This is a genomic window from Methanolobus zinderi (genome assembly GCF_013388255.1).
Lineage (GTDB): Archaea > Halobacteriota > Methanosarcinia > Methanosarcinales > Methanosarcinaceae > Methanolobus > Methanolobus zinderi.
In genome coordinates this window covers 1,441,339-1,499,009 of the sequence record NZ_CP058215.1, presented here as the reverse complement: position 1 = coordinate 1,499,009, position 57,671 = coordinate 1,441,339, and the positions used below count along the sequence as shown (strand labels likewise).

At 42.9% G+C, this 57,671-nt stretch carries 56 protein-coding genes and 1 pseudogene (1 of these 57 running past the window's edge); 34 read left to right on the top strand and 23 right to left on the bottom strand.

What is annotated here, in order from left to right; translation table 11 throughout:
- The 4 genes and pseudogenes from HWN40_RS07375 to HWN40_RS07365 all read right to left on the bottom strand — a co-directional run.
- Nucleotides 1-219: the beginning of a type I restriction-modification system subunit M gene (locus HWN40_RS07375; RefSeq protein ID WP_176965129.1), read on the bottom strand. The gene continues 1,230 nt to the left of window position 1, outside the view; the window shows 219 of its 1,449 coding nt (coding positions 1-219); the start codon lies at nt 217-219; its stop codon lies off the left edge, out of view.
- A 32-nt stretch (nt 220-251) separates the two neighbouring features.
- Nucleotides 252-2,525, bottom strand: coding sequence for an EcoAI/FtnUII family type I restriction enzme subunit R (gene hsdR, locus HWN40_RS07370; protein ID WP_425487366.1), 2,274 nt, complete (start codon nt 2,523-2,525; stop codon nt 252-254).
- Nucleotides 2,526-2,609: 84 nt separating this feature from the next.
- Nucleotides 2,610-3,059, bottom strand: a pseudogene (locus HWN40_RS13710) (PAS domain-containing protein); the annotation flags it as partial.
- Between the two features lie 477 nt (nt 3,060-3,536).
- On the bottom strand, nt 3,537-4,778 hold the full coding sequence (locus tag HWN40_RS07365; RefSeq protein ID WP_176965127.1) for a M1 aminopeptidase family protein: 1,242 nt from the start codon (nt 4,776-4,778) through the stop codon (nt 3,537-3,539).
- A 313-nt stretch (nt 4,779-5,091) separates the two neighbouring features.
- Between HWN40_RS07365 and HWN40_RS07360 the strand changes: the two genes are divergently transcribed.
- Both HWN40_RS07360 and HWN40_RS07355 read left to right on the top strand, forming a co-directional pair.
- On the top strand, nt 5,092-6,393 hold the full coding sequence (locus HWN40_RS07360) for a phenylacetate--CoA ligase family protein (protein ID WP_176965126.1): 1,302 nt from the start codon (nt 5,092-5,094) through the stop codon (nt 6,391-6,393).
- A 251-nt stretch (nt 6,394-6,644) separates the two neighbouring features.
- Complete coding sequence (locus tag HWN40_RS07355; RefSeq protein ID WP_246275863.1) at nt 6,645-7,181, top strand: DUF421 domain-containing protein; 537 nt, start codon at nt 6,645-6,647, stop codon at nt 7,179-7,181.
- Nucleotides 7,182-7,493: 312 nt separating this feature from the next.
- On the opposite strand, the gene HWN40_RS07350 is transcribed toward HWN40_RS07355, so the two are convergent.
- The 3 genes from HWN40_RS07350 to HWN40_RS07340 form a co-directional block, all read right to left on the bottom strand.
- Nucleotides 7,494-7,898 (bottom strand): PaaI family thioesterase, encoded by a 405-nt coding sequence (locus HWN40_RS07350; protein ID WP_176965125.1) that lies wholly within the window; start codon nt 7,896-7,898, stop codon nt 7,494-7,496.
- Between the two features lie 767 nt (nt 7,899-8,665).
- Nucleotides 8,666-9,106, bottom strand: a complete 441-nt coding sequence (locus HWN40_RS07345; RefSeq protein ID WP_176965124.1) for a pyridoxamine 5'-phosphate oxidase family protein — start codon at nt 9,104-9,106, stop codon at nt 8,666-8,668.
- A 98-nt stretch (nt 9,107-9,204) separates the two neighbouring features.
- Nucleotides 9,205-10,035, bottom strand: coding sequence for a YihY/virulence factor BrkB family protein (locus tag HWN40_RS07340; RefSeq protein ID WP_176965123.1), 831 nt, complete (start codon nt 10,033-10,035; stop codon nt 9,205-9,207).
- 608 nt (nt 10,036-10,643) lie between these two features.
- Between HWN40_RS07340 and HWN40_RS07335 the strand changes: the two genes are divergently transcribed.
- The 9 genes from HWN40_RS07335 to HWN40_RS07295 all read left to right on the top strand — a co-directional run bounded on the left by HWN40_RS07335 (nt 10,644) and on the right by HWN40_RS07295 (nt 20,064).
- Nucleotides 10,644-12,179, top strand: a complete 1,536-nt coding sequence (locus HWN40_RS07335; RefSeq protein ID WP_176965122.1) for a class I SAM-dependent DNA methyltransferase — start codon at nt 10,644-10,646, stop codon at nt 12,177-12,179.
- A complete protein-coding gene (locus HWN40_RS07330; protein ID WP_176965121.1) occupies nt 12,169-13,425 on the top strand; it encodes a restriction endonuclease subunit S in 1,257 nt (418 codons plus the stop codon). Before HWN40_RS07335 ends, HWN40_RS07330 begins: the two co-directional genes overlap by 11 nt.
- Nucleotides 13,426-13,569: 144 nt before the next feature.
- The gene (locus HWN40_RS07325) at nt 13,570-14,796 is read left to right on the top strand and encodes an AAA family ATPase (protein WP_176965120.1); all 1,227 of its coding nucleotides are present in this window, start codon (nt 13,570-13,572) and stop codon (nt 14,794-14,796) included.
- A 12-nt stretch (nt 14,797-14,808) separates the two neighbouring features.
- The gene (locus tag HWN40_RS07320) at nt 14,809-15,411 is read left to right on the top strand and encodes an RloB family protein (protein ID WP_176965119.1); all 603 of its coding nucleotides are present in this window, start codon (nt 14,809-14,811) and stop codon (nt 15,409-15,411) included.
- A gap of 157 nt (nt 15,412-15,568) precedes the next feature.
- Nucleotides 15,569-15,799: a DeoR family transcriptional regulator gene (locus HWN40_RS07315; RefSeq protein ID WP_246275862.1), complete on the top strand. Its 231-nt coding sequence runs from the start codon at nt 15,569-15,571 to the stop codon at nt 15,797-15,799.
- 86 nt (nt 15,800-15,885) lie between these two features.
- Nucleotides 15,886-16,092 carry a type II toxin-antitoxin system HicB family antitoxin gene (locus HWN40_RS07310; RefSeq protein WP_176965118.1) on the top strand — a complete coding sequence of 69 codons (207 nt, stop codon included), beginning with the start codon at nt 15,886-15,888 and terminating at the stop codon, nt 16,090-16,092.
- Nucleotides 16,085-16,303 carry a type II toxin-antitoxin system HicA family toxin gene (locus HWN40_RS07305; protein WP_176965117.1) on the top strand — a complete coding sequence of 73 codons (219 nt, stop codon included), beginning with the start codon at nt 16,085-16,087 and terminating at the stop codon, nt 16,301-16,303. Before HWN40_RS07310 ends, HWN40_RS07305 begins: the two co-directional genes overlap by 8 nt.
- A gap of 262 nt (nt 16,304-16,565) precedes the next feature.
- Nucleotides 16,566-16,772, top strand: a complete 207-nt coding sequence (locus tag HWN40_RS07300; protein ID WP_176965116.1) for a hypothetical protein — start codon at nt 16,566-16,568, stop codon at nt 16,770-16,772.
- 145 nt (nt 16,773-16,917) lie between these two features.
- Nucleotides 16,918-20,064: a type I restriction endonuclease subunit R gene (locus tag HWN40_RS07295; protein ID WP_176965115.1), complete on the top strand. Its 3,147-nt coding sequence runs from the start codon at nt 16,918-16,920 to the stop codon at nt 20,062-20,064.
- A 31-nt stretch (nt 20,065-20,095) separates the two neighbouring features.
- On the opposite strand, the gene HWN40_RS07290 is transcribed toward HWN40_RS07295, so the two are convergent.
- Entirely contained in the window at nt 20,096-20,503 is a 408-nt protein-coding gene (locus HWN40_RS07290) for a Mov34/MPN/PAD-1 family protein (RefSeq protein WP_176965114.1), read from the bottom strand.
- 80 nt (nt 20,504-20,583) lie between these two features.
- On the bottom strand, nt 20,584-22,023 hold the full coding sequence (locus HWN40_RS07285; protein WP_246275861.1) for a TIGR00297 family protein: 1,440 nt from the start codon (nt 22,021-22,023) through the stop codon (nt 20,584-20,586).
- A gap of 349 nt (nt 22,024-22,372) precedes the next feature.
- Between HWN40_RS07285 and HWN40_RS07280 the strand changes: the two genes are divergently transcribed.
- The 8 genes from HWN40_RS07280 to HWN40_RS07245 all read left to right on the top strand — a co-directional run bounded on the left by HWN40_RS07280 (nt 22,373) and on the right by HWN40_RS07245 (nt 31,162).
- Nucleotides 22,373-22,927, top strand: coding sequence for a helix-turn-helix domain-containing protein (locus tag HWN40_RS07280; protein WP_176966328.1), 555 nt, complete (start codon nt 22,373-22,375; stop codon nt 22,925-22,927).
- Between the two features lie 12 nt (nt 22,928-22,939).
- The gene (locus tag HWN40_RS07275; RefSeq protein WP_176965113.1) at nt 22,940-24,697 is read left to right on the top strand and encodes an AMP-binding protein; all 1,758 of its coding nucleotides are present in this window, start codon (nt 22,940-22,942) and stop codon (nt 24,695-24,697) included.
- A 103-nt stretch (nt 24,698-24,800) separates the two neighbouring features.
- On the top strand, nt 24,801-25,043 hold the full coding sequence (locus HWN40_RS07270) for a 4Fe-4S dicluster domain-containing protein (protein ID WP_176965112.1): 243 nt from the start codon (nt 24,801-24,803) through the stop codon (nt 25,041-25,043).
- 18 nt (nt 25,044-25,061) lie between these two features.
- The gene (locus HWN40_RS07265; RefSeq protein ID WP_176965111.1) at nt 25,062-26,123 is read left to right on the top strand and encodes a 3-methyl-2-oxobutanoate dehydrogenase subunit VorB; all 1,062 of its coding nucleotides are present in this window, start codon (nt 25,062-25,064) and stop codon (nt 26,121-26,123) included.
- Nucleotides 26,124-26,125: 2 nt separating this feature from the next.
- On the top strand, nt 26,126-27,547 hold the full coding sequence (locus HWN40_RS07260) for a 2-oxoacid:acceptor oxidoreductase family protein (protein ID WP_176965110.1): 1,422 nt from the start codon (nt 26,126-26,128) through the stop codon (nt 27,545-27,547).
- 93 nt (nt 27,548-27,640) lie between these two features.
- Nucleotides 27,641-28,048, top strand: a complete 408-nt coding sequence (locus tag HWN40_RS07255) for a thioredoxin family protein (protein WP_176965109.1) — start codon at nt 27,641-27,643, stop codon at nt 28,046-28,048.
- Nucleotides 28,049-28,133: 85 nt separating this feature from the next.
- Entirely contained in the window at nt 28,134-28,982 is an 849-nt protein-coding gene (gene nudC / locus HWN40_RS07250; RefSeq protein ID WP_176965108.1) for an NAD(+) diphosphatase, read from the top strand.
- A gap of 200 nt (nt 28,983-29,182) precedes the next feature.
- On the top strand, nt 29,183-31,162 hold the full coding sequence (locus HWN40_RS07245; protein ID WP_176965107.1) for a DUF2341 domain-containing protein: 1,980 nt from the start codon (nt 29,183-29,185) through the stop codon (nt 31,160-31,162).
- A gap of 32 nt (nt 31,163-31,194) precedes the next feature.
- Here the strand turns inward: HWN40_RS07245 and HWN40_RS07240 are convergent, their stop codons facing one another.
- Genes HWN40_RS07240 through HWN40_RS07230 form a run of 3 tightly spaced genes read right to left on the bottom strand, consistent with a single transcriptional unit; the run spans nt 31,195 to nt 33,863 of the window.
- Nucleotides 31,195-32,838 carry an AMP-binding protein gene (locus HWN40_RS07240; protein ID WP_176965106.1) on the bottom strand — a complete coding sequence of 548 codons (1,644 nt, stop codon included), beginning with the start codon at nt 32,836-32,838 and terminating at the stop codon, nt 31,195-31,197.
- Nucleotides 32,839-32,856: 18 nt separating this feature from the next.
- Complete coding sequence (locus HWN40_RS07235; protein WP_176965105.1) at nt 32,857-33,273, bottom strand: acyl-CoA thioesterase; 417 nt, start codon at nt 33,271-33,273, stop codon at nt 32,857-32,859.
- 14 nt (nt 33,274-33,287) lie between these two features.
- Nucleotides 33,288-33,863: a helix-turn-helix domain-containing protein gene (locus tag HWN40_RS07230; protein WP_176965104.1), complete on the bottom strand. Its 576-nt coding sequence runs from the start codon at nt 33,861-33,863 to the stop codon at nt 33,288-33,290.
- A 218-nt stretch (nt 33,864-34,081) separates the two neighbouring features.
- Between HWN40_RS07230 and HWN40_RS07225 the strand changes: the two genes are divergently transcribed.
- From HWN40_RS07225 to HWN40_RS07210, 4 genes are all read left to right on the top strand, one after another.
- The gene (locus tag HWN40_RS07225; protein WP_176965103.1) at nt 34,082-36,016 is read left to right on the top strand and encodes a hydantoinase/oxoprolinase family protein; all 1,935 of its coding nucleotides are present in this window, start codon (nt 34,082-34,084) and stop codon (nt 36,014-36,016) included.
- A 178-nt stretch (nt 36,017-36,194) separates the two neighbouring features.
- The gene (locus HWN40_RS07220; protein ID WP_176965102.1) at nt 36,195-36,704 is read left to right on the top strand and encodes a hypothetical protein; all 510 of its coding nucleotides are present in this window, start codon (nt 36,195-36,197) and stop codon (nt 36,702-36,704) included.
- A 19-nt stretch (nt 36,705-36,723) separates the two neighbouring features.
- A complete protein-coding gene (locus HWN40_RS07215) occupies nt 36,724-37,659 on the top strand; it encodes a hypothetical protein (protein WP_176965101.1) in 936 nt (311 codons plus the stop codon).
- A gap of 217 nt (nt 37,660-37,876) precedes the next feature.
- On the top strand, nt 37,877-38,611 hold the full coding sequence (locus HWN40_RS07210) for an NAD-dependent protein deacylase (protein ID WP_176965100.1): 735 nt from the start codon (nt 37,877-37,879) through the stop codon (nt 38,609-38,611).
- A gap of 231 nt (nt 38,612-38,842) precedes the next feature.
- Here the strand turns inward: HWN40_RS07210 and HWN40_RS07205 are convergent, their stop codons facing one another.
- The gene (locus tag HWN40_RS07205; RefSeq protein WP_176965099.1) at nt 38,843-39,334 is read right to left on the bottom strand and encodes an Hsp20/alpha crystallin family protein; all 492 of its coding nucleotides are present in this window, start codon (nt 39,332-39,334) and stop codon (nt 38,843-38,845) included.
- A 207-nt stretch (nt 39,335-39,541) separates the two neighbouring features.
- Here HWN40_RS07205 and HWN40_RS07200 point away from each other — a divergent pair, with 207 nt between their 5' ends.
- From HWN40_RS07200 to HWN40_RS07190, 3 genes are all read left to right on the top strand, one after another.
- Nucleotides 39,542-40,801: a diaminopimelate decarboxylase family protein gene (locus tag HWN40_RS07200; RefSeq protein WP_176965098.1), complete on the top strand. Its 1,260-nt coding sequence runs from the start codon at nt 39,542-39,544 to the stop codon at nt 40,799-40,801.
- Nucleotides 40,802-40,992: 191 nt separating this feature from the next.
- Nucleotides 40,993-42,582 carry a S8 family serine peptidase gene (locus tag HWN40_RS07195; RefSeq protein WP_176965097.1) on the top strand — a complete coding sequence of 530 codons (1,590 nt, stop codon included), beginning with the start codon at nt 40,993-40,995 and terminating at the stop codon, nt 42,580-42,582.
- A gap of 113 nt (nt 42,583-42,695) precedes the next feature.
- The gene (locus HWN40_RS07190; protein WP_176965096.1) at nt 42,696-43,085 is read left to right on the top strand and encodes a secondary thiamine-phosphate synthase enzyme YjbQ; all 390 of its coding nucleotides are present in this window, start codon (nt 42,696-42,698) and stop codon (nt 43,083-43,085) included.
- 88 nt (nt 43,086-43,173) lie between these two features.
- Here HWN40_RS07190 and HWN40_RS07185 read toward each other — a convergent pair whose 3' ends face one another.
- Nucleotides 43,174-43,587 (bottom strand): HIT family protein, encoded by a 414-nt coding sequence (locus HWN40_RS07185; RefSeq protein WP_176965095.1) that lies wholly within the window; start codon nt 43,585-43,587, stop codon nt 43,174-43,176.
- Nucleotides 43,588-43,784: 197 nt separating this feature from the next.
- On the opposite strand from HWN40_RS07185, the gene HWN40_RS07180 reads away from it, so the two are divergent.
- Nucleotides 43,785-44,249 carry a hypothetical protein gene (locus HWN40_RS07180; protein ID WP_176965094.1) on the top strand — a complete coding sequence of 155 codons (465 nt, stop codon included), beginning with the start codon at nt 43,785-43,787 and terminating at the stop codon, nt 44,247-44,249.
- Nucleotides 44,250-44,277: 28 nt separating this feature from the next.
- On the opposite strand, the gene HWN40_RS07175 is transcribed toward HWN40_RS07180, so the two are convergent.
- Nucleotides 44,278-44,568, bottom strand: a complete 291-nt coding sequence (locus HWN40_RS07175; RefSeq protein ID WP_176965093.1) for a hypothetical protein — start codon at nt 44,566-44,568, stop codon at nt 44,278-44,280.
- 109 nt (nt 44,569-44,677) lie between these two features.
- On the opposite strand from HWN40_RS07175, the gene HWN40_RS07170 reads away from it, so the two are divergent.
- A complete protein-coding gene (locus HWN40_RS07170) occupies nt 44,678-45,295 on the top strand; it encodes a hypothetical protein (RefSeq protein WP_176965092.1) in 618 nt (205 codons plus the stop codon).
- The gene (gene sfsA, locus HWN40_RS07165) at nt 45,276-46,034 is read left to right on the top strand and encodes a DNA/RNA nuclease SfsA (protein WP_176965091.1); all 759 of its coding nucleotides are present in this window, start codon (nt 45,276-45,278) and stop codon (nt 46,032-46,034) included. Before HWN40_RS07170 ends, sfsA begins: the two co-directional genes overlap by 20 nt.
- Before the next feature lie 2 nt (nt 46,035-46,036).
- Here sfsA and HWN40_RS07160 read toward each other — a convergent pair whose 3' ends face one another.
- Both HWN40_RS07160 and HWN40_RS07155 read right to left on the bottom strand, forming a co-directional pair.
- Complete coding sequence (locus tag HWN40_RS07160; protein WP_176965090.1) at nt 46,037-46,246, bottom strand: hypothetical protein; 210 nt, start codon at nt 46,244-46,246, stop codon at nt 46,037-46,039.
- Nucleotides 46,247-46,290: 44 nt separating this feature from the next.
- Complete coding sequence (locus HWN40_RS07155; RefSeq protein ID WP_176965089.1) at nt 46,291-47,049, bottom strand: protease inhibitor I42 family protein; 759 nt, start codon at nt 47,047-47,049, stop codon at nt 46,291-46,293.
- 158 nt (nt 47,050-47,207) lie between these two features.
- On the opposite strand from HWN40_RS07155, the gene HWN40_RS07150 reads away from it, so the two are divergent.
- From HWN40_RS07150 to HWN40_RS07140, 3 genes are all read left to right on the top strand, one after another.
- Nucleotides 47,208-49,256, top strand: coding sequence for a copper-translocating P-type ATPase (locus HWN40_RS07150; RefSeq protein ID WP_246276019.1), 2,049 nt, complete (start codon nt 47,208-47,210; stop codon nt 49,254-49,256).
- 109 nt (nt 49,257-49,365) lie between these two features.
- A complete protein-coding gene (locus HWN40_RS07145) occupies nt 49,366-49,539 on the top strand; it encodes a hypothetical protein (RefSeq protein WP_176965088.1) in 174 nt (57 codons plus the stop codon).
- 66 nt (nt 49,540-49,605) lie between these two features.
- The gene (locus HWN40_RS07140; protein WP_246275860.1) at nt 49,606-50,106 is read left to right on the top strand and encodes a c-type cytochrome; all 501 of its coding nucleotides are present in this window, start codon (nt 49,606-49,608) and stop codon (nt 50,104-50,106) included.
- A 324-nt stretch (nt 50,107-50,430) separates the two neighbouring features.
- Here the strand turns inward: HWN40_RS07140 and HWN40_RS07135 are convergent, their stop codons facing one another.
- From HWN40_RS07135 to HWN40_RS07125, 3 genes are all read right to left on the bottom strand, one after another.
- Entirely contained in the window at nt 50,431-50,754 is a 324-nt protein-coding gene (locus HWN40_RS07135) for a DUF6951 family protein (RefSeq protein ID WP_176965086.1), read from the bottom strand.
- A gap of 11 nt (nt 50,755-50,765) precedes the next feature.
- Nucleotides 50,766-51,086 carry a DUF6951 family protein gene (locus tag HWN40_RS07130; RefSeq protein WP_176965085.1) on the bottom strand — a complete coding sequence of 107 codons (321 nt, stop codon included), beginning with the start codon at nt 51,084-51,086 and terminating at the stop codon, nt 50,766-50,768.
- Nucleotides 51,087-51,252: 166 nt separating this feature from the next.
- Nucleotides 51,253-51,591, bottom strand: coding sequence for a carboxymuconolactone decarboxylase family protein (locus HWN40_RS07125; protein WP_176965084.1), 339 nt, complete (start codon nt 51,589-51,591; stop codon nt 51,253-51,255).
- A gap of 278 nt (nt 51,592-51,869) precedes the next feature.
- On the opposite strand from HWN40_RS07125, the gene HWN40_RS07120 reads away from it, so the two are divergent.
- Nucleotides 51,870-52,655 (top strand): helix-turn-helix transcriptional regulator, encoded by a 786-nt coding sequence (locus HWN40_RS07120; RefSeq protein WP_176965083.1) that lies wholly within the window; start codon nt 51,870-51,872, stop codon nt 52,653-52,655.
- Nucleotides 52,656-52,701: 46 nt separating this feature from the next.
- Here HWN40_RS07120 and HWN40_RS07115 read toward each other — a convergent pair whose 3' ends face one another.
- The 3 genes from HWN40_RS07115 to HWN40_RS07105 form a co-directional block, all read right to left on the bottom strand.
- Nucleotides 52,702-53,982 carry an APC family permease gene (locus HWN40_RS07115; protein ID WP_176965082.1) on the bottom strand — a complete coding sequence of 427 codons (1,281 nt, stop codon included), beginning with the start codon at nt 53,980-53,982 and terminating at the stop codon, nt 52,702-52,704.
- A gap of 70 nt (nt 53,983-54,052) precedes the next feature.
- Nucleotides 54,053-55,099 (bottom strand): hypothetical protein, encoded by a 1,047-nt coding sequence (locus HWN40_RS07110; protein ID WP_176965081.1) that lies wholly within the window; start codon nt 55,097-55,099, stop codon nt 54,053-54,055.
- Nucleotides 55,100-55,226: 127 nt separating this feature from the next.
- Nucleotides 55,227-56,036 carry a hypothetical protein gene (locus HWN40_RS07105; RefSeq protein ID WP_176965080.1) on the bottom strand — a complete coding sequence of 270 codons (810 nt, stop codon included), beginning with the start codon at nt 56,034-56,036 and terminating at the stop codon, nt 55,227-55,229.
- Between the two features lie 133 nt (nt 56,037-56,169).
- Here HWN40_RS07105 and HWN40_RS07100 point away from each other — a divergent pair, with 133 nt between their 5' ends.
- Complete coding sequence (locus HWN40_RS07100) at nt 56,170-57,660, top strand: small ribosomal subunit Rsm22 family protein (RefSeq protein ID WP_176965079.1); 1,491 nt, start codon at nt 56,170-56,172, stop codon at nt 57,658-57,660.
- Nucleotides 57,661-57,671: the final 11 nt, after the last annotated feature.

The window sequence follows — 57,671 nt, the reverse complement described above, 5'->3', positions numbered from 1 at the left end:
AATTCCCTCCGGATCTTTCGCCCAGTTTCTCCACCTCAAACGTTCAGGGATAGGAGATACATAGTCGTCCTCCATAAGCTCATACTCTTCTTCCCTGTCATCGAATATCTTGAGGAACACCATCCATACAAGCTGACTGATGCGCTGTGCGTCTCCGTCCACACCAGCATCTTTTCGCATTATGTCCTGTATGCCCTTAATAGTAGTACTAATTGACATCGTTTTAGCCTCATCCAAGAATCTCTGCTACCTTAAGCTTCAGCCATGTATAACTGTGTTTCTATCTCATTAACAGCATCCATGAACTTCTGTTTTCCACCAAAGAGCTTGATGATCTCCATGGGAGTTCCAATTTCACTCAGAGGTTTAACTCGAAGAATATCAAGGTCTTCAAGGTTTCTTATGCCCTCGTCTGCATACTTTTCAAGCAATGCATCCAAAACAGCACGGGCTTTATCCCCATATTTTTCAAAATAGCCATTCTTTCTGACGTTGTTAGCCCTTTCTCTGCGGCTAAGTGGCGGCTGGTCAAACACCACATGACAGATTAGATCAAATGGATCATACTCACGACCCACTTCCTCAGCAAGAGCATCCAACAACAGTCCCTTATCTTCCAGCTCCTGCACAATAGCCGTCTTTTTGCCGTGTTCACTCCAGTACTGCAGGAACAGGTCAAGGGAGTCAAATTCGTCCAGCAAAGTCTTACGGGTGTAATCCTTGATCGATTCAGTGATTAATTTGCCGTCAGCTCCGTAATACTGCACCCTCTCAGCAACAATTGACACTCCCACATCAGAAACTCTATAGGGCTTGATCTTCTGCCGTGGCAGGTTGGGTTTTAACTTGATAGAGCCCTTGCCTTCATATACATCCACTGGTTCTCCATCAAAGTCAGGATCAGCAAACAATTCGGTAGCCTTCTTAAAATCAATAATTGTGAAAAACAGTTTGTCAAACTCTTCGTTAATACGGGTTCCACGTCCGATTATCTGCTTGAACTCAGTCATCGATTTAATTCTTTTGTCAAGCACAATGAGTTTGCAAGTCTGAACATCGACTCCCGTGCTTAGCAGTTTAGATGTTGTAGCAATTACAGGATATCGGCTATCAGGCATAATGAAATTGTCAAGCTCAGCCTTACCTTCCTGCTCATCACCAGTAATCCTCATCACATATTTACTATCAGCAGCAAGATCGGGATTCTCGTTTGCTATGGCCTGCCTCATTCTCTCAGCATGATCGATATTTTCACAGAAAACAATGGTCTTATCATAGCGATTGGTGGCTTTTAGGAATTCCGTAACCTTCTTGGCAACAATCTCTGTTCTCTTTTCCAGCACAACCTCACGATCAAAATCCTTCTGGTTATAAATACGGTCTTCTATCTCCCTGCCGTATCTGTCAAGCTGTCCCTTCTCAGGCCTCCATCCCTGCAGGTCCTTGTCAAGATCGATACGAATAACCTTGTAAGGTGCAAGAAAACCGTCTTCTATACCCTGCTTCAATGAGTATGTGTAAATTGGATCTCCAAAGTACTCGATATTTGAAACATCCTTAGTCTCCTTCGGAGTGGCTGTCATACCTATTTGAGTTGCAGAATCGAAGTATTCCAGAATATCCCTCCAAGCCGAATTTTCATCAGCACTTCCTCTGTGACACTCATCAACGACAACAAGGTCAAAGAAGTCTCTTGAGAACTGCTTATAGATGTTCTTCTCTTCCTCTGAACCACTTACTGCCTGGTACAGCGATAGATAGATCTCATAAGACTTATCCACCTGACGATTCTGGATCTTTGTCATTGCACCTTCAAACGGTTTGAAGTCATTGGTTTTTGCCTGATCCACAAGGATGTTTCTGTCAGCCAGGAAAAGAATTCTCTTTTTTGCTTTTGATTTCCACAACCGCCATATGATCTGAAAAGCAGTATATGTTTTACCAGTGCCAGTGGCCATCACAAGCAGTATACGGTTCTGTCCTTTGGCTATTGCTTCTATTGTTTTATTTATAGCATTCAACTGGTAATAACGCGGAGCCTTTCCTGTAAAGTCTGTATAATAGTCCTGATCTACCAGACTTGGCTTAGCAGTGTCTATACCTTTCCATTTACAATATGACTCCCATAACTCATCAGGAGTTGGAAAACTGTCCAAGGAAAGTTCCTTCTCTACGTTAGTGGAATTTCCCGAGCGGTCATGAAAAAGAAAAGCATCACCATTGGAGCTAAAAGCAAATGGCAGGTCCATCATGTGTGTATATTCAAGAGCCTGCTGCCTTCTTTCCTGTGCCTGGATCTGGAGACTTTCGGCCACCATCAAAAAGAAAGGCACTAAATCCATACTCTGGAACGGTATCTCTTCAACTTTTTGTAGTTTGCTCAATTTTGTGGCCGAGTCCAACAGTTCTATCAGGCGGTTTGTATTCTCGTATATTTTCCGGATAGCCATATATTTTTCTTCTTCCGAGGGGCCTAATAAAAGCTCCTCTGTAAACCCTTTGATGATTCCGGCAGGTGTCAGCAGGTCGTGGCGGATAATATCGATGAAAAGTTCTTTGAGTTCCCCGGAACTCTTTAAGTCTTCTGCCTGTTTTTTCAGTTCGTCCTCATATTCTCTTGATTTTGAGATGTCCCGGATTATACACAGGACTGCTTGTTCTTTGTTGTAATCCATACAACAGGAATCGATCCATACTGTGGTAGTCTCATCAGGACAATGGCACTCAATCTCAAGGCTGAACCTGCCTGAAAGCAATGTGTTCTCAATAATCTCGTCGATAGTTTGTGGATCAAGAAACCCCGTATCTGCAAGCCTGAATCCAGCTATCTGGTTACATCCGAAATTAAGACAATCCATTGAAGATCTGTTGCAGTCCAGGATATTACCTCTGCTGTCCAGTACAAAAATATGTTCCTGGAGTCTGTCCAGAATATTTCTCATATTTGCTTCGGATTCTGTCAAAAGATTTATGAGAGAATCCTTTTCAAGCAAGCTCCCTATAAATTTTGATATCCTGTCCAGCAATAAGTTACTGTTTCTGGAAGGGAAAGATGGCATATCCCATTTACCGATCTCTGTCTGAACTTTATTGAAATAGACCTCTATTACTCCATCCCGATTTCCGTTGACCACAATCTCACTTGTTAGCCTTCTGCCCTTCTTGTCAAAATCAGGTGAATCAAAGAACCTGTTCTTCCAGATAATTCTTGATGAAACTTTTCCGTGAGCCAGGAAAATTCCGGGTATCTCATCAACAGCTCTTTTAAGTATCATATCAGGTGAGCCGGGTGCCTGATACAACTCCATTATTTCAAAGAATGGATAATCATGATTGTCTTTCTTTATGCAATGAGCTTCCATGGTCCCTTCACTCCCACATATTCGATATCTTCCCTATCCGCGATCATCCCCCTTCGCAGCCAGATCATTTTTCAGAAGATTCAATAAACTGTTACATTATATCTATTGAGCTTAAACATACATTTATAAATATTTAATTAATTTTAGCAGCTTATTTACTATGTTTGATAGCTTTTACATGTATATTAATTTTTGTATTTGTTCCTGATAAGCTCCTGAAGATGAGTCCATCATGGTTATGAACATCTCTTCATCGACCCGCGTATTTGAGTATATGAATTCCTCATTTGAAGCTCTCATAGCTTCGGGGCCGATCTCTTCATAAAGCATATATGTTGTAAAGAAGGCTTTTTTATATCCAAAATCAACCTCTTTCTGGCTCATTGAATCAAGACTTTCAGGAGTGCTCCACTTCTCAAGTGGCACTTCATATTCTGTTTTTAAGCTCTCGTATTTTTCCAGGAACCGGTCTTTCCTTTTTTCAGCTTTTTCAGGCGTAGTCTGATTCAGAACAATATACGTATAAAGGTCAGCATATCCTTCATCCATCCAGAGTTGCTCAAAGTTGCAGGCACGAGTCCAGTAGTGTGCGAGTTCATGAATAAGAATTTCATTACTTGATGTGTGCAGCAGCCAGATACCTTTACTACCTTCATTGTACCCTCCGTATCCTCCGGTCTCTGTAATATTGGCCTGTGTTATCGTTATGTCATAAGAGGCAGGATATGGGACACCCCAGCTATCTTCCATTATCGGAAGATATGTCCTTGTTGTTTCCATCATCTCTCTTGCCCACTCTTCTTCTCCTTCCCAGTATCTTATCCTGATGGCAACATCCTGTTCCCGCAAACTGACAGTATCTTCGAGGATGTCATATCCGGTTGATCTGACCGAATTAACAAGGCATGAACCAGACCACTGCTGTCCTTTTTCGAACCTGTAGATATTGGAATATTTCTTTTCTTCAAGTGCGTAGTCTTCTCTTGCGAGATATGTATGAAAATCAGACGGGACTTCCAGACTTACGGCTGTATTGTCACCATATTCGCTCAGGTGGAAAACAGCGGTATTCCTGTTTATTTCCAGGTCATATTCCAGATAGAAAGTATAGCTCTCTTTATACCACACCTTTCTGTTGAACTCGAATACATAGTAGCCTTCCCCGTCCCTGTAGTAGCTTAAGCTTTCTTCATCGTCATATGAGCTGATATTTCCGGCGGTTTCAGGGAGGTAATAATTATAGTCTGAGTAATAACCTCTCCAGTAACTGGTGCCGGGATTGTTGTTCACAAAAGTTATCTGTTTTGTAACGTGAACGGTCTCTTTTTCAGGTAGGACCTTATAGTGTGAATTTATTTCAGTTATGGTGTTGTCTTCAGCAGTACTACTATTGCTGCCTGCCATTACAAATGGCATGAATGCAAGACTGATGAGTACTAAAATTAAAATGTACTTCCCACTTAGATTCCTGTTCATTTCTTTCACACACTTATGAAAGAACGATTTACTGAACAGTATTTAATATATTATGGCAAAATATAATAAAATGTGTACATGGTTCTGCAGTTTATGTACATACAATACTTAATTATGTATAAAATTATAAATTTGTGTATAAAAATATCCTTGATATGTTCATTTTTTGCTTTATTAATGATGTATCCATTGTTTTTAGGAGTAAATCATTTAAATAGGAAGTTCTATTCTGGATGCAAGTGGAGATACTCTCATGAAATACTGGCAGCCAAAGTATGAAACAATGAAAAAAGACGAACTGGCAGCATTACAATCAAAACGGTTGAAAAAGACGGCTGCATCAGTTTATAATAACGTTCCCTTTTACAGAGAGAAATTCAAGCAGCTTGGAATAAAACCGGAAGATATCAAATCCGCCGCGGACATCAGCAAACTCCCCACAACCCGGAAAACGGATCTTCGCGATAATTATCCTTTCGGACTTTTTGCTGTTCCAAGAAAAGATATTGTGCGGATCCATGCATCTTCGGGTACGAGCGGGAAGGCAACTGTTGTCGGTTATACCAGGCAGGACATTGAAACATGGTCCGATCTTATGGCCCGCAACCTTACGATGGTCGGACTCGGTGAAGAGGATGTTTTCCAGAATGCTGTGAATTACGGTCTGTTCACAGGTGGTCTGGGTTTCCATTATGGTGTCGAGAGAATTGGCGCTGTGGCTGTTCCAAGCGGTACGGGCAATACTGTCCGCCAGCTTGAGATGATGATGGATTTCGGAGTAACGGCGATCCACTGCACTCCCTCATATGCACTCTATCTTGCTGAGACTGCGCAGGAGATGGATATCGTTGATAAACTATCCCTTAAAGTGGGATGTTTCGGTGCGGAACCCTGGTCTGCCAACACACGGAAACAGCTTGAAAACGCTCTCGATCTTAAGGCATACGACTCCTACGGGCTCTCTGAGCTTATGGGCCCTGGTGTGGCGTTTGAATGTGAGTGCCAGGATGGTCTGCACCTGTGGTGTGATCATTTCCTTGTTGAAGTGCTTGATGAAGAAGGAGAGCAGGTTGCAGAAGGTGAGAAGGGAGAACTTGTACTGACATCCCTTACAAAGGAAGCGCTGCCGATAATCAGGTATCGTACAGGGGATATTACAAGGCTTCTTGAGAGTGAATGCTCCTGCGGGCGTACCACCACACGTATCTCCAGACTGCTAGGACGTGCGGATGACATGCTGATTGTAAGGGGTATCAACGTATTTCCCTCACAGATCGAGAATGTTATTGCAAGGGTGCCTGAAGTAACAGAACATTTCCAGGTCATACTTGACAGGAACCAGAAAATGCTTGACGAGCTGACAGTGAAGGTCGAGCTGGAGGAAAATGCATTCACCGGTGAGTTAAAAGATCTGGCTGCTGTAAAAAGACATGTTGAGAACGAGCTGAAAAGTGTTCTGAATATCCGCACCAACGTAGATCTGGTTGAGAAGGGAACCATTCCAAGAACAGAAGGCAAGTCCAAAAAGGTAATTGACCGAAGGAATGCACTGTAACATATAAATAATTTTTTTTGAACCTACTCATTCAGTTTAATCGGTCTGACATTTTGATCAGGCCACCTTATTTAACTCAGTCCGGTTCTTTGCAAAAGACCTGAAAATGAGGGTATAAATGTCTCCTATATTATCCTAATTGATTGAAACAAGTAGATATCTTATACTATCAGCTCAAAATCTCCTGTTTAGCATTATCAGGAAATTTCCTGTTTAGGAAAGTAAGGGGAATTTGAAAATATGTGGGGTTGATGGTTATTGATATTTTATTTAGTAGCTGGGATACACTATTCAGGATAGTACTCTTTACTATATGTGGATACTTTGCACTTGTGATCATTCTGAGGACAACAGGCCAGCGAACACTTGCAAAATTAAATGCTTTTGATTTTATAATTACAATTGCAATTGGATCTACTCTTGCATCCTTTATACTTTCCAGCAACACAACTATAATAGATGGTATAACTGCTCTGGGTTCACTGGTGGGTTTGCAGCTTTTGGTGAGCTTTTTGACAGTGAGGTCTGACTTCATAAAAAAAGCGGTCAAAAACGAGCCTGAATTACTCTACTATAAGGGTGACTACCTTAAAGACAATATGAAAAAAGTCAGAATAGTCCGGGAGGAAATTGAACAATCCATCAGAGGTCAGGGATTTCTGAGTGATAAAAATGTGGACGCTGTCATTCTGGAAACAGATGGACGTCTTTCTGTAATCAGTAAAGTGAATTATGAAAGAGAACTTCCTAAGCAAGGAAGTTTAGAAAAACATATCAAAAAAGAATAAAAATAAAAAAGTAAAAAGTTATTTGCCTTTTATTTTTTTGATCAGCTTGGAAGCAAGCACACTGGCTATGGCTGCAGCAATCATTCTCTTGATACTCATGTCTTCTTACACCCCCAAATAAAGTTGATACTTAAATTGTTCATAGAGCTTTCTGGGCCGCTGTTTTCTATAATAAAGATAGTCACAGCGCCTATAAACTTTCAGGTAATTTAGTTAGAGAATAATCTTATCGCATCAAAGAAATAAATTTTGGTTGAACGTTGGTGGTACGGGACACTAAAAAGCAAGTGATACCATTTGATGATTCAGGTATCATTCGGGAAATTGCAGTTCGTATTTCTTCCGGTAAGCCATGCCGTTGAATATCGCAATTATTTCTCCTTTTTCGTTGGTAACGTCCACAACATAGGTGGAGATCTTCGGGTTGATGGAGGTTTCCTTTGCCTCTGCTGTGAGGCGGCCTTCACTTACTGCTTTTACATAAGAGATATCACAGTTTATTGCAACTGCAACAGTTCCGTAAGAATTTGATGCTGCTGCAAAGGCCATGTCCGCAAGGGTGAATATCGCACCACCGTGCACGGTTCCGAGAACGTTGAGATGTCTTTTCTCAATGTCCATTTCAACCTTGGCGTACCCTTCGGAAACCTCTGTCAGCTTCATGCCTGAGTTTTGTCCGAAATTCTCCTGCTGGAAATATTTTTTGATTCTGTCCATGATCAGCCTCTCTGCGGAATATACTCGAAATCTATATGGAGATAATTTTCCATGTATTTATGTTCATCAGTCGTAGTCTTTGGCCGGATATGATGCAAACGTTATTTTCAACTCAGTATCTTTATATTTAATAGTGATAGATTGCAAATTAGACTCGTTTAGTTTTGTAACATAATGATAATACATGATAGACTATTGAGGTTTTCAGTCCTGCAATTTTCATTTCAGGTAAATCTTAACTACTTTCTCAGGGTGAGGAAATGATTCATTTCAATTTAATATGATATTGATATATGCTCTATTGATGTTGATTTATTTTTTTATCTGTCCTTTGTAAACTAGAAATGTCCGGATCGAGTTTGTTCGTATACCATAGAATAGAATGATTAATCGTGATAAATACTAAAAAACTATAAATACTATTGAATCTTATAGTGTCATGATCAAACATGACAGAATATCACGTCGACCACAGTGCTTCCAACTTTGCAACGCTGATAATATCTCTATTGGTTTCACTGTTCGTGTACTACTCATACCTGAGCTATCACGGCGTCTTATAATATTCTCTGTACCACAAAAACGGGCGGGTTAGGGTTGGTGACTAAATAAGCGGACAAATGAATACTATCTTCATTTGTTCCTTTTTTTAAATTTTTTTATTTTAACTAATGAATTACTAACTAACGGATGATTTATTTTAAAAAATGCAGAAATGTCCGGTTATCGGACATTCCGGGGACACAATAATTCTTTTATGATCTACTTTAATAGATCTCTTCATCCCTGTGACCGAATCCCTTTGTATAATCAAGGAAATATGCTTTCACAGGCTCGACTTTGAACTGGACATAATCATCACTTGGAGGCATGCTGGACATGAAGGGATACTTTTTTAACATCAGATCCATTGCTTTTTGAGCTTCCTGATCATCAGTTATCATGGATGCCCTGCCTTCCATCTGGACACCTTTTATTTCCATTACCTGCACATTATCTTCGTCAACAGTGAAAGCAACATTAGGATTGTTCATTATGTGTGAGACCTTATGGGTATGCTTTCTGGTTGTAAAGTATACCTCAGGTCCCTCGGACGCATAGGCCATTGTATGGACCATGGGTTTGCCATCTTCATCAACTGTTCCAAGATTAAGCCAGTCGTGGCTTGAAAGGTAGCTGGATATTTTCTTTCTGGTTTCTTCAGACATTTTGAACCCCCTGATACTTGAATGTCTTAACGTTCAATATTTAGTCGACGGTGCTTTAAATATGCTTTGCAGATCCGCTGTCAGCTCCAGCCATATTCTTAACTGTCATAATCAGCATAGACCTTGGTAAATTCGGCCATAACGGTAATTATGATCGCGGAGATGTATATCCACAGGAACATTGCTATCAGGGAGCCGATGCTCCCGTAGGCGCTTCTTGGATTTCCGAACAGAAGATAGAGACTGAAAGCATATTTTCCTATCAGGATAAACAATACCGTAAGGAAGGATCCTGTAAGGACGTACTTCATATCCAGCTTTGTTTCCGGAAGGACCCTGTAAAGGTAAATGAACAGCAATAGCAGTATTATCAGGTTGATGACCGAGGTGCTGTATTGTATCACGTTAAGAGGCAAGGGGAGTATATTCTGGAAGCTCTGGGATATGTTCAGGAGGATCACTTCCAGAAATGTAGATGCCACAAGGAGCAGCACAAAAACAAATACTGCAAGCATGGCTGAGAACCTTTTTCTCAGGGATTCTTCATACCACGCACCTGGCTGATATCCTACATCCCACATTCCGTTAATTGTTTTTTGAAGCTGCCTGAAGAGGTTCCCGGCTGTCCAGAGAAAAAGCAGAATACTGATGATCAAGCCCATAGTTAACGTATTTGTGTCCGGAATTTGCTGAAACAGGGAATTCAGCAAGTTCAGGGTGGTCTGGTCCGCAATATTTGAAGCATAGCTGATGATTCTTTGCTGCAGTGTCACATCTTTTACAAATATGCTTCCAAGTGATATGGTAAATAACAGAAGAGCAGGCAGACTCATTAAGAAGATAAATGCAAGAGCTGCACTGTCGGTTATGCCGTCATAGTCACTCCAGCGTTTAAACGTCTGCGTAGCCAGATCTTTGATTTTACTCATGTACTCCCATCTCTGTATTAATTTACATTTGGTAAGATATACTTTTTATGTATCCTTTGTCGGGAAGGATATGTAAATCTTTCAGAGTCATGGGTCTGAGATAACAAGTTATATCAGAGATACTGAATAAAATTTAGTATTAAAAATTAAAATCGGAACACTTTTGTACTGGGATTACATTAAGAAGTCTGGTTCATGAGTGCAATGGAATTGGTATCAGGAATTGGGACCTAGTAACTGGATTCACATCTAAAGCACAATAATAATCAATAATAAGGTAAGATGAGGCACCGATAAACCACCACGCTTCTGGTGCCTCTCGTTGCAAATCCGGACATTCCCCGATATTCCGGATATATGGTTGCTAACCCGCGGCTTTTCCCTAACCCGCAATAGCTAGTAGAGCATATTTTTATTTAACCTAAACCCTGCTGAATTACAGGGGCTGTTGTATATTCCAATGGCTTTGTAAATTCAATCGCTGACTTACGAACAATTATTTTTTACGTATGTTGTAATCCGGTCTGCCAGCAGACATATCTCAGGATATTATGATAATGGAAGAAAGTTTTTTCTTGTTTAAACCACTGTTAAGGGTAGTTGATACGATGGCTAAGGATAAAAAAGCTTCTAATGGTGCGAACCTTGGTTTTGAAGAAAAGATGTGGCAGGCGGCTGATAAGCTCAGAAACAATATGGATGCCGCCGAGTACAAACATGTGGTTCTGGGTCTTATTTTTCTGAAATATATTTCCGATGCTTTTGAAGAGAAGTTCAATGAACTGCTAGAGGATGAGTATTCCGATTCCGAGGACCCGGATGAGTATCTTGCAGAGAATATCTTCTGGGTGCCACCTGAAGCCCGCTGGGAATACATTGAGAAGAACGCCAAGCGCCCCACCATTGGCAAGCTTGTTGATGATGCCATGACAGCCATCGAAAGGGATAATCAGACACTTAAGGGCGTATTGCCGAAAAACTATGCACGTGAGGGACTTGACAAGCAGCGCCTTGGAGAGCTTATTGACCTTGTTGGAACCATAGGACTCGGAGATAAGGAGAGTAAGAGCAAGGACATTCTTGGCAGAGTGTACGAGTATTTCCTTGGCATGTTCGCCGATGCGGAAGGAAAACGTGGCGGACAGTTCTACACACCACAGAGTATTGTCAGGGTGCTTGTGGAGATGATCGAACCATACCACGGCCGTGTATACGATCCATGCTGCGGTTCCGGCGGAATGTTCGTGCAGAGTGAGAAGTTTGTGGAGGCACACGGAGGAAGGGTTGGTGACATATTTGTTTACGGCCAGGAATCCAACCAGACCACCTGGAGGCTCTGCCAGATGAACCTAGCCATCCGTGGAATTGACAGCAATATAAAATGGGGCGATACTTTCCACAACGATCAGCACAAGGACCTGAAGGCGGATTTTATACTCTCAAATCCCCCGTTCAACGATTCCGACTGGAAGGGCGAGCAGCTAAAGGATGACGGCAGATGGACCTACGGAGTTCCGCCAAAGGGCAATGCCAATTTCGCATGGGTGCAGCACTACATCTCCCATCTCTCACCAACAGGCATTGCGGGATTTGTCCTGGCCAACGGCTCTATGTCCTCCAACACTTCCGGCGAAGGCCAGATCAGGAAGAATATCGTGGAAGCCGACCTTGTGGACTGCATGATAGCCCTCCCTGGCCAGTTGTTCTACAACACCGGCATTCCCGCATGCCTCTGGTTCATCTCACGGGACAAGCAGAACAACAAGTTCCGTGACCGCAGAGGTGAGATGCTGTTCATTGACGCACGCGATATGGGCATCCTCCGCGATCGCACCCACCGCGAACTGACAGAGGAGGAGATCAAAAAGATTGCCGACACCTATCATGCCTGGCGCGGTGAAGGCGGAGAGTACGAGGACGTGCCGGGATTCTGCAAGTCAGCAACCCTTGAGGACGTCCGCAAGCATGACCACATCCTGACCCCCGGCAGGTACGTAGGTTTTGCCGAAGAGGAAGAGGACGACGAACCCTTCGAAGAGAAGATGGAAAGGCTGACCTCGCAGTTGTCGGAGCAGTTCGAGAGGTCGAGGGAGCTTGAGGAGAAAATAAGGGAGAATCTGAAGGGGATTGGGTATGAGTTGTGAATGGGAAGAAGTAAGGCTTGAAGATATAACATCCGTCTTAGGAGATGGACTTCATGGTACTCCCAAATATGATGAGAATGGGGAGTATTACTTTATAAATGGAAATAACCTAAGTAACGGTACAATTGTAATCAACGATAAAACAAAAAGAGCTTCTAAAGAAGAATATTTGAAGCACAAAAAAAACCTAAATGAACGGACAATCTTAGTTTCTATAAATGGTACTTTAGGTAATATTGCATTATATAAAGGAGAAAAAGTATTTTTGGGCAAGAGTGCTTGTTATTTCAATGTCATCGATGAAATTGATAAGCAATATATTAAGTATGTTTTAATGAGTGATTATTTTCAGAACTACATAACTTCATTAGCTACAGGCACAACCATAAAAAATGTATCACTGAAATTGATGCGAGACTTTACATTTAAATTGCCTCCTTTGATCATCCAGAAAAAAATTTCTAAATTCTTGGAAGATTTAGACGACAAAATCGAACTCAACCGCCAGATGAACACCATCCTCGAACAGATGGCACAGGCCATCTTCAAACACTGGTTCATCGACTTTGAGTTTCCTGATGAGAACGGGCAGCCTTACAGGTCAAGTGGTGGTGAGATGGTTGATTCTGAGTTGGGGGAGATTCCGGCGGGGTGGGAAGTAAAAATATTGTCGGATTTATGTGAATACATAATGAGTGGTGGAACTCCTCGTACTAAGGTACCTGAATATTGGGATGGAGATATTCCCTGGCTATCTTCAGGTGAAACTCGCAATCGTTTTATTATCAACACAGAAAAATCAATTTCAAAAATTGGAGTAGAAAACTCAAGTACGCGATTAGCAAGATCCGGAAGTACTGTAATTGCAAGTGCTGGTCAAGGTCACACCCGCGGGCAAACATCGTTATTGTTATTAGACACGTATGTCAATCAATCAGTTGTATCTTTAGCTGCTGATACTAAACTAATCTCAGACTTTTACTTGTTCTTTAATCTAGCTAGGCGTTATGATGAAATGCGTCGAATTTCTGATTCCCATAGTTCAAGAGGCAGTCTTACAACCAAATTGCTCGGAAACTTAAAGGTTACATGTCCTCCTATAGATTTGATTAGGAGATTTGATCAAATAGCTGAACCAATTGTTAACCAGATTCACTATAATCTTGAACAAGCAGATACTCTTTCTCAATTTAGAGACTCTCTCCTCCCAAAACTCATGTCTGGAAAAATAAGGGTAAAACAATGAGATTACAAAACAATATTCATATTTTATCTTTATGGGGTGTATCTGCGGGTAAATGATCAATTCAATAACTTTAATTCCGAAATTTGCATTATTTCTGCAAAAATCAACGATAAGTTTATCAAATCTAACGTTTTATTTAATATCATGCTAATCGACGTTAAGATTTCCAATTTTTTGTCCATCGGGGACGAAGTTATATTGAGTCTGGACTCCGGGCCGGGCAAAAAGTTGTCAGAGAACATGATAGCTATTTCCGGCAGGGAGAATTTGCTCCGGTCAGCTGTCATTTACGGGGCTAACGCTTCGGGGAAATCCAATATCATTAAAGGGATTCATTTCATGCGAAACATGGTTTTGAATTCACACAAGTTCAATATTGACTCGCGGATTCCGGTTGTGCCTTTTAAATTCGGTGAAAAGGGCGGAAAAAAGGCAAGCATCTTCGAGATACGCTTCATACATGAGAATGTGCGTTATCGCTATGGGTTCTCATGTACCGACAGCAAAGTGATAGACGAATATCTGTATCACAGACCGCAAAAAAGAGAAAGGCTTGTGTTCAGCAGGACGAATACCAGCAAATACAAATTTGGCTCAAAAGAAAAAAAGCAACAGGAACAGCTCAAAGATCAGACAATAGACAACACTCTTTATCTATCAAGGGCAACACAACTTGGATTTGAAGGAACAAAAAAAGCCTACGAATTTTTCAGCAAGTATCTGGTTATAAACTATGATCCTGCATGGACAGACTACACCATCTCACAGATGTCTCATAACAGGCAGCTTAAAGAGAAGGTCCTGGAAATTCTCAAAGCAGCCGATTTCGGTGGCATAGAGGACATAATCATAGAAAAGGAACAAGTCGCTAATGAGGGGTTTCTGCTTAAAGAAGAACCTTTTAGTTTCCACAAAGACGAAAAAGAGAAATTCTCTGTAAGTTTCCTCCACAGAACCGCAGACAACAAACTTATCGGACTGGACCTTTCTGAGGAATCGGAAGGAACCCGGCGGACACTTGCACTCCTGGGCCCCATCTTCGATATTCTGGAAAACGGAAAGGTAGCCTTCATCGATGAGTTAGAACTGAGCCTGCATCCCTCCATTACAAGATTTCTTGTAAGACTCTTCAACAGCAAAAAGAACGAAAAGAACGCACAGCTCATTTTCACAACTCACAACACATCCCTGCTGGACAATGAACTGTTCCGCAAAGACCAGATATATTTCTGTTCAAAAGAACCGAACAGAAACACAGAACTGTATTCTCTTCTTGAATACGACATAAGACAGGATGCGGATTTTGAAAGAGCCTACCTCACAGGCAGAGTTGGAGGACTCCCTTTCATTGACGAAACAGCTTTCTTTTGATGAGGATATGAAATGGCTAGAAGAGAAGGTAGAAAATCCACACGTAATATGTGGATATTCTGTGAGGGTGAGAAGACCGAGAGACTGTATTTTGAAAAACTGAGAATTAACCAGAGAATCCCCAGACTCAGCATTAAAATATATTCATCCAGAAGTGACAAAGCAGTTAACAGATTACTGGAATACACAATAAAGTTCATGGAACATCACAAGAGAGATTTTCGAGCTGATGACCTCATATTCTGCATCTTTGACAGAGATGCGAATACGAATAATGATTTTCAAAAAGCAATTAATACCGCAAGCAAACATAATATCGGTCTCATATTCTCCAATCCTTCGTTCGAATACTGGATACTTTGCCATTTTGGCTATTTTCCCAATCGTTTTGAAAAAGAAACTCTTTTAAGAAAGATAGAAAACTTCATTTCCAACTATCAGAAAAACGATCCAACTCTTTATGAAAGAACTATCCCCAAAATCCGGCGTGCATTGATCAATTCAAAACAGATCGCTGAAATACATCTGGACAGTGATACAGAACTTATCAGCACCGAAAGCAACCCCTGCACAACAGTTTTTGAAATTATAGACATTATTGAGGATTTCAAGTGAAAACGGATTATTATTAATTACCAATCTCCACTAAATTGGTAGTAAATCTTGGAACGACCTTACTTATTTCGTAAACTATAACCTCTCGACAATAGAAAAAGCACTGGATGACCTTGAGGAGCACATAATTCTGAAGAAGCAGGAGCAGCATGAGACCATGCAGATCATTGAAAGATCCAGGGATCTGAATCTCAGGCAGGCGGATATACTCAAAAGCCTGCTCAAGGAACCTGATAGGTACTTCTCGATTGCTGAGATCAAAGGAAAATATAATGTTGCCTATGATACAGCAAGGAATGACATGCAATATCTTGCAGAACTTGATTATATCGAACAGGTCAAAAGGGGTAGAAGTTACCTGTACAGGTACATGGGAGTGAACAGATAAAGTAATTATCTGATACTTTTTGTCAGCACTTCGTCTCCGCCATGTACCAATCAAACTTAATATATCATAAGAACTGATGAATAATCATGCAGTACACAATAGTTCTTGAAGTTGCGGAGGAAGGAGGATACACTGCTCGTTGTCTTGAACTCCCTGCAGCCATCAGTGAGGGCGATACAAAAGAAGAGGCTCTTGAGAACATCAAGGAAGCCATTGAACTTGTGCTCGAGGTAACGGGAGAGCAGGCAAGAGTTCTTGGTGAGATCGTAAAGGTTGATGTTGCAAGTGCCTGAATTACCAGTAACTTCCGGGCAGAAGGCCATCAAGTCTCTTACAAAACTTGGCTTTGTGGTTGTCAGACAAAAAGGGAGCCATGTTTTTTTGCAGCGTGGTCAGGATACTGTAACTGTGCCTTTGCATAATCCACTCAAGAAAGGTACATTAAGCAGTATTCTTAAACAGGCAAATGTCTCACTGGATGATTTTCTTCACAATCTGAAATGATCCTTAATTTTTAGTTGTGAATTACCAATAACTACCAATTTCTACCAGATTGGTAGTTACGAAGATACCTTAGAAGACTTCGAAGAAATTCCGTATCCATAGGAGGTCTTTGAAGCAGCTGCGGAGTACCCCATTTTTTGATATAAGCATACCAGTTTTTAGGTTTTGCCTATACAGTTAAACATAGAAACAAATCAGGCAAAAGTCTTTTTATATTATTGTAAATATAGAATGTCTGTTCTACATATTTGAGGAAACTTACATGAGCGATAATAAAAAACACGGAGTTCCGGCGTTGTTGTCATTTTTCTTACCAGGGTTGGGTCAACTCGTAAAGGGTCAGATATTCAAAGCAATTGGTATATGGGTAGGTCTTTTTGTTAGCGGGCTACTTACATTTCTTGTAATTGGATTCATAACCGCTCCACTCATCTGGCTATGGCAGATATTTGATGCATACAATGACTGATTCCGGAAGAAAAATATCTTCTTTTTTTCATGCATAAATTTGAAACTAATTACGCAAAATTTCAATCTGGATGAGTGGTCAAATTTAAATAATTTAAATATGAATTTCTTTTGGAATTAAAAACTATTCTGATGAATAATGTCCTATGTCCTGTATAGTCTCCGAATCAGAAGTTGAAGAAGCAGCCCTTGAGATACTTACCGAGCTTGGCTATGGATACTTTTACGGACCTGACATAGCCCCGGAAACTCCTGATTCTCAAAGAGTTACCTATTCTGATGTGTTCCTTATTGAAAGACTCAGAGCAGCCATAGCTACACTTAATCCGCATATTCCTTCTCCAGCAAGGGAGGAAGCACTGAAAAAAGTAGTCAGAACCGAGTCACAGGACCTGATACACAGCAATCAGGTATTCCATAACATGCTTGTAAATGGTGTTGATGTTGAATACAGGAATAATGAAGGTGAGGTCGTCTATGACAAGGTATGGCTCTTTGACTTCAAAGAATATTGTAACAATGAATACATTGCAGTCAACCAGTTCACTGTAGTTGAAAACAGGAACAATCGCAGACCGGATATAGTGTTGTTCATAAATGGATTGCCTCTTGTTGTTATGGAACTCAAACGACCTGAGGATGACAGTGAATATGAAGATGATGATCTCATATGGACAGCCTACAATCAGTTCCAGACCTACAAGGATGAGATCCCCTCACTTTTCAGGTACAACGCCTTCCTGATAATAAGCGATGGTCAGGAGGCAAGGGCAGGCACCATTACTTCAAGCAGGCAATGGTTCACATCCTGGAAAACCATCGATGGAGAGAATACTGCCGATTTCCTGATTCCTGAAATGGAAGTTCTGTTAAAAGGAATGTGTAATAAGGATGTTATACTCGACCTTGTACAGAATTTCATGGTATTTGAAGGAGACCATGGCCCGATAATCAAGAAGCTCGCACGTTATCATCAGTATCATGCCGTGAACAAGGCGGTTCAAAAGACCATAGAAGCCTCCCGTCCCGACGGAGATCGAAGGTGTGGTGTCATCTGGCATACACAGGGTTCGGGTAAAAGTCTTTCAATGATATTCTACGCAGGCAAGCTTGTGGTGGATATGGACAACCCTACCATTGTTGTCATAACGGACCGCAACGATCTTGACGGTCAGCTCTTTGAAAGCTTTGCAAGATGCAGCTCCCTGCTCAGGCAACATCCAGTACAGGCAAATACAGGCGCAGAGCTCAGGGATTTGTTATCAGTGGCATCCGGCGGCATTGTCTTTACGACGATTCAGAAGTTCCTGCCAGAGAACAGCGAAGATAGTTTTCCTGCTCTCACTGAACGCAGCAATGTAATTGTCATAGCTGATGAAGCTCATCGGAGCCAGTACGGTCTGGAGATGAAAATGTCACAAAAAGACGATGAAGCCAGATTCTCATATGGTTTTGCAAAACATATGCGTGATGCTCTGCCAAACGCATCTTTTATAGGCTTCACCGGCACACCCATAGAATTTGATGACAGGAACACGCCTGCTATATTTGGAGACTACATCGACATCTATGATATTGAACAGGCAGTCAAAGATGGAGTAACCGTCAAAATATTCTATGAGAACAGGCTCTCCAGAATTGATATTGTTGCAGAGGCACGAGATACTCTCGATACGCAGTTCGCTTTACTCACGGAAGACAGAGAAGAATATGAAAGTGAGAAATTAAAATCCAGATGGTCGCGGCTGGATGCTGTTGTCGGTAGTAAAAGTAACCTGAAAAAACTGGCAGCAGATATTATTCCCCATTTTGAGAGCAGAGTAGCGACCCTTGAAGGAAAAGGAATGATCGTCTGCATGAATCGCCGGACTTGCGTGGATCTCTACAATGAGATCATAGCACTCAGACCCAACTGGCATGATGACGATGATCTGAAAGGTGCTGTTAAAGTCATAATCACCGGAAGTGCTGCTGATGAAAAATCAATGCAACCTCACATCAGAAGCAAAAGCAAGAGGATGAAGATCAGGGACAGGATGCAGGACCCTGACGATCCTCTCAAAATCGTCATTGTTTGTGATATGTGGCTTACGGGTTTTGATGCACCATGTCTGCATACGATGTACTTTATCAAGTGGCTCAAGGGTCATACTCTAATGCAGGCAATAGCGCGTGTTAACAGAGTGTTCAAGGACAAGCCTGGCGGTCTTATAGTGGATTATGTAGGTCTGCTGTATGATCTTAAGTATGCTATGGCAAATTATACAAGAAGCGGAGGTCGTGGAAAACCCGCTGACCTCAAAGATGAAGCCGTAGACCTGATGCTTGAAAAGTATGAGATCGTCCGTGATATGTTTCACGGTTTTAATTACCGTAGAATTTTAACGGCTTCCCCGAAAGAGAAACTTACCATTGTCAGAGAAGGTGCAGACTTCATTCTTTCTCTAGGCAGGACAGAACAACAAAGTAAGCATGAAAGGAAGAGATTTATACAGCACGTAACTGAACTATCCAAAGCATTTGCACTTTCAAAACCACATGCACAGGCAGATCTGATAAGGGATGAAGTTGGTTATTTCCAGGCAGTGCGGTCCATACTCGTTAAGATAGATCGCAAGACAACTACCTCCAAATATGAAGTAAATTCCGCGATCAAGGAACTCGTCTCCAGATCGGTTGTATCCGAAGAAATAATTGATGTATTTGATATCGTAGGGATCAAAAAGCCTGACATTTCAATTCTATCTGAGGACTTTTTAACTGAAGTGCGTGATCTTCCTCAGAAAAATCTCGCCTATGAAGTACTCAAAAAACTGCTCAATGATGAAATAAGAATACGTCAGCGTAAGAACCTGGTAAAAAGTAAATCCTTTGCTGAGATGCTTCAGCGTGCAGTTAATGAGTACAAGAATAGAGGAATAGATACAGTTCAGGTAATTGAAGAACTGATCGAACTGGCTAAAAAGATACGTGACTCTGACAAACACAATGAAGAACTTGGTTTGAATGCAGAGGAGATTGCATTCTATGACGCTCTGGCGGCAAATGATAGTGCTGTGGATGTACTTGGAGATGAAACTTTAAGACTTATGGCCATAGAGCTTGTCGGAATTATCAGAAACAATGCCACAATAGACTGGACAGTGAGAAAGAATATCCAGGCAAAGATGAGGGTGAGTGTGAAAAAGCTCTTGAAAAAATATGGTTATCCGCCTGATATGCAAATACTGGCCACCAAAAATATTCTCGAACAGGCAGAATTAATGTGCAGCGACATAGTTGCAACTGCATAATATTTGATTCTGTTTTCAGGTTAAGAAATACCTACAACACATCATCATCCTGAAGTTCCACATCAAGCACCGGCAGATCAACTATTTCCCCACTACCATCATAACATTTCCAGTTTTTACTCTTGTAGGGATGACCTGTAATTATATGTCGTGTTCCGGTCTTACTGAAGAGGCGAAGGTCGGCTTTTGAGGGACGGATGACCGAGCTTGGATGACTGTGCACCGATCCCACCGCCGAGATATTCGGCATCATGAAAAGTTTTAGTACAGCATTGCTCTCGCTTGATTCTGTACCCGGTAAAAAGAGCACATCGGTTATTATGCCGTCCTTTGCTTCAAGGAGTCCTGCAAACTCGTTTGGATAAGTGGACCTGCTGACCTCAAGAATAAAGTCAAGTGTCTCTCTGGCAATGCCTTCAATCTCGGTGTTCTTTTTCATAATAGAGCATTCTCACGACGGTTTATAACTTTTCTTTAAAACATGCTTTATGACTTCAGTAACCGCAGTTTACCAGTCTGTCAGACCAATAAAAGATAAAGAATACCGGAAATTGCCGCACCAGCAAAGGTCGCTACAAAATTGACCCCGCTGTTTGAAAGTAATCCTCTTTTCTGCAGGGTCGCACCCAGTAGACTATCCACATTTGTTCCGAAGAAGCCACCGGCAGTTGTGATCAGGATGACCATGAAAGCATTATCAACCATTCCGAAGATCACCGCTAATATTCCTATGACCATAGCACCCAGTATTGCGGCAAATTCACCAAGTACTGTAACCGCCCCGTCAACTCCTGCCTGGACATGTTTGAGTGTGGTTATCATAATAGGCTGTGAGTGGGCTGTCGTTCCGATTTCGCTTGCGAGTGTATCACCTGTTGCCGTGGCCACTGTTCCCAGATATGCGAAAATTATAAGCTCGGCATATTGGGGATATATACCGTAAAAAATGGCAAGTACAAGAGCAGCCGTACTGTTGCTGAACACGTTCTCATAGCTGCGTACACCGCCATCTGACTGTGCGAGACCGATTGATTTCTTGTACCTGTACTTATACTTCGTAAATGCGCCTCCGAGTATGAAAAATGTAAGCAGCAGGATAAACCAGAAAATCTCGCTGAATACTATGATAAGCACTCCGAGCAGTGCTGCACCAAACAATGCTGAAAGATCGGCAATTTTTGTTTTATAGGCAAGGTAGCCCAGCACTAGTGAAAAAACAAGGGCTATGAACATCTGGGTAGGTGGTACCGAAAAGCCGAATGCATTGAAAGTCCACATTGCCATTCCCGCACCCAGGGGCACCGAGAGATTATCGTCAACTTCTGACGGAATCGATTCGAAAAGAGCGGCTGTGATCGAGCCTATAACAGCTACAAAGAAGATGAGGTTTCTGCTAACAGCAACGTCGCCCCAGCCTGCAATCCATGCTCCTGCAATATAGGCGGAGACTATACCCACACCGAGCATGACTATGCTGGAGGGAAGAAGATGATGTTCTTCGATCTTCCCGGGCGAGTTTGCAATTCTGGCCATCTGCAATTTCTTGCGGTGGCGGATAAATGAGGCCGCACTGCTGCCGAAAGTAGATATCGCCATGGCACCTCCCACCACATAGAGAGGAAAAGAGAGTGATGTATATTCATGTATAAGGCTTATCAATAGCAGTATGAACAGTGAGAGGGTCAGGTACTGAGCGCTTCTTATACCCTCGTTGATCCCGTTGGTGAGCATCTCCCTCGAACCAGGCGGAGGTTTTTTGTAAAGGTATTTTTCAACAGGAAGATAATCCCTGAAATTACCCAGCGCTATTACCAGAAGCAGACTCATCACCATAAGTGTCAGTGTGCTGAAGAAAGGGAAGGCAAAAATAAGCAGACCGAAAGCGGCATGGATTATCTGTCGTCGGTATTCATGTTCCATCTTTTCAATGCTTTCAAAGGCTACATGCATAGGGATCATTTTCGTTTTTGGTAGTTGAGTACTTGGTGAAAGTATAAATCAATAATGATTAATTCCATATGTCTCATCATGCTTTATTCTATCTGTTTATATATGTTTCTGATTATATATTTTGTTTTTGAAGCTTTTTACTGTTCATGCATGAAGATCAACTCAATTTTAGCATTCCGTAAAAAGGAATATATTAAAATATGAGGAGGCCTTAAAATCCCGGCTATTACAAAAACAGCACATCGTAAAGGGCTTGTTCATACAGTTTTGTCCATAACTTCTTTAAATGCAGACTGAAATGGAGGAAGCTCTTCCCGTGCGGTCATTTTCAATACAATTTCTCATTGAAGTGATATCCATGCAGGAAAAAATAAAAGAAATCGCATCCCGTGTCCGGGAGTTACGTGAGATATGTGGTATCTCACCCGAAAAGATGGCAGAGCTTGTGGACGTACCAGCCGATGTATACGGCAAGTATGAAAATGCTGAAGAGGACATGCCTGCAAGTGTCCTTTTTGAGATCGCCCAGCATCTGAATGTGGATATGACCGTGCTGCTCACCGGCGAGGATCCCAGGATGCATGTGTTCACAGTTACCAGGAAGGACAAAGGAGTAAGTGTCGACAGGCGCAGTGACTATAAGTACCAGAACCTGGCTGCAAACTTCATCCATAAAAAGGCTGAGCCCTTTGTCGTAAAGGTAGAACCAAAATCCGGGGATTCAAAACCATCTATGAACTCCCATCCCGGACAGGAGTTCGATTATGTGCTTGAAGGGACCCTGAAGATCGTTATCCACAACAATGAGATCATCCTTGAAGAAGGAGATTCGATCTTCTTTGATTCAGGCTATGATCACTGCATGCAGGCAGTAGGTGGAAAACCGGCAAAGTTCCTAGCAGTTATTTTATGATTCGGAGGAAAAATGGCTTCATTACTTAACAGGTATGTATCACAGACAGACTTTGATTCATACGAAGATTTTAAACAGAATTTCAGGATCAATATCCCGGACAATTTCAATTTTGCATATGATGTTGTCGATGTATATGCAGAGGAACAGCCGGAGAAAAAAGCACTAGGGATCAATATCCCGGACAATTTCAATTTTGCATATGATGTTGTCGATGTATATGCAGAGGAACAGCCGGAGAAAAAAGCACTAGTCTGGTGCGATGACAATGGCGATGAAAGAATATTCAACTTCAAGGACCTGGCGGAATACAGCAACAAAGCCGCGAATATCTTGAAGAAGTTCGGCATCAAGAAAGGTGACAGTGTCATGCTTATGCTCAAAAGCAGGTATGAGTTCTGGTTCTGTCTGCTTGGACTGCACAGGATCGGTGCCACAGCCGTCCCTGCCACCCACATGCTCACAAAGAAGGACATCGTCTACAGGGTGGAGCGAGGCAATATCAGTATGGTGATCTGTGCACCTGATGTAAATGTGCTGGACTACGTTGATGAGGCTTACGATGAAGTAAGCTCTATCCTCAGGACAAGGATCGCAATTGGCATGAAAAGAGACGGATGGATCTCCTTCGAGGAAGAACTCGAAGCTGAATCTGCTGAATTTGAAAGACCTGTTGGTGAGGAAGCTACAGACAATGATGACATATTGCTGAACTATTTCTCATCCGGTACCACAGGCTTCCCGAAGATGGTACTTCACAAGTTCACATATCCTCTGGCACATATCATTACCGCCAAGTACTGGCAGAATGTGGAGGACGGCGGACTGCATTACACAGTAGCGGATTCCGGATGGGCAAAATGTGAATGGGGAAAGATCTACGGCCAGTGGATCGCAGGAAGTGCTGTTTTTGTCTATGATTATGAAAGATTCGCTGCTGACAGGATGCTGGATAATGCCATAAAGTACGGTGTCACAACCTTCTGCGCACCCCCGACAATTTATCGCTTCCTTATCAGGGAGGACCTGAGTAAATATGATTTCAGCAACCTGAAGTATTGTGTGACAGCAGGAGAACCGCTGAACCCTGAAGTGTATGAAAAGTTCCTGGAGATCACAGGCCTTAAACTCATGGAAGGTTTCGGACAGACTGAGACCGTCGTTACCCTGGCTACATATCCCTGGCTTGAACCAAAGCCCGGTTCTATGGGACAACCTTCACCCGAGTACAGCATAGAGCTGCTCAATGCAGAAGGAAAGCCTGCCGAGGTCGGAGAGGAAGGCGAGATTGTGATCCACACAAGCTTTGGAAATCCTCCCGGGATATTTACAGGATACGGCTCAGAACCTGAGAGAACAGCAGCTGTCTGGCATGACGGTTATTACCATACCGGTGACATGGCATGGAAGGACGAGGACGGCTATTTCTGGTTCGTTGGAAGGGCCGATGATATTATAAAGACCTCAGGTTACAGGGTCGGTCCCTTTGAAGTTGAGAGTGCACTGATCGAGCACCCTGCTGTACTCGAATGTGCCATCACAGGTGTTCCCGATCCTATCAGGGGTCAGATCATCAAGGCCACCATAGTTCTTACAAAGAACTATACCGCAAGCGAGGAGCTGAAAAAGGAACTTCAGGACCATGTCAAGAAGGTAACAGCTCCTTACAAGTACCCGCGCGCCATCGAGTTTGTCACAGAGCTTCCAAAGACTATCAGTGGTAAGATAAGACGAGTGGAGATACGTGACCACGATAAAGAGCCGCAATAACTTATATAGAAGAAAGGCATTCCCGGACCAAAGCAGTTATTCTTATACGGGCTTTGTTCCTGTCCGGGAACTTTTATTTTAAATTATCATGAGGTTAGATACTATGTCAGATCTTCAGGAAAAAAAGGAACCTTACCCGGTTATCAATATTATTGAGTGTAAGGCATGCGGTCGTTGCATAGTTGCATGCCCTAAAGACCTTCTTAAATTAAGTGACGATCTCAACGAAAGAGGCTATCACTATGTGGAGTATGCAGGTGAGGGTTGCACGGGCTGTGCAAACTGTTACTATACATGTCCCGAGCCACTCGCAATAGAGATCCACATTCCCGTAAAAGAAAAATAAATATCAAGGTGATCAAAAGTGGCAACACAATTAGTTAAAGGAAATACGGCGGCAGTTATCGGTGCCCTGTATGCGGGTTGCGACTGTTATTTCGGCTATCCCATCACTCCCGCAAGTGAGATCCTGCAGGAAGCCTCCAAATACTTCCCACAGGTGGGAAGAAAGTTCGTGCAGGCCGAATCAGAGGAAGCTGCCATCAATATGGTATACGGTGCAGCATCAGCCGGACACAGGGTAATGACTGCATCCTCCGGTCCGGGTATCAGTCTGAAACAGGAAGGTATCTCCTATCTCGCAGGCTCGGAGCTTCCATGTGTAATAGTTGATATCATGCGTGCAGGTCCGGGTCTTGGTAATATCGGACCCGAGCAGGGAGATTACAGCCAGGTCGTCAAAGGAGGAGGTCACGGTAATTACAGAAACATCGTGCTTGCTCCAAACTCCGTGCAGGAAATGTGCGATATGGTGATCAAGGGCTTTGACCTTGCCTTCAAGTACAGGAACCCGGTTTTCGTGCTTGCGGATGGTGTGCTTGGCCAGATGGTGGAATCCATACAGTTCCCGGAAAAGTCAGTGCATCTCGAGATAGATACTTCGTGGGCCGTAAACGGTACCGCTGAAACAAGAGAGAATCTTGTTACATCCATCTTCCTTGACTTCAACCTGCTTGAGGATTTTAACTATAAGATACAGGAGAAGTATGCAACTATCAGGGAAAAGGAAGTTGACTATGAGGATTACATGACAGAAGATGCCTCCATCATCCTCGTTTCCTACGGAATCAGCAGCCGTATATGCAGGTCTGCTGTGGACCAGGCAAGGAAAGAAGGTCTTAAAGTGGGTCTTTTCAGGCCAAGGACCCTCTTCCCGTTCCCGGAAAAGGAACTCAGGGACATTGCCGATTCAAGGGATTGTACCTTTGTGTCCGTGGAAATGAGCAACGGACAGATGCAGGAGGATATTCAGCTTGCTGTGGGTTGTGACAGGGAAGTTGAACTTGTAAACCGCATGGGTGGAAATCTCATAACAATGGACCAGGTTATGGAAAAGATACGTGACATTGCTGCAAGGGAGGAGTGATCATGGCTGAGAAAATAATTAAGAGCGCAGGTCTGTATCCCGAATTCCCGCGTAAGGGAGGTGCAGCACCAACTGCAACTCACTACTGTCCCGGCTGCGGACACGGTATTATCCACAAGCTCATAGGTGAGGCAATGTCAGATCTTGAGATACAGGACCGCTCCATTATGATAAGTCCTGTAGGTTGTGCTGTCTTTGCTTATTATTACTTTGACTGTGGCAATCTCCAGGTTGCTCACGGAAGGGCACCTGCTGTTGGAACCGGTTCATCCCGAGCAGAAGATGATGCGGTGGTGATTGCCTATCAGGGAGACGGCGATCTTGCATCCATTGGACTCAATGAGACCATGCAGGCTGCAAACCGTGGTGAGAAGATTGCAGTATTCTTTGTTAACAACACGGTGTATGGAATGACAGGCGGTCAGATGGCACCGACCACACTGATCGGTGAGAAGACCGTGACCTGTCCTGACGGCAGGGACCCAAGATTTGCAGGTTATCCGCTTCACATGTGCGAGATTCTGGACAACCTCAAAGCTCCCGTTTTCATTGAAAGGGTCTCGATATCTGATATATCACACATAAGAAAAGCCAGGAAAGCTATCAAAAAGGCTCTTGAGATACAGCGTGACGGCAAGGGTTATGCCTTTGTGGAGATACTGTCAACCTGTCCCACAAACTTAAGGCAGGATGCGGAACAGAGTACCCGTTTTGTGAACGAGGAAATGGAAAAGGAATTCCCGCTTGGTAATTTCAGGGACCTCTCGGCAGAGACAGAACCACTGAAAAGAGGTGTAAGTGATTTCTCCAGGGAGTCAGTTGACAAATTATTCAACCTTGAAACAGAATCATCACCTGATGCAGTGCATGATCCGGATTTCCCTCAGGTGAAGGTAAAGGCTGCAGGTTTTGGTGGTCAGGGAGTACTGAGTATGGGACTTACCATTGCGCATGCAGGATGTAACGCAAGGCGTTTTGTTTCATGGTATCCTTCCTACGGACCCGAGCAGAGGGGAGGTACTTCCAACTGTTCCGTGGTCATATCAGGCGACTCCATAGGTTCCCCTGTTGTTTACACACCTGATATACTTGTAGCCATGAACCAGCCATCACTCGAGAAGTTCGCAGGTGATGTGAAAGAAGGTGGAGTTATTCTCTACGACTCGACCATCGGTGAGTGTGAAATTCCCGAAGGTGTCAGGGGAATAGCAGTACCTGCAATCAAAATAGCAGAAGAAGCAGGCTCTGGCAAGGCTGCAAACACTGTAATGCTCGGTGTTATGCTGGCTCTCGGGGTCACAGGTCTTTCAGAGGATGATTTCAGGTCCGCGATTGCCGAAACATTCTCCAAAAAGCCAAAGCTTGTTTCTTTGAACCATGATGTGCTGGATGCAGCAGTTACTTGGGCAAAGGAAAATGTATAAGTTCATTCAGGCTTTAAAAAAGCCTGAGTAATTTTCTTTTTTTGCAGAACTATTTATAGTTGAAAAATCAAAGCTTATTCGGGAGCGGTAAAAATGAATGAAGATGATTTTAACGAATCGGATGTAATCGAAGCAACTGACGAGAACTGGGAAGAACTCATTGAGAATCAGGAAAAACCAATGGTTGTTATGTTCTATCTTCCGACATGTGCCCATTGTAAGGATATAGAACCTTATTTCAGACAATATGCAACTGAATTCCGGGATTCATGTACATTCATAAGGATGAACGGCCTGCTTAGTGCCAGAACTGCAAGGCGATATGCTGTCAGGGCAACTCCGACATTCAAGTTCTTCTGCCGCGGAAAGCCCATAAAGGAAGAAGTGGGTATGGTCTATCCATCCATACTTCGAAAATCAATTGAGGACCTGGTAAGGCACGGTAACGAATGTGTACTACACACAACTCCAATGCCCGATGAGGTTTCTCCCTACGAGTAAGACGGGATAAGATCCAGTCTGCCCTTGATATTTTTATTCCTGCTACCGGCAGACAAATAAGTGTCTACTCTGTATTATTTCTGATATGATCCGTGAATGCATTCTTTCTGAACTTGACTTTTTACCCCTGTTAACACCTCCGGAAAAACAGGGAAAAGATTCTGATCATTATTTCGTATTCAAGGATCGGGAAATATTACTCATATCCGACGAAGACAGCATTTTTTTGCCGTCAGCAGATCATCTGTCATCTCTTGGTGTCGATCTTCAAAGAGAACAGTATCTTGGTGAGTTCCGGAATTCTTCATGTTTTGCAGCTAAAATTGCAGACGATTTTGCAGAGAATGACAGTATCATATTTGAGGATCTCAGAAAACTGCCCGGAATTATCGGAGAATCTATGGCAGCTGTGGCAGGGAGGGCTGTACATCTGCTTGAATGGGACTTCAACACCCTTTACTGTGGACGATGTAGTACCGCAACCTTCAGGAAAGAAGATGAGAGAGCCAAACAATGTCCTGATTGCGGTCTGCTTTTCTTCCCGAAGATCTCTCCTGCTATTATCGTTATGATCGAGAAGGATGACAGGATCCTTATGGCAAGATCACCTCATTTCCCCTCAGGTCGTTATGGTCTGATAGCTGGTTTTGTGGAACCCGGTGAGTCCATTGAAGAGGCTGTTGTCAGGGAAGTTATGGAAGAGGTGGGCCTCTGTATTACAGATATCTCATATTTTGGTAGTCAACCATGGCCGTATCCTGATTCCTTAATGATCGGGTTCACAGCAAAATACAGAGATGGGGAGATTCGTTTTATTGATGGAGAGATAGAAGATGCCGGGTGGTTTAGCTGTGACGAGATACCACATGTCCCTGGGAGTAACAGCATATCTGGAGAACTTGTGGAATATTTTATGTCCAGAAGTCGAACATAATCTTTTTTTTAAATTAGAATGGTAGCGGCGTTTTCTGGCTACATAGTTTGGAAACATTTTTTATATTTTTATACCCGTCTGGCCAGATATTTAAGCTTTTGCTTACAAAAGGATAATGTATAGTGCCATTTTATGCACATATAATCTATTTAAATAGTAATAAATATCATCTTATTATAGGTTATAAGAAGGTGAGTGGATTGATACAAAGAATTGTAGTATATACACTTGTTAGTTTGTTATTTTTACTTGCATTTACGCAGGTAGGTGCCGCATTAACATATTCGGGAGGAGGAGAGTGGAATTATTCTGAAGAAATTACAATCTCGGAGAATTCCGGTCAGAACCTTGTAAATTACCAGGTACTTCTCATTCTGAACAGCTCCAACTTCGACTTTTCCCTGGCTGAATCCGAAGGTGAGGACATCCGTTTCACCTCAGGTGATACGCAGCTCAAACACTGGGTTGAGGAATGGGATGCAGAGGATGAAACTGCACGTGTCTGGGTAAGAGTGCCATATATCGCTGCCAACGGGAATGCAAGAATAGAAATGTATTATGGTAATCCTGATGCAAGCGACGTAAGTTCAGGTCCTTCCACCTTTGAACTCTTCGATGATTTCAGCAATTTCAATATCAATTTCGGTAAATGGGACCAGTACTATACCGGCGGGGGTGAGGTTGACGTGACAGGAGGTACTCTCCAGCTTATAGTTCCGAAATTCCACCCCGAAGATGTCGCACAGGTAAAATCCGATGATGATTTTCCTGTTAACTCAATGCTCGTTGTAAAAAGAAAAAAGGTCACAACAGGATCTGATACCCGCGGACCGATAATAGAGCAGGGATTTGTGGATCCCAATAATCAGAACCGAAATCAGGTAATTGTTCGTACCGAACTTGAGAACGAGACATATGTATCCTGGGTGCTTGAGAATGAGAAAAGTGATGCACGATACTTCCCGAAGGACACCGCTTCCCTGAACGTAGCCGAAGACACATGGTATACTACAGGTGTTGCCTGGTATATGGTGGATGAACTAGGCAGGGTTGCTTTCTTTGAGAATGGTGAGAGAGTGGGCAGTATGGATCTGGCATCCACCGAGGAAGAGAACTACGTACCTGTTGAAGAAATGAAAGCATATCTCTTTGCAAGCACTTATTCCGATGTTTCGAAGAATATGGGATATGCAGCCTTTGACTATGCATATGTGCGTAAGTTCGTATCTGATGAGCCAACTGTCAGCATTTCCGGTACTACTGCGTCTGAAGAGGAAGCAAAACTTTCCGAGAATACCAGTTCTGAGACAACTCCCGCACCCGTGAAGATCAATGTCACACCCCCCGACGGCAAGATAAATGCCGTCAGGATCTTTGATGCAGCCGGGTACAATGACTCGATGGTTGCTGATATGAGGGAAAGCGGCCTTAATATGGTAATGCTGAGAGTGACTCCTGATAACATATGGGGTCTTGAGAGATTCGTAAAGAATGCTCATGACAATGATATGCTTGTCTATGCCATGATACTCAGTGATCCCACAGGTGTCACAGAGGATAACTCTGCATCTGTACAGGAGACCGTATCTGCAATCACTGATTATAATAATAAGTCGCTGGCACGCTATGACGGGATAAGTATTGCACTGAACCCGTGTGCTGAAGATTCGGAGGCTGCCTGTGAGGACAATCTGATGCTGGTTGAGGGCATACGTGAGAGCACGGATAATTCCCTGCCACTTGCGGTAGACGTGCCTTTTTCATATGACAGGTCGTCAATTGGGGAGGTAGCGGATTATGTTGAACTGTTTGTGATCCTTACCTATGATGCAGAGGGTGATTCACTGGATTCGACTGCTGATATCGTGGATTCCGTTGCAGCCAAGATGGGTGAGGTAAGGGCTGCAGGCGGGGATGCGCTGATCAGTGTAGCAGTCGATGATGGTTTCATGACGGATGACAATGTGCAGGAGCTGCTTGAAGGATTGCAGGACTATTATGCACAGGATTCCGCGTTCATGGGTACCGAGATCGTGGTCTATAGTGAGTATCTCGATTATATAGAGGCAACCACAGGCAGTACCGAAGAAAGTGGTCCGATACCGGGTATTCCGGGATTTGGTATTGTTCTGGCTGTTGCTGCTGTAATCACAATGGTATTTATGATGAGAAAAGAATGATGTGATTAATCACATCATTTTGTTTTTATTTTTCAGCTCTGTTTTTCCTTCAGCAGATCAACTGCCATATCCCTTAGCTTGAACTTCTGGACCTTGCCGCTTGCTGTAAGCGGATATTCTTCCACGAAGAACACATGCTTGGGCACCTTGTAGCGCGCTATCCTTGCAATACTGTAGTCGCGGACGTCCGCCTCAGTGATATCGGTACCATCGGAAGTGATAACAAAAGCACCAACGATCTCCCCGTATTTTTCATCGGGAATACCGACCACCTGTACGTCCTTGATACCGGGCATGGTGAACAGGAATTCCTCGATCTCCCTGGGATAGATGTTCTCCCCGCCACGGATGATCATGTCCTTGATACGACCTGTGATCTTGTAATAGCCGTCTTCATCCACAGTCGCAATATCACCGCTGTGCAGCCATCCATCCTCATCTATTGCCTTTTCTGTCATTTCAGGCATCTTGTAGTATCCTTTCATGACATTGTAACCACGACAGCATATCTCACCAGGTACGTCGGGTTCGACAATTTCTCCGGTTTCGGGGTCGATGATCTTTACTTTTATATCAGGCATGGAGGTTCCCACCGTACTCACACGGCGCTCGATAGAATCATCAGTGCTGGTCTGGGTGAAGACAGGTGATGCTTCGGTAAGTCCGTACGCGATGGTGATATCCTTACAGTGCATATCGTTGATAACACGTTTCATTGCCTCAATGGGACACGGTGGTCCTGCCATGATACCTGTCCTGAGGGATGAGAGGTCGAACATCTCGAACATCGGGTGGCTGAACTCGGCAATGAACATTGTCGGCACACCATAGAGTGCAGTACATTTCTCTTTCTGGACCGCAGCCAGCACCATGAGAGGGTCAAAGAGCTCGAGCATGACCAGCGTTCCGCCGTGGGTCAGGGTTGCAAGCACTCCGAGTACTATCCCGAAACAGTGGAAGAGTGGGACCGGAAGACAGAGCCTGTCATCCTGGGTGAACTTCTGGCGCTCACCGATATAGTATCCGTTGTTGAGGATATTGTAGTGTGTCAGCATTACACCCTTCGGGAATCCTGTTGTACCTGAGGTGTACTGCATGTTGATGACATCATCTTTGTCGAGTGTACTCATTATCTCATGGATATCCTCGTCACTTCTTTGCTGTCCCAGCAGGAAGAGCTCACGGGTATTGTACATTCCCCTGTGTTTTTCCTGACCGATGAAAATGACATTCTTCAGATGTGGGAACTTTTCACTCTTCAGGTTCCCACGGCTCTGGGTTTTGAGTTCGGGAACAAGTTCGTAGATCGTCTCGATATAGCTTACGTCCCTGAAACCGTCGATTATGGCAATGGCTTTCAGATCGGCCTGCTTCATGAGATACTCTACTTCATGTATCCTGTATGCGGTGTTGACTGTAACAAGGACAACACCTATCTTTGCCGTTGCGAACAGGAATGTAAGCCAGTCAGGCACGTTGGTAGCCCATATACCTACATGGTCACCCTTTTTTATTCCGATCTCAAGCAGGCCCTTGGCCAGCATATTGACCCGTTCGTCGAATTCCTTATAGGTGAATCTCAGGTCCCTGTCAGGGTAGATTATGAATTCCCTGTCAGGATCATTTTTGACCTGTTTTTCGAAAAAATCACCAATTGTATCATCAGTAAAAGTCATGGTTAGGTCTCCCGGGATTTATTTACAACTGCTCTCCTCTTCCTGGAAGTGCTTTTCAAGTTCCTTTCTTATATCATCCGGTATCGATACGGATTTTTTATTGATAAAATCGTAGTGAACAATGGTAGATCTGCCGATAGCACCTTTTTTACCATTCTGCCATGCTTCCTGGATGACAGTGAAAGACGAGTTTCCGATCCTTGAAATGTAGGTTATGATATCGACATCATATCCGTAGAACATCTCTCCCACGTAATCATATTCTGTCCTTGCCATGATGAGTTTCCAGTTCTCGTAGCTTAAGTCAAGGTCAGGGGTAAAGAGCCTGAATACGGGATTACGTGCCTGTTCGAACCAAATGGCTATGGCAATATTATTGGCATGTTTCAGCCCGTCGATATCACCGAATCTCGGAGTTACAGTTGTTTTGAACATGTTGATCTTCTTTTTCAGTAAGGAGCGTATACAATTGCAAGTATCTGCGCGTCGCTGTCCTTTGCATAGACATGGTGTGGTATTACGGAATCATAGTAGATGCTGTCACCAACACTGAGACTGTATCTTTCTTTGCCGTAGACGATCTCTATCTCACCTTTGAGCACATAGATGAACTCCTCTCCCTCGTGGGATGAGAGTTTTTCTTCTTCTGACCCGGCCGGGTGTACATCGATCAAAAAGGGTTCCATATGGCGGTCTGCCTTGTTTGCGGCCAGGGAGAAGAATTCCAGGGTACTGTTATCACATTTTTCGCAGTTGCCTGAGAAGTGCATGACATTTTCGGATTTTCCGGATTTTACAACAACAGGAGCTTCATGGGGCATATCATCAAGGAAGGTACCAAGCCTTACACCCAGAGCGCGGGCGATCTGCAAAAGCGGTGTAAGGGACGGGACAAGTGCTCCGTTCTCAAGCTCTTTGATCAGTTCGGTATTGGTATTGCTTGCTTCTGCCAGTTCCTCAACTGACATTTCGCGCGATTCTCTTAGCTGGCGAATTTTGCTGCCTATAATGTTTTTGTCTGCCATAGTGTTTACCTCCAACGGTTTTTCGTGAAAAACAAATGAACGTTAGGCTTATGATATTTTCATTTATAATGATTACTAATCAGATTTCAGCATAAATGACAGAGGATAGTTAAATTCCTTGCTGGTATCAACTTGTGTACATCTGTAAAAAAACAATTGCTTAGGTATATATCCCAGTAGTTACAAAATAATTTGAAATACCAATAGGTGATTAAAAAATGCACTACGGACTTGGGATCGATGCAGGCGGGACCTACACGGATGCGGTTATCATCCGGGGTTCTGACGGAGCGGTTGTTGATACAAAGAAATCTTTTACCACATACCCGGATCTTCAGAGGGGGATAAAGAAAGTTCTTGATTCCCTTGATCAGGACATCCTGAAAGATGTTAACCTGGTTTCGGTTTCGACAACGCTTTCAACCAATTCCCTGCTTGAGGGGACAGGTGCACCTGTGGGCCTCATACTGGTAGGGGAGCACATTGTCGAGAAGGACCTGCCCACCGATCACGTTAAATGGATATCCGGAGGCCATGATACCAGAGGTGATGAAGAATACCCCCTGGATCTGGATTCTGTCTGGGATTTTGCAATAAATACAAAGGACAGGGTGGCTGCATATGCTGTCTCGGCCTACTTTGGTGCACGCAATCCCGAACACGAATTGAAAGTAAAAGAGGTCATAACAGAGATCACCGGAATGCCGGTAGTCTGCGGACACGAACTGTCTCAGGAACTTGGTGCATATGAAAGAGCCGTTACTGCCGTCCTGAATGCACAACTCATCCCAATCACCTATCATTTTGTAAATTCCGTGATCAAGGATATCAAAAGCCGCGGGATCCATGCCCGTATGCTCATGCTCAAATGTGACGGTTCTGTCTATAATATCGAGGATGCCCTTGAAAAACCCATAGAGACAATTTTCTCAGGACCTGCGGCCAGCCTGCTTGGCGCCTCCTATCTCTCAAAGATAGAAACATGTGCGGTTATTGATGTAGGGGGCACCAGCACGGATGTTTCCATGCTTCACCATGGTGTGCCAGAGATAAGTTCTTCGGGGGCTGTTGTTGGAGGCTGGAAGACAAGGGTCAGGGCAATGAAAATGGAAACCTCTGCAACCGGTGGTGACAGTCATATCTGGGTAAAGGATGAAAGGATACATACCGGCCCCAGAAGAGTGATCCCTCTCTGTGTGGCTGCCAGCATATATCCTGGCTTTGGCAATAAACTCAAACGCAGCAGGATCATTTCAAGAAGCCTGCTCAATGAGAACTACCAGCCGACAAAATTCTTTGTGGCAACAGGTTATAAAGCCCTGGGTCTGAGTAAGCAGGAAGAAGAAATCCTTGCACTTGTTGGGGATGAACCTGTCTCCATCAATGAGCTTTCCATATCACTGAAAAGAGATCCTTCTTCGGAGGTTCTGGACGCGCTCATGAACAAGAGGCTGCTTCAGGCAGTAGGTTTTACACCCACCGATGCCCTGCATGTGCTCGGCCTGTACAATGAATGGGACGGCACTGCAGCGGAGGCGGGAGCTGCCAGTCTTTCCAGGTATGTCCATGAAGGCAAACACGAATTCTGCATGTCTGTAAGAGAAATAGTGGCAAAGAACATGGCTGCGGATCTGATGTCTTTTATCCTGCCACATCATCCTTCGGCTATGATAGCTGATCTGCTGGACAGTACATATCCTGCAAAATTCAAGGTGGAGATTCCTGTGGTACTGCTTGGCGGGCCCGTAAAGGCATATGCAGATGAACTGCGCTCGATTATCGATGCCGAAATTATCGTACCCGAGTTTGCGGAGGTTGGCAATGCAGTGGGTGCTCTTGCAGGAAAGGGCGTAAAGAGGATAGAGATCTCCATCGTACCCGCATCGATACAGAACCCGGATGAGGATTTTCTTGTATTTTCACCTGCTGGCAGGGAGCGCTTTGAGACATATGCACAGGCAGTTGAGTTTTCAACCGAACTCGGTAAAAAGCTTGTTCTGGATTATGAGAAAAGATGTGGAATACTCAAAGAGGATACGAAGATCAGCGTTTCAAAAAAGACCCATTCACCTGACAACTGGTCACATCCTCCTCTTGAAACAAAGATAACTGTTGTAGGTGTCGGGAATCCAATGATGGTGCTGAAAGAATAAAAGGCATAACGGTAAAAATCCAGCAAATTAATCTGGCACCAAGCAAACATTTTGTCCGAAAAATCGTATTTTCACCGATAATTTGGGCAATTGATGTGCTTATTGAGTACAAAGTGATGAAATTGTGCCATAGTAATTAGAAAATTATATGTTTTAGTAAAATTATATATGCTGTAAGATGCTAACAATGCAGAAATTATTGATCTTAACGAGTCTTTTGATTTTGATCACTGCGACAAATGTACAAGGTTCATGGCCTCCGGAAGCGGGTGAACTATCGTACCAGATTGACAAATCTGACCGAATTGCTGCTGGAAATGTAACTGATATTCAGGAATATCCTGAATACTCAGTGGTAATAATAAAAGTGGATGAATGGTTAATGGAACCACTTCCATCAGCTGAAATCGAAGTAATTACGGAAATTGGTTCTACATATATCAACAACAATGAACCTCGGTTTTACAAAGGTGAATCAGTTATCCTGATGCTTCAGGACATAAACGTAACTGAAAACAGATTTGAAGTAACGATTGGTGAACCCGGAAAACACCCTGTTACCGATAGGGATGAAATAATAAGTGAGCTGGAATCGATGAAAGAACCTGATAATGCACTCTCATTTATTGAAAGTTATGTCTTAATACTTGTTTTCGTATGTGTTGGTTTCATGTTACGAAGATCATAAAATTAATGGTGGAATTGGCATGGGGTTCGACAAAGATTTCAGAAATCCGAAAAAGCTGGGGATGATATTGGTACTGTTTTTGCTAAGTTCCATGCTATTCACAGGGGGATGTGTTGACCTCGGAGATAAAGCAAAAGATGAGATAGGAGTTAAAATAGATGGGTATACCAATGTATATGATTCATCAACTATTAATGTCAACTTCGAAGAAAACAATCAGACTCTTAGAAATGTGAGTACGCTGGCATCGCAATACTATTCTGTTGAAGATGTTTCTCCGACTGAGGGCATACCTCCCGAAAATACTGATATATTGCCTTCACAATTTGAAAACAACTCTACTATTTACCTTGTAAAAGTACGGGTCCCACCTGATGAAAAAATGTTTGATGATGAATATCCAGAATATCTAACATTCTTCGTTCATCAGGATGAGACTAGTATGGCATGGTCCGCAATTCCTCGAAGTACCAGTAGTTATCCACAAGAGTTTGTTGCTGACATTGTGAAGCTATCGTTTAATGTATCTGGTAGGGAAAGTGATATATATGCTGAAATGTTCCGTGAAAATAAAATCTCAGAGGTATCCATTCCACATCAACCTGAAGTCAGATCCATCTTTGCCTACCTGAACGAAAGTGGAGATCCGAGTATAAAGCCTCTTGGAAATGGAAATTATTTGATCGAATTCTTTAATGATTCTCTGCCTTATGAATATAAAACTGCAGGAAATATTTTTGTTCATACTCAATACTTAAAAATAACCCATACTAAAGAAAGTGCCAGATATGAAATCATGATCGATAGGTCGGGAAACCTAAACGCAGATATCGGGACATGGCTCGATGGTGTTTCACTTGAAGAAGGGAAAGTGGTCCTTAAGACCATGTTTGAAGATATTGGACTAAATGCAGATCTTGTTGATGAAATGGAATTTGGATTGACGGTTGCATGAAACTAATATATTTGTAATTACCAGCTGATGACATTTCCATAAGTGATAATGCCAGTAACTGCGTTAGTAGTCAATGAAAGAGGTAAGGTACTGTACACTTTGACCGAATAATACTATTTTGTCCGAAAATTTGTGTTGTTGTCCGATAAATACCTTATTTTTCGGACAAAGCTCAAGTAAAGAAAAATCTATAAACTTTGTCCTGCAACTATGATTGATGAACAGATTCATCGATCTTCTCAGGGAATCGAAGCACTGTGTCTTTCTCAGTGGTGCCGGTATTTCCACACTTTCCGGTATTCCTGATTTCAGAGGCAGCAATGGTATCTATAAGAAGTTCGATGCCGATAAGATATTCGATATAGATTATTTTTATTCCGATCCTGATTATTTCTATTCTCACTCAAAGGATTTTATCTACAACGTTCATGAGAAAGATCCCAATATCATTCACCATGTACTGACAAGACTTGCTAAAACAGGTATGGTGAAAACCGTGATAACGCAGAATATCGATCTTCTGCATCAAAAAGCAGGATTGGAGAATGTCATCGAACTGCACGGTTCTCCTGAAAATAATACCTGTCTGTCATGTGGAAAAACATTTTCCTATGAGCATATCGCAGATATAGTAAGAGATGACCTGATTCCGCGGTGCGATGAATGCAATGGTCTCATAAAACCAAATATTACCTTTTTCGGGGAGATGCTTGATCATGAAGCTATCACAAGAGCAATTGATGAAAGTTCCCGTGCCGATCTCTTTGTGGTAATAGGCTCTTCACTCGTAGTACATCCGGCAGCTTCACTACCTCTTTATTCTGTCAAAAATAACGGCAAGCTCGTGATAGTAAATAATAAAAAAACTCCTCTGGATGAATATGCAACCCTGCGATATGAGGATCTGGGGCTCTTTTTTGAGATTCTTGACTCTTATTTCAGGGATGAATAAAATTTCCGGAGCTCACTCATAAGATTCCGTTCTGTGGATTGGAATCTGGTTAATAAAGATTTTTTGTATTCATATTCCTGCATACCTGAATTAGAATAAAGCATCATCAGTCTGGATGCATAAGTAATGGCATTTAAGCTGAATACAAAACAAGGAGTATCTTAAGTATTTGCCGGAGATTAATTCAAAGTGGATGGCTCTTATTTAAAAGCGTGAACCATCCTGTAACATTTATTCCGGATATTCGAAGGTGACTTCCAGTACACCATTCCTGCATGAAGATGTGGCCGTTTCCGGATCCACCTTGGTTGGTAGTCTGACGATTTTTGACTCACCCACACCGTCAATGATCATATTGATCTCGACTTGTATATCTGAAGCAAAATATTCGATGCAGTCTTCATCGACTCCCAGATCAGCGATCAGATGCACTTTGTCACCTGTCTGCTGTACTTCAATGAAAGGTTCTTGTTTCAGGATATAGAAATTTCCCTCTTTTTCCTCTTCATCGTGCTGTTTCACAGGCTTCCTCCCCTCAAAACCAAAGATTGTCGGATTCTTCCCAGGCTGATTGATAATAGTGAAACCATGAACCACGGACCTATTGTTTTCATTGATGGCATCGTCGAACATGCCCAGTATGTGTTCAATCAACTGGTCAATCGTTTCGATCTTTTTTTCATTGGACTCATCGTCATTTCCATGACGTCTATTATCGTCCATTGTTTCATCTCCATTTATATTTGCGTTTTCTTCATTTATATGACTATGCTTATAGCTGATTTTCGTTCTATCTTATGCGAACAAGTTCTATATATAATATGCGTCCGCAGGAAGCAGCTATCTTAAACCGGAACCGAACAATTATTTATCTGTGTACTTACCTCTAATGGACTATATCGCGAACTAGCTATAAAATGAGGAAAACTAATGGCTTCAAAGGAATTACCATTTACAGAGGAAAAGATCAAAGAGATAATCTCCGAACATCCAACTCCATTTCATATATATGACAGAAAGGCAATCCTTGAGAATTCAAGGAAACTGAAAGAAGCCTTCAGCATCGTTAACGGCTTCAAGGAGTATTTTGCAGTAAAGGCTCTCCCTAATCCTTACATCATGGAGATCTTAAAAAGGGAAGGTTTCGGTGCGGACTGCAGTTCTCTGGCTGAACTTGTTCTCGCGGAAAAGACCGGAATTGTGGGTGAGAACATAATGTTCAGCTCCAACGATACACCTGCCGAGGAATTCGTCAAGGCAAAGGAACTTGGTGCCATCATAAATCTGGATGACATCAGTCATATCGAATATCTTGAAGAGACTGCAGGTCTTCCCGAGCTTGTATGCTGCCGCTACAATCCCGGTTCCCTGAAAGAGGGTAATGCCATTATAGGAAACCCTGAGGAGGCAAAATACGGTTTCACAAGAGAGCAGCTTTTTGAGGGTTACAGGCTGATGAAGGAAAAAGGTGTAAAGAGGTTCGGACTCCATACAATGGTTGCATCCAACGAACTGGAACCAGATTATTTTGTTGAGACAGCAAGAATACTGTTCGAACTGGTTGCAGAGCTTTCAAGGGAACTTGACATAAGCTTTGAATTCGTGAACCTCGGAGGAGGTATAGGAGTTCCTTACAGGCCTGACCAGGAGCCTGTATCCTATGAAAGAATAGCAGAAGGTGTAAGGGATGCCTATGATGAATATATAAGGGCCAATGATCTGCATCCTCTTAAGGTGTATCTTGAATGTGGCAGGGTAATCACAGGTCCCTACGGATATCTTGTGACAACTGTCAGGCATCTCAAGCATATCTACAAGGATTATGTGGGTACTGATGCCAGTATGGCAAACCTCATGCGTCCAGGAATGTACGGAGCCTACCATCACATAACCGTTCTTGGAAAAGAAAAGGATGAGCCCACACATCTATACGATGTTACAGGTTCCCTGTGTGAGAATAACGACAAGTTTGCCATTGACAGGCTCCTTCCGGAGGTTGAAAGAGGCGATATCCTCGCAATTCATGATGCAGGTGCCCATGGACATGCAATGGGCTTCAATTACAACGGCAAGCTTCGTTCTGCGGAGATACTGCTCAATGAGGACGGAAGTTTTAAACAGATAAGAAGGGCCGAAACACTGGATGACTACTTCGCCACGCTGGACTTCAGTGGCCTGGATGATATCTGAGTTATCCTTCAAGAATAGGCTTATAAGGACATTCTGAATGTCCTTTATTTTTTTGAGCTTTTAATATAAGCTCTGCATATCTTTTTACTTTTATTTTTCTGCTATTTTATAATTTAATTTCATAAATTACTTATACTTGGTCACTATCCACTTACCTTATTGTTCGACTAAGTTAAGAAAAAGGTGTTTTTATGACCAGACAGACAATAACGTTTTTAATCGTTCTATCGGTCTTGTTTTCATTTTCGTTAGTACCTGCCACTGCAAAGTCCGACGGGATTGAAAAAGTACCGGTTATGATCAGCTTCAAAGGAAAAGCAGATGCAGAACTTGTGAAGGCACATGGTGGAAATGTAAAGTATGAATATTCTATCATTCCTGCGGTAGCCGCAGAACTTCCACCAAAGGCAATCGAAGCTCTGTCAGAGAATCCAAATGTGGAGATAATCGAGCAGGATGCTCAGGCTCAGGTTCTGGAAGATGATATTCCCTGGGGTGTAAGCAGGATCAATGCTGATGACACACAGGCAGCAGGTTTCAATGGCAGTGGGATCAAAGTTGCAGTGATCGATACAGGTGTTGATTATAACCATCCGGACCTTGCTGCAAACTATCTTGGTGGCTATGATTTTGCATACAACGATGCAGATCCTATGGACGATTATGGTCACGGAACCCATGTAGCTGGAACAATCGCAGCAGCAGATAATGGATTTGGAGTTCTTGGTGTTGCCCCTTATGCAGGATATTACTCAGTAAAGGTCTGTGATGAAACAGGAGTCTGTTACTACAGTGATATAGCAGCCGGTATCGAGTGGGCTGTAAATAACGGCGCGGATGTAATCTCAATGAGTATCGGCGGCTCATCTGACAGCTATACTTTAAAGAATGCGGTAGACAGTGCATATGAGAGTGGTGTTGTCGTAGTTGCAGCTGCAGGTAATACCGGAGACTCTGTGATCTACCCTGCAGGATTCGATTCTGTTATTGCGGTTGCAGCAACTGACTATTATGACAACAGGGCTTCCTGGTCATCCTACGGACCTGAAGTCGAGCTTGCAGCTCCCGGTGTTGGCATAATATCCACACTCATGGGTGGTTCATACGGCTCCAAGAGCGGTACAAGTATGGCCACACCGCACGTATCAGGAGCAGTTTCCCTTTTGCTCAATACTGATGTGTCCGGTACATCCTATGATGCAGATAATGACGGAGTATGGGACCCTGCAGAGGTCCGTTCAAGACTCCAGGACACTGCTACCGATATTGGTGCCACCGGTAAGGATAATTATTACGGATACGGTCTTGTAAATGCTCTTGCAGCAGTAAACGGCTTCAGTCTGGCAGTACCTGGAGACGACACATCAGATGGATCCACAGAAGAACCTGCCGATGATTCTGTTGATGATGGTTCATCCACAGAACCTGCACCGGAAGATCCTGCACCGTCTGTCACGATGTATGTCAGTAGTCTGGATGTTGTAACTGATTCAGTCCTAAGAGGCAAGAAAAACTATTTCGTATGGGCTGATGCAACTGTAGAGATCACGGATGCAGATGGTAATCCTGTTTCAGGTGCAACTGTTACAGGTGACTGGAGTGGACTGGTAACAATGACAGCTTCAGGTGTTACCGATGCTGACGGTGTGCTTGTACTGAGTTCCGATCAGCAAAAGAATCCTGATGGTACATTCACCTTCACGGTGACAGATGTTTCACTTGAAGGGTATGAATACGACTCTTCACTGAACACTGCTACGGCAGACAGTGCAGCATACTGAATATCGAATTCTTTGTAATTCCGGGTATTTCCCGGAATTCAATTCTTTTTTATTTTCATCGGATTTACAGTTCGCTTTTTATTAATTCAAGACAATGTCTTGTATGATTGCACATGAGGATTGAGACATCAAAGCAGGCGGAACTGATAGATATAACCGATCAAGTCCGTGAACATATCAGAAAAAGTAATGTGCAGCAGGGCATATGCGCTGTCAGCACCAGACATACGACAACAGCGGTTATAGTGAACGAGAATGAATCCGGTCTCCGTAAGGATATACTCTCCTTGCTCGGGAAGCTTGTTCCCGAGAATGCCGGTTATTCACACGACCGGATCGATGACAATGCACATGCTCACCTGAGAGCGGTCCTGCTTGGCAGCAGCGAGACATTACATGTCGATAACGGTAAACTCATGCTTGGTACGTGGCAGAGCATATTCTTTGTGGAACTTGACGGGCCCAGAACAAGGAATGTGGATATTACGGTTATTGGCAAATGAGCTTAAGAGGGATTTGGCTTTAACTTAACAAAAAGTAAAAATTCAAAAAAATAATCCGCTTGCCCGGATTTTCAGCTTTTTTTATGGTTCAGAACTCCTTGCTGATCCTGTCTGCAAGTTCTGCTATATTATCCGTACTCGGATGGGTCTCAACGATCGTGTGCATGGATCCGCCTCCATCGTTCTCAGCTCTCGGAATTATGTGAACATGAACATGAGGTACCGTCTGACCGGCAACTTCTCCGTTATTTATACCGACATTCAGACCCTGGGCATCCAGTGTTTTCTCAACAGCCTTTGATATTCTGTTCACAGCCTCAAAAAGAGTTGAAGTATCGTTTTCTTCCATTTCAGTAAAACGTGGAATATGCTTTTTCGGAAGTACAATGGTATGGCCTTCTGAACAGGGATAGATATCCAGAAAAGCGTAAACGAACTCATCTTCGTATACTTTGTGAGAGGGGATCTCCCCGGAAATGATCTTACAGAACAGACAATCCATGCTTATCACCTTTATCAAGTTGGAAATTCAATTATTTATCATTGTTGGAGTCTGGTAATTTAACATGTTATTTCCTGATTTGCTATACGGCAATAAGGATATGGTCTTATACCATACGAACACAATTAATTAGTGATACTATGTTGATAGACAATAAGTGGGCAGTAGCGTTGGGGGTACTGATCGCAGGGATCCTTGTGCTATCAACCCCAGTACTGGCAGCCAATGCAGTTGACGGTAACATAAGCAATGATACCGATACTGCAAACGAGACAAGTACAGCAAGCAATGATCTTTTCGAGGAGCTGGATCAAAGTGTTAACGAATACAACCAGAATCTTTCAATCCTTCCGCAGTTGATACTGACAGTAGCCGGGGATGATGTGATATTTGCTGACATTGAAATGAATGATGGAAACAATCTCATGGTCACAGCGGTAACCAATAGCGGTGAAGTCACCGGTTTCCGTGAGGTTTCATCGGCCAGTGAAGTAGAATCTACAGTAGAGATAACAACAACCGAAGATGTTGTAAGAGAAGTACTTGCTTCTGACAGGCCGCTGAGTACGTTTATGGATTCGGTGGATCAGGGTGAATCAGAAGTGGAAGTGGATGGTTTCATTAAAAATGCAGCTCTGAGAACCCTTGAAGCGATATATTGAATTCGTTCTTAAGTGAATTCTGTTTCGCTTACACTTGTTTTTTTTGCTCTTCAATCTCTTCTTTATATTTTTCTATCCTGCTGTCGTTCAGCAGATTCTCCACATTGACCACATTCACATGATCCAGCTTGTCCACAGGATCCTTGGTGTGTATAACGATATTCTCGTCTTCAATATAAAAGAACAGGATTTCCCCGTTGAAAGGTGCTCCCTCCCTTATTCTCCATATCTTGTCAAGCTGCCGGATGAGAACCTTTTCTACCTTACTGCTTAGCTTAGTGTATTCGTCCAGTTCTTGCTCTGTCAGGAATAGATCCATTGCAAATCCCCTTTATTTGTAGTTTTGATTATCATTTATTTAAACACATATGGTTGTGTACAGACAAAGTTATTTAGATTATGAAAATGAATTTTCTTCCCGGGAGACGATGACACGCTTTAGAATAAATAAAAAGATACTGATATCCGCTTCGGCTGCAGTTATCCTTCTTGCCGCATTGTCATTTTCATATCTGGATTTTGGTTTCTCTTCAAGTGAAAATATGGCAAATTCCAATTCAGGTGCTTACTCAACAGGTAACGGGACGGATCATGCTCCTGAAAATATTTTTCTTTTTGTAGAAAAGAACCAGATGTATGATGAAGCTTTAAGTAAAAAAATAGCTAACCAGCTTGAATCAGAAGGATTTGATGTCTCAGTTGCCTCTGACTCAGGCTTACAGGCAGACTATCCCTACCCGGCCTTGTTCGTATCTATAACAGATGAAGATATATCTTATACTCCGTTCTCTGCGGAGTCGGAAATTGATGTGATGTATGTCTATTCGTCAACCGGAAGTTCCGAATACTTCAGAAAATTCCGGGCAAGCGATGATAATGTTCCAGTGGTATTCACATCCAGTGAACACAGAAATGTGTTGCTCATACGTGGATCAATTGAGCTCAGGGACAAAACACAGGGGCTGTTCTCAGCCAGATACTATGAAAGACATGTTGCCGATTCAATAGCAGAAGAAGTGGTTAAGAATGTCCGGTCAAACCTCTGAAGGAAATGATTATCCGCTCTCAGGAAGTCCCGTACTGAATATAGGGACAGATGCCGAGGGTATCGTGGTCGAACGACCTAACAGGTTCCTGTGTGTCGTTGATATTGTAAAACCTGAAAAACTGAGATCAGAGCTGGTGCATGTCCATGATCCCGGCAGGCTTGTGGACATAGTCTATCCCGGAAACCGTGTACTGCTCAGAAAAGCAAGCAGTGTTAAGAGAAAGACTGCCTGGGACCTTATTGCCGGGGATATCAAAGGCGAATGGGTGCTTGTAAACTCAGCATGGCACAGGAAGATATCCGAGTGGGTACTGAATAAGAAAATAATCCCCTTTTTGAGTGATATAGGTACGGTCATCCCCGAGCAAAAGTTCGGAGATAGCAGGCTTGATTTCCTTCTGAGGGAAAATGAAAGGAATTTCTGGGTGGAAGTGAAGGGCTGCACGCTTGCCATGGATGGGGTGGCACTGTTTCCGGATGCACCTACAGTTCGTGGAAAGAGGCATCTTGAAGAGCTTATCAAAGCAAGGGATGAAGGACATGAGGCCGTGATCATGATCCTTATATTCAGACAGGATGCTCACTCGTTTGCTCCAAACGGAGAGCTTGATCCTGATTTTACCATGACTTTCAGGAAGGCTGTAGACTCAGGCGTAAAAGTCTTCCCGATTCAGTTCTCATTTGAGAACAACACTATAATTTTCCAGTCACTACTTCCCGTATTTGAAAACAAATAAGTTCACTTTTTATCCTTTTTTGTTTTATCACTATCTACATCGGTCTCTATATCTTCCTCGGTTGTTTCCTGGCACCATGCATCGATCTCAAGGTCATCGGCACTCTTTGTATCATCCGATTCAGTGGGTACTTCACACCAGTCCTTTATTTCCTCTTCCAGAGGTGGAAGTTCCAGGTCTTCTGTCTTTTTATCCTTTTTTTGCTTATCCATTCGATGTATCTCCTGTAAACAGATTATTTCTCAAATTCTTCCTTTTACCCAATAACTGTTGCCTCTCGTATATGTATAAGCTGACCCCACATGTGTATGCTTGCCCGGTCATCTACAGGGTATGCAACAAAGAATATCTCAAGCCCGTCCTTCCTGAGTTCATCACTTAGATTAACAGGATCGTATTGAGTACCGTTTTTGTCGGTGATTCCGTAGAATCCACCCTCAAGTTCTATGTAGTTGACGGTACCGTTTGCTTTTATCAATTTATCTTTGGGTATCACATTTATGGTCAGATTGAATTGTGTTTCGTTTCCTGTTATATCCTCCCAGGGACGTTTGTAGACCGCTGAAATGTTCTGCTCCTCTTCTTCTTCTACCTCGAATTGCCACTGGTGGGTTCCCCCCGCCCCGATCAGTTTGTCCTCATCGGTATTTTCCTCATAGGATTCGTTTACCAGTGAAAGTCCGGGACTTGCAGAAAGGTTCCATGAATATCCAGTAGTAGGATTCTCCTCAAGTGTGATTATCAGAGTATCTCCCTTGATGGCATTCGTAGTCATTCCACTATCGTTCTGTGTAAATCTCAACGTGATAGGTTCAACCCCGTCCCCACCATTTGAAATGTTCTGTTCATCCGTAATGCCGATATCTTCCGTATCCAGCTCTTCCCCTTCTTCCCACAGATCATCCGTACCTGGTAGCAGTGCATCGTTATTTGTCATACTTTCGGTTTCGGTGCACCCGGAAACCAGTACGGATAACATGAGAATGAGAATTAAAAATATAAACTCCACTTTCATCCACCATTCCTCCTATTCAAAATTGACTTATGAATATTTATGTCTTTTTTAATTCCACTGTTTTATTCTGTTTTAACCGGATTATTCTCCATTATTGCATACAGTCAGTGATTTATAGCAGTGTATACAAAAGATTGAAGGGGTAGTGCAATATGAACATGGACAAAAAAAAGCCGGATGATCAGGAAAAAGATATGGAGCATATGGACCATGACAGTCATGAGGATCATGGGGACCACATGGACCATGAGGAGCATAAAGATCATGGCAGTCATCATGCCCACATGCTGGCTGATTTTAAGAGACGTTTCATTGTCTCAATTATCCTGACGGTCCCGGTACTTATCCTGTCCCCGGCTATTCAGGGATTTCTGGGATTTGATCTTCCGCTTCCGGGTTCTGAATACATACTCTTCCTGCTCTCTGCTGTTGTCTATTTCTATGGAGGATATCCTTTCCTTACCGGTTTCATCGATGAGATGAGGAAAAAGACTCCCGGAATGATGACACTTATAGCCGTTGCCATAAGTGTTGCTTTTCTTTATAGTTCCGCAGTTGTTTTCGGGCTATCGGGTAAGATGTTCTTCTGGGAACTGGTTACGCTGATAGATATCATGCTTCTCGGACACTGGCTTGAAATGCGTTCTGTCATGGGAGCATCAAGGGCACTCGAGGAGCTGGTAAAGATCATGCCATCGGAGGCCCATCTCCTAAAGGGTGATGATGTAAAGGACGTCCGTGTTGACGAACTGGAAACCGGGGACAGGGTGCTGGTAAAACCCGGTGAGAAGGTACCTGTTGATGGTGATGTCTTAAAGGGAGAGACAAGTGTAAATGAGGCCATGCTGACCGGTGAATCCATGCCTGTTACAAAAAGCGAGGGAGACGAGGTTATCGGCGGTTCGGTCAATGAACAGGGTTCTATCGAGGTAGAGGTCAGAAAAACAGGAAAGGACACTTATCTTAATCAGGTTATAGACCTTGTCCGCAATGCACAGGAGAGCCGTTCAAAGACACAGGATCTGGCAAACAGGGCAGCTCTAATACTTACTGTAATTGCCCTGAGTGTGGGTGCGATTACGCTTGCTGCCTGGCTGTATTTCGGTAGTGAGTTTGTTTTTGCACTGGAGAGAGCTGTTACTGTAATGGTAATCACATGTCCTCATGCCCTCGGACTGGCCATTCCGCTTGTGGTTGCGGTATCTACGTCCCTGGCTGCCAACTCCGGTCTGCTTATCAGGGACCGGCAGGCATTTGAGAGAGCAAGGAACGTGCAGGCAATTGTGTTTGACAAAACCGGTACGCTTACCCAGGGCAAGTTCGGTGTGACAGATGTGGTTTCACTTGCTGCTATGGAGGAGGATGAGGTGCTGGCCCTCTCAGCATCACTTGAATCAAATTCAGCTCACCCTCTTGCAGTGGGAATTGTCAGCAGTGCAAAAGAGAAAGATCTCGATATTACAGGTCCAGATGAATTCAACTCCATGCCTGGAAAAGGAATAGAAGGTATCATAAATGGCAGGAAACTGAAAGTTGTCAGCCCGGGATATCTTAGGGAAAATGAGATCACTGTCACGGATGATGAGGTCGAAAAAATAGAAGAGAAGGGTAAAACCGTTGTGTTCCTGCTGGAAGACGATAAAACCGTGGGGGCTCTCGGACTTGCTGATATAGTCAGGAACGAGTCAAAGGAGGCTATTGCAAATCTCAAGTCCATGGATATTAAATGCATGATGCTCACAGGAGACAATGAGTTCGTAGCCCGACAGGTTTCAGAAGAGCTGGGTCTGGATGAGTATTTCGCCGGAGTGCTGCCACATCAGAAAGCTGAGACTATAAAAGATGTACAGAAGGACTATGTTGTGGCCATGGTGGGTGATGGTGTAAACGATGCACCTGCACTGGTTCAGGCAGATGTCGGGATTGCTATTGGTGCGGGTACCGATGTCGCAGTGGAAAGTGCGGATATCGTGCTGGTAAAGAACGACCCCAGGAACGTAACGGACATCATCATGCTTTCGGGGAACACCTATTCAAAGATGGTGCAGAACCTGATCTGGGCTACAGGCTATAATGCCTTTGCGATCCCGCTGGCTGCAGGTGTGCTGTTCAGTTACGGTATCCTGCTTTCACCAGCAGCCGGTGCGTTGCTGATGAGCCTGAGTACCGTGATCGTGGCAATAAACGCGAAGACCCTGAAAATGTAAATTTACCATACCGCCGCACATCTCTGCGGCGGTCAAAAATTATATTTAATATAAAGAGTAACAATCCATATGGGAGATCTTTTAAATCAGGTTCAGGGGAGATTAAGTTATGCTTCAGATGTTAGTACAGGGATGGTTGATCGGTAAGCTTATGAAACTGCCAATGTGGCTGCTTATTATAATTGGTGCAATTTTCATTTTCCGGAGGGTTATGTCCGGATCTGAGAGTACGGGAACAGGTAGTATAGAGCCTGTGGAACCTGTCAGCCAGCTTGAGTATTGAATCAGAGTGTCCGCAAAGAAGCAATGATACAAAAACCACGGTGATATGATTAAAATATCCCTTTTAATGGTTTTCCTTTTTTTCGTAATGCTTTCAGTGGCACTTTTGTATGTTACCTTTGTTCCGGAATATGTAGCCGACCTGGAGGGTCCGGAAGGATATGACCTCTCTTATGAGGATGAAAAGCATAGGTACCGGTCCTTTAGTTCTAACGGAGAGGAGATCTATTATACAGGAATCAACGAGTCTGGTGACCTTATAGATACCAGTGGTGATGCACACTGGATCTATATGTACGGGGGAGGCTGTGTGAACTGCCATGGAACAGATGGCAGAGGCGGAGTACCGATAATGATGGGAAATATAATGTCACCTGACATCAGGTACAGTACGCTGAGTTCGGGCGAACACCATATGAATCATGTACCATACGATGAAGAAACCCTCAAAATAGCCATAACAGAAGGTATTGATTCGGAAGGCATTCCGCTTGATATGAATATGCCACGCTGGGAAATGACCGATAAGGACCTTGATAACCTGATAGGTTATCTTAAGGATCTCTGATTTTTTCGTTTTATCATTTATTCCTGTTTTTGAATCATCTAAGCAAAAGTTTAATATATTTTGACATCAGAATACAGATACCGATCAACGGCGGTGAAATGTATGAACTTTGAAGTCAAAATGAGATATATGATAATAAACCTGAACCATTTCAGGCGATGTATGCTTAGCAGAGTACGCTATCATCTATCTTCAAAAGGCAAAAAACAGAATTCATCTGCTATCTTTTGCGTAGACCGGTCAGGAGTTCTCCATCCGGAGGACAGGAACTCCATGACAATTTCTCCTAAAAAAACCGTATTACAATAAACCTTAAAAGCAATATCAGAGTTCATCGAAATCGATGCTGATATTGCCTGCCTTCTTTGCCAGGTTCTTTGAGATCATTCCTGTCTCAAACCTGCATACATGCAGGATGCCTGAAGGCACGATACAACCTGGTGTACATTGTTCTTCTTTTGCCCTGTCCAGGATGTAGTTATCCTTTATGTCCATGGTTTCCATCATGGGGATTTCCATATGTGACATCTTTTGTATTTTGGGACAGGTTGTTTCAATATCCACGATTATGTTCTTACCATCCAGATCTCCTGTGATCTTATGTGTAAAACCACAGATAGCTGAGTTTACTTTGACAGTTGTTGGCATCTAATCCCTTTTTATTCTTCGTTGAATTCGATACTGACTCTCTCGGATTGTTTGGCCAGGGTTTTGGAAAGCATACCAAGCTCCATTCTGCATACATGCAGTACCCCGGCGGGAACTATGCATGTGGAGCAACAGGCATCCTTTGCCTGATCCATAACGTAGTTTTCCTTAATATTCAGTGTTTCCTTCTTTGGTATCTCCATATGTGCAAGAGTGGCAACTTTTTTACAGTCAGTATCTATGTCAGTAATTATCTTCTTTCCTTCTAGCTGGCCGGTTATCTTATGTTTAAAACCACATATGGCTGAATTGACTGTTACTTCTGATGTCATCTATGATCCTCTTAAAATGCTTTGATAATAATTCTAATATAGATTCATTTGAAGGGGGTAGTTTTAAGAGTTTGCGACTAAATCAGAAATAAGCTGTTTTTCAGCAGTACCGTTTGTATGTGGTAAAAAAAATGACTGTGTATGCAAACACAATCCAAACCAGGTATCAGTCCTGATCTTCGTCACCGCAGCAAGTGCAGGATACATTACCTTTTAGGATTTCCTTCCAGTCTCCCAGTACATCATGGGTCCAGCAGTCATCGGCACCTGCAGCTTCTCTCATGGTCAGCGCAAGGATGTATGAGAGCTCCTTTACAGTTGCACCTGCCTCCAGTGCTCCCTTAAAATGTTTAAGGACACATGGCTTTGACCTGGCTTTGATGGAAAGTGCAAAACAGAGGAACTGGTATGTTTTTTCGTCAATCGGTCTTTTCTCGGCGTATAAGCTATCGATCTCATCAAGCTTCTCTGTGAATTCAGGGAAAAATTCTTCAAGCATTCTCATGTTATCACTCCGGTGTGTTTTGCTTAACACTGTTAACATTTCACGATCGACTGATATCACAGTCGTGGATCTGATTCAAAATATATTGAAATGCTATATTCATATTCGTTGATACCTTTTATTTAAATGTATTGTTGGATATTCATGGTCAATATCTCTTATAAAAACAAAATACAATATAATCGACATTAAAAATGTTCAGTTTTCTATAAATAGTTCCATTTACATACTTTAATTGTTGGGGATAAGTGCTGCATATTTGCCAAGGTGTGATGGGAATGAAGAAACCGTTACTTGATGTAATATTTGCTTCCGATAAAAGAAAAAATGTTCTCATGCTTCTGAAAGAGGGGCCAAAGGAAACAGAAAACCTTCTGAGTTCTCTGGAAACAACCAGGCAATCATTACTTCCACAGATAAGGATTCTTGAAGACCATCATCTTATCACACATTATGAAGACAGTTATGAACTGACAACTCTGGGTGAGATGACGGTTTCAAAAATGCAACCTTTGATTGATACGGTTAAAGTTTTCGATAACAATATAGATTACTGGGGAACCCATTATTTTGATTTTATCCCTTTACACCTTTTAAAAAGAATTGATGAACTTGGAGAATGTAAAATCATAGTTCCCCCGATACCGGAAATATTTGAATTCAATAAAGAGGTTCATGAGAGATCCAAGAAATCCGGCTTCTTTGTGAAAATATGTTCATCCATGCATCCCAAATTCTTTACACTCTTCTCAGAGCTTGCTGAGCTGGGTGTTGAGATGACGTTTTTGATATCCGAGGATCTTCTTGATTATCTTAAGAGGGAAAAATATGAGGAATTCAGGTCTTTGCTGGAAAATGAAAAGACAACCTTTTATCTTTATCAGGAAAAAATGCAGTTCTTCTCTATTGTACTGAACGATCAATGTGTTTTGCTAAGGCTCTTACAAAAAGACGGTTCATTCAGTAATCTGCAGGCAATGTTTACCGGCGAGAGTGCGGTCAACTGGGGCAAAGAGCTCACAGAATACTTTAAGCAAAGCTCCGTACAGATTGTAGATATATGATATCTTTTTCCGATACCGTTCTGCTCAAGTAGATTACTTACAGCTCTCAGATCCTTTGTCTTTCCAGATACAGGAACTCAAGGAAGAACACAGCTGCAAATATGGAAGCAATCGATATCAGTATGTGAAGCTGGGTGGTGTACAGGTGATAGATCACTATCGGTATCGCTATGAGGCATCCTGCAAAAGCTGTTAATGGTGTCCAGGGGCTGGAATCTGTAACTTTGTATAGTTTCAGATTGGCATAATTAGCCGCAGCATCAGCGACAAGGAAAACAATGGATCCGAAACTTGTTATCTCCTCAAGTGTGCCGACAAAAGCAAATAAGGCACTCAGACTACCTATGATAAGCAGGGAATATACGGGAATGCCTCTTTTATCCCTGAATGAAAATGCCTTTGGAAGCTCTTTTTCCGTAGCTATCTTATGGGTCAGCCTGGAAGTTCCGAACAGTGTTGCATTGATCCCGGAAGATGTGCTCTGAAGGGCGGAAATAATGACGACTATAAATCCGGCGGTTCCAAGAAATGATCTTACAGCAACTGCCAGTGAAAACTCTTTGTCCTCTATTATCTGCTCAGGTGTCAGGTGCAGTGTGGACATAAAGGAAATTGTGATATATATCAAGATAGCAATGATTATAGCGGTATACATGCCACGTGGAAGGTTCTTGTTTACATCCTCTATTTCCTTGTAGTCGTATGTAAGCAACTGGAAACCCTCATAAGCCACGAATATTATCGCAAACGCAGTAACAGAACTCAGTATCCCTTTATTGAAAAAAGATGACAGGACTGCTATACTCTGGTCTGAGAAATAGATGCCAAGCCCTGCCAGTGAGAGCAGCAGAGCTATTTTGATATAAACGGAAATATCCTCATAGAGGCCTGTCTCCTTGACTCCTGAAATATTCAGGCCCACAAAAATGGCTATAATAATAACCGAGATTGCCTGTCTGAGAAATGAATCCGGGGGATATCCCAGTATACTGACCAGATAGGAACCAAATGCAAAAGCGTATAGGGCCATGACACCCACGTAACCTACCACAAGAAGCCAGCCGAAAACACCTGCTATATGCTTGTTACTTACAACATGTTCTATAAAGGAAAATGTTCCGCCCTCTTCTTTGAAATGGAGTGTAAGTTTTACGTAGGAATAGGCTGTGAGGAGAGTCAGAATGCCTGCCAGGAGAAATGAGAAAGTGACCGCATTACCGGCCTGCTGCATTGCCACACCCAGGACTGCATATATGCCACCGGAGACCATTCCTCCGACACCCATGGCAATGACCTCTTTCAGGCCCAGTTTTCCTGAAATTTCCATGAAGTTTATATTTTAAAAATCAACTGATATATTTTTTGGATTATCTCTTCAGGCAATTTGGAAAAATGATTCAGGAAGTGCTGGTTTTCCATCCCAGCTCTTCCATCCTGTCAACATATTCCTGGCCTGTTTCGAGAGTGAACCTGCATGTCACTGCATCCATCCGTGTACTCTCGAAGTTTGAGACTTCGATATCATATACCTCCCCGAAGTAAGCTATGACAAGCTCCTCTTCGGTAGGTTCTGTTATGAATTGGATATCCCCCTGTCCGTACCATTCCTCCCAGGGTGTTTCATTACAGGGCATACTGGTCTCCATTGCCACCATATCTGCAAGCATTCGCTGACTTCTTTCATCCCAGACACCATCGATCACTGCGGATGTGACTTCTCCTCCTTCAACTGTAACGACTATGTTGTGAGGTGTGATGACCTGGGCCACCATTTCACCTGATCTGTTACCATAGCCTGCATGACTGCTGACAAAACTGTAGTTGAGACGGTGTTGTTCAGGATAGGTTTCCAGTATTTCATGACTCTCCAGTGTAAGATTGGACCCATCGTAGCTATAGGTAGGTGCGTTCATTATCCAATCCTCTGCGATATCCTCAGCTTCTTCAGGGGATGTGGATACTGCATACTCTCTGAGGTCGCGCAGTTGCTGATCGATCTCCTGCAGGTTCTCGGGCATGTAGGCATCATAATAAGGATCCACCTTTACAGTCTTGCTGAAATTGTCCTCTACAAGGGTTATTTCGACAACACCTACATCGGCTACCACAGGCTGTCTTTCCTGCGGGACATATGTCGCATTCAGTTCAAGAAAATCATTGCTTCTGAACGTTTCCAGTACTTCACTGCGCATGCTTTCGTTCAGAGGTTTTATGTACCTCTCAGTCAACTGGTAATCATAGTTGTAGATACTGAAATTCACGGCAGTTTCGTTGACAACCAGTTCCTGGATCGCCATCTCAGGCAGGGTAAATGCACCGTATGTAAGATGAACTATCACTGCATCGTCTGAAATAGATTCAGCATCGTTGCCATTATCAGTGTTGATACAACCGGAACCAAGCACTATAAGCATTAAAACAAATATAGGTATAATTCTGTTCATATTCACTCCCTTATTTAGTTTCTACCTTTTCTTCTGAATTACTTTTATGTTAATGTTTTCGGCAGAAGTTGACCTGCCGGTAAAAAGGCAAAATAAGGCGTAGGCTTTATCCCCGCCTCAAAGGAATCTATTCTTTATATACACCATCGCCTGTTACAAGATTACCTTCAGCAGAGACCCAGCCATCCTGGGGGCCTGTAAGGGTGGCATCCACGCTGTCCCGATAATCGTTGGATGTCCATCCAAGTTCCCATCCTTCATTAAAACCTTCCACGCTTATGTGTATCTCGACATCAGCATTCGATGATGCTTCATACCTTGCAAAGATAAGTCCCTCGTAATCGTAGTACTGCGGATCTATGCCTTCGGGAGGCTGTATCGTGACGGTGTCTTCGGATTCCGTGAGATTGAACTTGGGTCTCAGTACGGGTTCGTTCCCAAGCGGATATCTTGTATCGATTATACTGTCAGAGGTTTGTGATGCATAAAAGTCAACAGGTACCAGTATTGGTGTCTTTTCCGAATAACTGCCGGACTCGTTAACAGCTGCTTCGGGAGATTCGCTCCCCGGCTCATCGGATATAGGTATCGGACGGGATCTATATACGGGTCTGAGTGTCTCTGTTTCTACACTTAGCATAGGTCCGTACATGGTATCAACAAGACTGAAATTCCAGCCAGGTGAACTCTCATAGAAATCCCTTGTAACAAATTCCTCGCCAATCGAAGATGAGCCGTTGAGAACCGGGAGCGGTAAGTACAGGGTCAAGTTATCCAGTGTCTCATTTGTCTTTATGCTGATCTCGTAATTGTAGCTGCTCTGAAAACTGTCCTGATACATCTCATGAGTTTTGCTATCCCACCAGATCGCAAGGACTCCTGCTGCAACTATCAGTAACAGGACAAAAGCAAGCATTGTTTTTTTAAGACTGTTCATATGTTTTCCTCTATTCTTGATTCCTCAATATTCAGGATTCTGAATGTATTTGAAACAATCTGTTACCCTTATCACCAACCATATCATTCCTTATCACCAGATTTATCAGTCCCTGCAACAATCAACATTGACAATGTCTGAAAAGGAGATAATATCCGCACTGAAGTACGTCTCACGTATGAAACCGGAGTTCATGCTGTCAGAGATGCGAAATTATATTAAGAGCGAGATGTACACACAGGAAATCTACAATATAGCAAGTTCATCTTTCTTTGATCTGGGACTTGATATAGTTCCTGTTGATGATGATTTTAAAGTGTTCCGTGCTCCCGGAGGGTTTATTGAGCTAAGTGACAGGGAAGAGCAGATCAATGAAGCGTTCTTCCGAACTGCAGGTGTTTCAAGAAAACTTGAAAGACTCATCGAGCAGTTTATAGAAAAAAAGACAGGTAAGGACTGGGATGACCCGGTTATACTTGACAGGATCAGAAAAGCTGTTGTTTCCCAGAAGGCTGATTACTGGAAGAGTAAAGGATCTCGCAATATAAGTTATGAAAAGGGTTATGATATCCTCGGATACCTTGCATACCAGTTTCCGGTATACTTCGTGCAGTTCCAGCATATCCTGTATGGTATGGCAGAGGATGGCCTGCTAAAAAAGCGCATGAAAGTACTGGATGTAGGCTCCGGGCCCGGAACAGTTCCTCTGGCTATCACTGACCTTTATAACCGGCTGGAAGACAATAAGGCACTTGTGCACTCCATAGAAATGTATGATGAGAATATCGAGGCATATAACTTCCTGGTACCTGAATATGCCGGGATAAAGGATAAAGTTGATGTCAGGGAACCTGAAAAGATCGACATTAAAAAACTGGATGTTGGCAAACTGCCGGAAAATATCGACCTGATGGTCTTTTCAAATGTACTGAATGAGATAAAGGACCTATCAAATTCAGAAAAGGCCGAACTTGTAAAAGAAATGTCTGAAAAGCTCAACCAGAATGGCAGCATTCTGATAATTGAGCCCGCTGACAAGGTCAATTCCACTGAAATGAGGGGACTTGCTATCAGTCTAAAGGTTATGGGTCTTGGGATATACAGTCCTTGTTCTTTTATATGGGGCTCCGGCTGCAATCCCCAGGGTTGCTGGAGTTTTGAACAGCAAGAGGACATCGATCCGACAAGACTTATGACAAGGCTGGCAGAATGTGATGAACCCTACCGCTACATCAATCTTGATATCAAGTACACATATGTTATCCTGCGTAAGGATAATCTCACACGCATAAAGTACAGGGTTTCCCCCAAGGCTAAATTTGCAAAGCTCTCCAAACTCGGAAAGCATACAGGCAAACGAATTAACGTTATAGCTTCACTTATGTCAGGGGATCTGGGTGACGAAAAGAACCACCTGTTCAAGATATGTGACGGCACATCTGCAAAACCGGTATATGCCGTTCTTCCCGGCCATAACCTGACCCCTGAAAATGAGGTCATTACAAATGCCAGGTACGGAAGTCTGTTATCATTCCAGAATATACTTGTAAGGTATAACGAAGCTAACGATTCCTACAATTTGCTACTCAGCAAGGGCAGTCTTGTTGAAGCTGTGGAAGGATAAAAAGCAAAAAG

Coding starts and splice junctions, on each gene's coding strand:
- HWN40_RS07365 (WP_176965127.1), bottom strand. CDS start 4,778: ATGCCATTTGTAATGGCAGGCAGCAATAGTAGTACTGCTGAAGACAAC.
- HWN40_RS07360 (WP_176965126.1), top strand. CDS start 5,092: ATGAAATACTGGCAGCCAAAGTATGAAACAATGAAAAAAGACGAACTG.
- HWN40_RS07355 (WP_246275863.1), top strand. CDS start 6,645: ATGGTTATTGATATTTTATTTAGTAGCTGGGATACACTATTCAGGATA.
- HWN40_RS07350 (WP_176965125.1), bottom strand. CDS start 7,898: ATGGACAGAATCAAAAAATATTTCCAGCAGGAGAATTTCGGACAAAAC.
- HWN40_RS07345 (WP_176965124.1), bottom strand. CDS start 9,106: ATGTCTGAAGAAACCAGAAAGAAAATATCCAGCTACCTTTCAAGCCAC.
- HWN40_RS07340 (WP_176965123.1), bottom strand. CDS start 10,035: ATGAGTAAAATCAAAGATCTGGCTACGCAGACGTTTAAACGCTGGAGT.
- HWN40_RS07335 (WP_176965122.1), top strand. CDS start 10,644: ATGGCTAAGGATAAAAAAGCTTCTAATGGTGCGAACCTTGGTTTTGAA.
- HWN40_RS07330 (WP_176965121.1), top strand. CDS start 12,169: ATGAGTTGTGAATGGGAAGAAGTAAGGCTTGAAGATATAACATCCGTC.
- HWN40_RS07325 (WP_176965120.1), top strand. CDS start 13,570: ATGCTAATCGACGTTAAGATTTCCAATTTTTTGTCCATCGGGGACGAA.
- HWN40_RS07320 (WP_176965119.1), top strand. CDS start 14,809: ATGGCTAGAAGAGAAGGTAGAAAATCCACACGTAATATGTGGATATTC.
- HWN40_RS07315 (WP_246275862.1), top strand. CDS start 15,569: ATGCAGATCATTGAAAGATCCAGGGATCTGAATCTCAGGCAGGCGGAT.
- HWN40_RS07310 (WP_176965118.1), top strand. CDS start 15,886: ATGCAGTACACAATAGTTCTTGAAGTTGCGGAGGAAGGAGGATACACT.
- HWN40_RS07300 (WP_176965116.1), top strand. CDS start 16,566: ATGAGCGATAATAAAAAACACGGAGTTCCGGCGTTGTTGTCATTTTTC.
- HWN40_RS07295 (WP_176965115.1), top strand. CDS start 16,918: ATGTCCTGTATAGTCTCCGAATCAGAAGTTGAAGAAGCAGCCCTTGAG.
- HWN40_RS07290 (WP_176965114.1), bottom strand. CDS start 20,503: ATGAAAAAGAACACCGAGATTGAAGGCATTGCCAGAGAGACACTTGAC.
- HWN40_RS07285 (WP_246275861.1), bottom strand. CDS start 22,023: ATGATCCCTATGCATGTAGCCTTTGAAAGCATTGAAAAGATGGAACAT.
- HWN40_RS07280 (WP_176966328.1), top strand. CDS start 22,373: ATGCAGGAAAAAATAAAAGAAATCGCATCCCGTGTCCGGGAGTTACGT.
- HWN40_RS07275 (WP_176965113.1), top strand. CDS start 22,940: ATGGCTTCATTACTTAACAGGTATGTATCACAGACAGACTTTGATTCA.
- HWN40_RS07270 (WP_176965112.1), top strand. CDS start 24,801: ATGTCAGATCTTCAGGAAAAAAAGGAACCTTACCCGGTTATCAATATT.
- HWN40_RS07260 (WP_176965110.1), top strand. CDS start 26,126: ATGGCTGAGAAAATAATTAAGAGCGCAGGTCTGTATCCCGAATTCCCG.
- HWN40_RS07255 (WP_176965109.1), top strand. CDS start 27,641: ATGAATGAAGATGATTTTAACGAATCGGATGTAATCGAAGCAACTGAC.
- nudC (WP_176965108.1), top strand. CDS start 28,134: ATGATCCGTGAATGCATTCTTTCTGAACTTGACTTTTTACCCCTGTTA.
- HWN40_RS07240 (WP_176965106.1), bottom strand. CDS start 32,838: ATGACTTTTACTGATGATACAATTGGTGATTTTTTCGAAAAACAGGTC.
- HWN40_RS07235 (WP_176965105.1), bottom strand. CDS start 33,273: ATGTTCAAAACAACTGTAACTCCGAGATTCGGTGATATCGACGGGCTG.
- HWN40_RS07230 (WP_176965104.1), bottom strand. CDS start 33,863: ATGGCAGACAAAAACATTATAGGCAGCAAAATTCGCCAGCTAAGAGAA.
- HWN40_RS07225 (WP_176965103.1), top strand. CDS start 34,082: ATGCACTACGGACTTGGGATCGATGCAGGCGGGACCTACACGGATGCG.
- HWN40_RS07220 (WP_176965102.1), top strand. CDS start 36,195: ATGCTAACAATGCAGAAATTATTGATCTTAACGAGTCTTTTGATTTTG.
- HWN40_RS07215 (WP_176965101.1), top strand. CDS start 36,724: ATGGGGTTCGACAAAGATTTCAGAAATCCGAAAAAGCTGGGGATGATA.
- HWN40_RS07210 (WP_176965100.1), top strand. CDS start 37,877: ATGAACAGATTCATCGATCTTCTCAGGGAATCGAAGCACTGTGTCTTT.
- HWN40_RS07205 (WP_176965099.1), bottom strand. CDS start 39,334: ATGGACGATAATAGACGTCATGGAAATGACGATGAGTCCAATGAAAAA.
- HWN40_RS07200 (WP_176965098.1), top strand. CDS start 39,542: ATGGCTTCAAAGGAATTACCATTTACAGAGGAAAAGATCAAAGAGATA.
- HWN40_RS07195 (WP_176965097.1), top strand. CDS start 40,993: ATGACCAGACAGACAATAACGTTTTTAATCGTTCTATCGGTCTTGTTT.
- HWN40_RS07190 (WP_176965096.1), top strand. CDS start 42,696: ATGAGGATTGAGACATCAAAGCAGGCGGAACTGATAGATATAACCGAT.
- HWN40_RS07185 (WP_176965095.1), bottom strand. CDS start 43,587: ATGGATTGTCTGTTCTGTAAGATCATTTCCGGGGAGATCCCCTCTCAC.
- HWN40_RS07175 (WP_176965093.1), bottom strand. CDS start 44,568: ATGGATCTATTCCTGACAGAGCAAGAACTGGACGAATACACTAAGCTA.
- HWN40_RS07170 (WP_176965092.1), top strand. CDS start 44,678: ATGACACGCTTTAGAATAAATAAAAAGATACTGATATCCGCTTCGGCT.
- sfsA (WP_176965091.1), top strand. CDS start 45,276: ATGTCCGGTCAAACCTCTGAAGGAAATGATTATCCGCTCTCAGGAAGT.
- HWN40_RS07160 (WP_176965090.1), bottom strand. CDS start 46,246: ATGGATAAGCAAAAAAAGGATAAAAAGACAGAAGACCTGGAACTTCCA.
- HWN40_RS07155 (WP_176965089.1), bottom strand. CDS start 47,049: ATGAAAGTGGAGTTTATATTTTTAATTCTCATTCTCATGTTATCCGTA.
- HWN40_RS07150 (WP_246276019.1), top strand. CDS start 47,208: ATGGACAAAAAAAAGCCGGATGATCAGGAAAAAGATATGGAGCATATG.
- HWN40_RS07145 (WP_176965088.1), top strand. CDS start 49,366: ATGCTTCAGATGTTAGTACAGGGATGGTTGATCGGTAAGCTTATGAAA.
- HWN40_RS07140 (WP_246275860.1), top strand. CDS start 49,606: ATGGTTTTCCTTTTTTTCGTAATGCTTTCAGTGGCACTTTTGTATGTT.
- HWN40_RS07135 (WP_176965086.1), bottom strand. CDS start 50,754: ATGCCAACAACTGTCAAAGTAAACTCAGCTATCTGTGGTTTTACACAT.
- HWN40_RS07130 (WP_176965085.1), bottom strand. CDS start 51,086: ATGACATCAGAAGTAACAGTCAATTCAGCCATATGTGGTTTTAAACAT.
- HWN40_RS07125 (WP_176965084.1), bottom strand. CDS start 51,591: ATGAGAATGCTTGAAGAATTTTTCCCTGAATTCACAGAGAAGCTTGAT.
- HWN40_RS07120 (WP_176965083.1), top strand. CDS start 51,870: ATGAAGAAACCGTTACTTGATGTAATATTTGCTTCCGATAAAAGAAAA.
- HWN40_RS07115 (WP_176965082.1), bottom strand. CDS start 53,982: ATGGAAATTTCAGGAAAACTGGGCCTGAAAGAGGTCATTGCCATGGGT.
- HWN40_RS07110 (WP_176965081.1), bottom strand. CDS start 55,099: ATGAACAGAATTATACCTATATTTGTTTTAATGCTTATAGTGCTTGGT.
- HWN40_RS07105 (WP_176965080.1), bottom strand. CDS start 56,036: ATGAACAGTCTTAAAAAAACAATGCTTGCTTTTGTCCTGTTACTGATA.
- HWN40_RS07100 (WP_176965079.1), top strand. CDS start 56,170: ATGTCTGAAAAGGAGATAATATCCGCACTGAAGTACGTCTCACGTATG.